This window comes from Rahnella sp. CJA17(1/100) (assembly GCF_963881615.1).
GTDB classification, from domain to species: domain Bacteria; phylum Pseudomonadota; class Gammaproteobacteria; order Enterobacterales; family Enterobacteriaceae; genus Rahnella; species Rahnella aceris.
Map to the genome: position 1 here is coordinate 57,672 of NZ_CAWOJA010000002.1, position 57,671 is coordinate 115,342.

Here is a 57,671-nt window from a genome sequence, read left to right on the forward strand (position 1 = left end):
AAAGCCAGCATGGTGGCCAGCAGGCATAAAGGGGCGGTTATCCATCTGCACATTATAAGTTTCAGCTCTGTTCGAAATTATCTTTCTGATAATAGCGTAACCCTCGCCAGGAGACTGCCTTCAATGCAGCATTTTTTACCCGAAATTATAAAGGGATACTCCACCCGCAGGGTTTGCGGCAGACAATAATTTTTCATGACATACGAGAAGCCGCAATGGTGACGCAGGGAAACTTTCAGTACACTGGCTGAGCCAAAAACAAACAATAATGGCGAAAAGGATGAAGATCATTTCTCTGGGAGATACGGATGAAGTTATTGATTTTGATGATAACGCTGTTATCACTGCCGGCGCTGGCTGAAGAGCCTCCGGTGGTGTACGCCGGCACACTGGGTAAAACCAGCATTGTCGTCGAACTCGATTTAAATAAACCTGACGAAGTGACCGGACGGTATTTCTATCAAAAATACCGTCTGGATCTGCCGCTCAACGGAGCGCTGGATGGTCAGGAACTGAAATTACAGGAAGGTCTGGATGATTTCGACGATACACCGCGCCCTGAACTGACGCTGACCAAAGATGAAAACGGTGACTGGCAAGGCAACTGGACCAACCCGCAGGGCAAAACACTGCCGGTTAAGCTGCAACCCGCGCAGTTACCGGCAGCCGCCACGGACGACGGCTATCTCAGTTCGCTGATCCACACCGATCCGTACGAGTATTTGCGTTTATCCGCGCTGCAACTGAAAGCGGGCAAAAACGAAAACTTCATGGGCTATCAGCTGCAATGGTGGACGGAACCGCAATCAAAAATCAGTTTCTTTGAGATTGTCTCCGGTTATCCGGAAGCCAGTTTACCGGCCATTAACCAGAAGCTGCGCGCCCGTTTATGGCAGGAAGTCAGCGGCTGGCATGCCTGTATGCTCGGGGCAAGCCGTTTTGGTCAGGGGGAATATCAGCAAACGGTGACGCCGAAGTTCATGAGTCCCGATGTGGTCAGCATCAGCGTATTTACCTCTTATGACTGCGGCGGTGCGCATCCTGATTTCGGCGAAGCGCCGATCAACCTGAACGCCAAAACCGCAGAAACGCTGACGCTGGAAGATGTGATTTGGGTGGGCGATGGCGCACCGTTCCACTATCTGAATGCTGAAGAGCGCGCCCTTACGGGTAAAAACGATGTGGATTTCGATACCTTCGCGCAGTACCGCGATAAGAAATGGGCGCCGTGGCTGGTGAAACAACTGACCGCGGCTTATCCGCAACAGATGAAAAAGCCGACGGAAGAAAGCGAAGACGATTGTGATTATTCAGACCCGTCTGTATGGCAATTCCCGGCTTGGTATTTCACGCAAAAAGGGCTGTATTTTGATCCGACGTTTGCCCGTGTCATGCGTTCATGCGAAGGCCCGGAATGGTCCGTTCTGCCATGGTCTGCCATGAAAGGCCACGCGGGCAGCACCGCAATAAACCTGGAACACTGAAATAACAAAGGCACCCGCGGGTGCCTTTGCCTCAGATGCATTTTCGCCGGTCATCTTTACGCCAGCCAGCCCTGAATCTGCGCATATTGCAGCAACATAATGGTTTTGCCATCTCTGATGCGGCCATCTTTGATCATCGCCAGCGCCTCGGTAAACGGCACCTCCAGCACATCAATGTCCTCGTCTTCCACGCCGCCACCGGCGTTCTGACGCTGCGACTCATCGTATTCTGCCGCGAAAAAATGCACGATTTCGGTCACGCTGCCCGGCGACATATAGGCTTCAAACAGTTTATCTACCTTGCCCACTGCAAAACCGGTTTCTTCAATGGCTTCTTTACGGATGCAATCTTCCGGCGAATCGTTGTCGAGCAAACCGGCGCAGGTTTCCAGCAACATACCGGTCGGGTTGCCATTGACGTAGGTCGGCATACGGAACTGTCTGATCAGCAGAACGGTTTTTTTAGGACGGTTATAAAGCAGAATAGTCGCGCCGTTCCCCCGGTCATACACTTCACGGGATTGCGGCTGGCGTTCGCCATTACGTTTGATTAAATCGTAGGTGTATTTGCGAAGAACATACCAGTTATCAGAGAGTAACTGGTTTTGAACGTTTTCGATCCGGGATGACTTGTCATCAGATGACATAAAGCGTGCCTCCGCTCAGAGGGTGAGAGAAGCCAGACATCATAGCGGCATTACATCGCGCACGCCAGATTCAGCCGTGCTCAATTGCATTAAGCAGTTGTTCCCGATGGCGTTCAACCCACTTCGCATCCAGCGGCCCCCAGCCTGAAAGCTGATAATAACCGTCATTATTGCGCACACCCTGCTGCACAAATTCCAGTTCGACACCCATACCCGGTAGCGCTTTCAGTACGTCCTGCAAGGTGCGGCGCGGCCAGCCGGTGATTTCCATCAGTTTCGGTACGTTCGGTTTTTGTTCAGAGTCCAGCAACCAGCAAAGGTAGAGACGACGGGCGAAAACCGAATTTAACATCAAACTCATCTGAACGGCTCCAGTGTGGACATACGAATGCGTGTCATAAAAAAGCAGGCTGTCAAAGCGTAGACGGTATCAGCAAATCTGTCTGCGGCATAACCCTGTGTACAGGGAGGTTTTTTTTACATTATCTCCTTTATTTCTCCACGTTTTATGCGACATGAGAAGGTAAAGTGCATTGACGTAGAACTCCACTCTAACACTTGCTCAGTCCCGTCGGGACGGTTCCGCCTCTGAGACTGCCTATGAGAAAATAGCGCTCAGGGGATTTTTTTGTCAGATTACTGACGTTCTGTTTGTTTGCTGATGTTAGTTACTCACGCCAGAGTGACAACGAGGTTCCTGAAGCATGGCTAACTTTTTTATCGATCGCCCAATCTTTGCCTGGGTTTTAGCGATCATCATTTCCTTGTCCGGCGCACTCGCGATCTATTTTCTGCCGGTTGAACAGTATCCCGATCTGGCTCCGCCAAACGTCAGGATTTCTGCAACCTATCCCGGCGCATCAGCACAAACATTAGAAAATACCGTTACCCAGATTATCGAACAGAACATGACCGGCCTCGATAATCTGATGTACATGTCATCGCAAAGCAGTAACGACGGTAAGTCGCAGATAACCCTGAGCTTTACCGCCGGTACCGATCCCAACGAAGCGCTGCAACAGGTGCAAAACCAGTTGCAGCAGGCGCTGAAACGCCTGCCGCAGGACGTGCAGACGCAGGGTGTGACGGTGTCAAAAACCGGTGACACTAACCTGATGATGGTGGCGTTTGTCTCCACTGACGGCAGCATGGATAAGCAGGATATCGCCGACTATGTGGCGTCCAACATTCAGGATCCGCTGAGCCGCGTGCCCGGCGTCGGCAGCATTGATGCTTACGGTTCACAGTACGCGATGCGCATCTGGCTGGATCCGGACAAGCTCAATAATTACCAACTGACCACTGCCGATGTGGTGACAGCCATCAAAGCGCAAAACAGTCAGGTTGCTGTCGGTCAGCTCGGCGGCGCACCTTCGGTGGATTTTCAGGCCCTGAATGCCACCATTAATGCCCAGGCACAGTTACAGACGCCGGAACAGTTCCGCCAGATCACCCTGAAAGTGAATCAGGACGGTTCGCAGGTCAAACTTGGCGATGTTTCCACCATCGGTCTCGGCGCGGAAAACTACGCCCTGCTCAGCCGTTATAACGGACAGGCTGCGTCAGGGATGGGCGTTAAACTGGCGTCCGGTGCCAACGAACTGCAAACCGACAAAGCCGTCCGTGCGCGCCTTGATGAGCTTTCTCACTATTATCCGCACGGTCTGAAAGCCGAAATCGCTTACGAGACCACGCCGTTTGTTAAAGCGGCGATCACCGACGTGGTGAAAACGCTGTTTGAAGCGATCGTGCTGGTGTTCCTGGTGATGTATCTGTTCCTGCAAAACTTCCGCGCTACGCTGATCCCGACGATTGCCGTGCCGGTGGTCTTGCTGGGGACGTTCGCCGTGCTGCATCAGTTCGGTTACAGCATCAATACTCTGACGATGTTCGCGATGGTGCTCGCCATCGGCCTGCTGGTGGATGATGCCATCGTGGTGGTGGAAAACGTCGAGCGCGTGATGAGTGAAGAAGGCCTCAGCCCCAGAGAGGCCACGCGAAAATCGATGGGACAAATTCAGAGTGCGCTGGTCGGTATCACCATGGTGCTGTCGGCGGTGTTCGTGCCGATGGCATTCTTCGGCGGCACCACCGGCGCGATTTACCGTCAGTTCTCCATCACCATTGTCTCGGCGATGGTGCTGTCAGTGTTCGTCGCGCTGACGCTGACACCAGCGCTGTGCTCGACCATTCTCAAACCTGTCGCGCAGGGACATCATCACGGTAAACGCGGTTTCTTCGGCTGGTTTAACCGCATGTTTGACCGCAACGCGCGTCGCTACGAAAACGGCGTGGCGCGGGTTCTGCGTAACAGCCTGCGTTATATGCTGGGATATGCCGCACTGGTCGCCTTGCTGGCCGTTATGTTTATCAAACTGCCCACCTCTTTCCTGCCGATGGAAGACCGTGGCGTGTTCACTGTTCAGGTTCAGTTGCCGCCGGGTTCAACGCTGCAGCAGACACAAAAAGTGGTGGAAAAGGTCGAAAAGTATTTCCTGACTGAAGATAAGAAAGACGTGCTTTCGGTGTTCTCAACCATCGGTGCTGGCCCCGGCGGTAACGGGCAAAACGTTGCGCGTATGTTCGTGCGCCTGACACCGTGGGATGCACGCACCGGCGCCGGCGATTCTTCCTTTGCACTGATTGAGCGGGCGACCAAAGCGTTTAACAAGATAACCGAAGCGCGCGTGATCGCCAGCAGCCCGCCCGCCATCAACGGTCTGGGCAGCGCCACCGGCTTTGATATGGAATTACAGGACCACGCCGGGCTTGGTCATGATGCGCTGATGGCGGCGCGCGATCAGTTACTGGCCATGACATCCAAAGACAGCAACCTGACCCGCGTACGTCACAACGGTCTGGATGACAGCCCGCAGTTGCAGATCGATATCGATCAGGTGAAAGCGCAGGCGCTGGGCGTGGCTATCTCTGATATCAACAGCACGCTGAGTACCGCGTGGGGCTCGACCTACGTCAATGACTTTGTTGACCGTGGCCGTGTGAAGAAAGTCTACGTGCAGGCCGCGGCACAATACCGCATGCTGCCGGACGATATTGACCGCTGGTATGTGCGAAACTCCGCCGGAACCATGGTGCCCTTCTCCGCTTTCGCCACGTCGAAATGGCTGACAGGTTCGCCGCGTCTTGAGCGTTACAACGGCTATTCCGCGCTGGAAATTGTCGGTGAACCGGCAACGGGCATCAGCAGCGGTACTGCGATGGATGACATGGAAAAACTGGTCGCGAAGTTGCCGGTCGGCATTGGTCTGGAATGGACAGGTCTGTCGTATCAGGAAAGACTGTCAGGTTCTCAGGCACCGGCGCTGTATGCGATTTCCCTGCTGGTGGTGTTCCTGTGTCTGGCGGCGTTGTACGAGAGCTGGTCCATTCCGTTCTCCGTCATGCTGGTGGTGCCGCTCGGCGTGCTCGGCGCGGTGATTGCCACCTGGCTGCGCGGGCTGGAAAACGATGTGTATTTCCAGGTCGGTATGCTGACCATCATCGGTTTGTCAGCGAAGAACGCCATTCTGATTGTCGAATTTGCCAATGACCTGAATGTTCGCGGGAAGGAACTGCTGGAGGCCACGCTCGAAGCCGCCAGAATGCGTCTGCGTCCGATTCTGATGACCTCGCTGGCATTTGTTTTCGGCGTTCTGCCGATGGCGACCAGCATGGGGGCCGGTTCAGGCAGCCAGCACGCCGTCGGTACCGGTGTGATCGGCGGGATGATTTCCGCCACGGTGCTGGCGATTTTCTTCGTACCGCTGTTCTTTGTGTTGATCCGCCGTCGTTTTCCGGGCAAACACACTGCACCGGTAATTGCTGATATCGTGGAAACGGCCCCCGCCGAACACCGGTAAAAACGCCGGATCGCAGGCAACAAAAAAGGCGTTAATTCACATTAACGCCTTTTTTATTCATGATTTACTGGCTGTGAGAATCGTCGCTAAATGCAACGTAATGGTCTTCCTGAACAAACGTTTTTATAATGACGTGCTGCACTGAGAATAAATCTTTTCTTTGCTTTGTCGGTAACGATGTGGGCAATTACGCTTTCAACATACGGTCGATAAAGTCTTTCCAGTGACCTAATTCTTGCTCTAACATTTTACTCCCCTTGATTGGACGCTGGCAGTATACGTTTATTTTTTGACCATGCAAAAACTCCGTGACTAATTTTTAAGCGCGATCACAATCCCGCCCCGTCTGGATCCTGCCGGCGTTTTGCCTCATTATGTGTCCTTCTCTGACGCCACTTATCAGCGCAGCTAAAAAGCGCTTATTTTACTGACAGGTTACGTTTTTCTATGGCAACAACTTCAGCTCAAAACTCATTTATTCTCTACGGCATAAAAAATTGCGACACCGTTAAGAAAGCCCGCCGCTGGCTGGAAGAAAACGGTGTTGAATGCCAGTTTCATGATTATCGGGTCGAAGGGCTGGATGCCGCGTTGCTGCAGGATTTGTTAGATAAACAAGGCTGGGAAGCGATGCTCAATACCCGTGGCACTACCTGGCGCAAGCTCGATGAGGCCACGCGCGCAGCCTGTGATAACGAAGCCAGCGCCAAAGCGCTGATGCTCGAACATCCGGCTGTCATCAAACGTCCGTTTTTACTGGCGCCAGACGGCCAGTCTCTGCTGGGATTCAAACCAGAAAGCTATCAGCAATTCCTTGCACAGGTGAAGTAACATGAGTTGTCCGGTTCTCGATTTAGCGCAACAGTTAATCCGCCGCCCTTCCCTCAGCCCGGACGATGCGGGTTGCCAGGAGATTATGATTGCCCGCCTTGAGGCCATTGGTTTTCACATTGAGCCGATGCATTTTGGCGATACCCTGAATTTCTGGGCGACACGTGGTGAAGGCAAAACCCTGGCCTTTGCCGGGCATACCGATGTGGTCCCTACCGGCGATCATAAGCTGTGGGTTACCGGCCCGTTTGAGCCAACGCTGCGCGACGGCATGTTGTATGGTCGCGGCGCGGCAGACATGAAAGGCTCACTGGCGGCGATGGTAGTAGCAGCAGAGCGGTTTGTCGCCGCCAATCCCCATCATCAGGGTCGTCTGGCTTTTCTCATCACTTCTGATGAAGAAGCCAGCGCCGTCAACGGCACCGTCAAAGTGGTCAACGCGCTGATGGCACGCAATGAGCGCCTTGATTACTGTCTGGTCGGCGAGCCTTCCAGCACCACGCGCGTCGGCGATATTGTGAAAAATGGCCGTCGCGGCTCCATGACCGCCAACCTGCATGTGCATGGCGTTCAGGGGCATGTGGCGTATCCGCATCTGGCGGATAATCCGGTACACCGCGCCATGCCCGCGCTGAATGAGCTGGTCGCCACCGTGTGGGATAATGGTAACGAATTCTTCCCGCCAACCAGCATGCAAATTGCCAATATCAACGCGGGCACCGGCAGCAACAACGTCATTCCGGGCGAACTTTATGTGCAGTTCAACTTCCGTTTCAGCACCGAGCTGACTGATGCCATCATCAAACAGCGTGTCGCCGAATTACTGGATCGCCATAACCTGCAATACACCCTGAACTGGGTGGTTTCCGGCCAGCCATTCCTGACATCACGCGGTGAGCTGGTGGATGCCGTAGTCAATGCGGTGCGCCATTACAGTGAAATCACGCCGGAACTGCAAACTACCGGTGGTACCTCTGACGGGCGTTTTATCGCGCTGATGGGGGCGCAGGTGGTTGAACTCGGGCCGGTCAACGCGACTATCCACAAAATCAATGAATGCGTACATGCCGCCGATCTGCAGGTGCTCAGCCGCATGTATCAGCGCATCATGGAACAATTAGTCGCATGATCACTCACGAGATGCTGACCGGGCGCTCCGCTGCACATCTGGTGATTATCGGCGACGGGCCGCATCGTTTGCAGAAGGAAGCGGCGCAGGCATTCGAAAAAATGCGTCTGGCAGCCCGTGAAGCCGGTTTTGACTTGCAACCGGCCAGCACCTTTCGTGATTTCGATCGGCAACTGGCTATCTGGAATGGCAAATTTCGCGGCGAGCGACCAGTATTAGATAAGAACAGCCAGCCGGTCGATGTCAGCGCGCTGACGACAGCAGAACGTTGCGAGCTGATTTTGCGCTGGTCTGCGCTGCCGGGCGCAAGCCGTCATCATTGGGGCAGTGACCTGGATGTGTACGATCCTTCATTGTTACCGGCGGGTAAGACGCTGCAACTGGAGCCGTGGGAATATGAAGAAGGCGGGTATTTTTATCCGCTGAACCAATGGATGTCAGCGCATATGACAGAATATGGTTTTTACCGGCCGTATGCGGAAGATCGCGGCGGTGTGGCTGTCGAACCCTGGCATCTGAGTTACCGCCCGCTGGCGGCGGAATGTGAAAAACAGCTTACGCCGCAGGTGTTGATCAGTTCCTGGACCGGAAAAGACGTCGCTGCTGCAGACTGGTTAGCCGGGCAAATGGACACTCTTTTCCCGCGATTTATCGCCCTCTCACCCTTTTAAGGAGTACACCATGGAGTGGATTAAAGATTACTGGTGGATCGTTCTGATCATTCTGGTCGGCATGTTTATCAGCGGCATCAAAGAGCTGAACCGCGTTGATGTGAAAAAGTTCCTGAAAGATAAACCTGAGATCCCGCCGCATCGCGACAACAATGCCGAGTGGGATAAAGATGACGACTGGCCAAAGAAAAAGTAATCCCACCCCGGTAGCATCTCACTTTTAATCAATATTAGTCGGCGGATAATCTAGCGATTCTCCGCCGATTGACTTTACCTCCTGCCGTTATCATTCAACATGAAACTGATGCACGGAGAGAACAAGTCTTTGCAAACATTACCTATTACCCGGGCGGATCAGGCAGTGCCAGAACGCTTTGACGCGTCGAAATTTCTGGGTCTGGCTCCGTTTCTACGTATGAGCATCGCAGGCGAGGAATGGTCTGACATCGCGCAGATACTGATCACCCGTGCGCAACAGACCCCGGATGACGCCGTATTGTGGATGAACCTTTCCACTGTCATGCTGTGCCTGCAACGCACTGAACTGGGTTTGACGATTCAGAATCAGGCACTGGCGATGCAACAGGTCTATACCCTTTGCCCCGCGCTACAACCGGCGAAGTTACGCTTACTGATACTCATGGTGCCCGGCACGCTTTCCGCGAATGTGCCGCTGGATTGCCTGCTGGAAAACAGCGATATCGAGCTGATTTATTACTACATCACGCCCGAAGCCCCTTTTGAAGCCCCGATCCCTGAACACGATTTACTGATGGTCGGCATCAGCGCCACTACCGAAAATCTGTTCCTGTTGCAGCAACTGGAAGATGTCACGGAACATTGGCCGGTGCCGGTGATCAATGCGCCACAGCATATCCCGAGTTCTGAACGCCAAACCGCCAGCCGCCTGTTGCAAAACCAACCGGGTTTAGCCATTGCCCAGGCGCATGCGATGACGTTTGCGGCGTTATCTGCCGTCGCTGCCGGAGAAACCACGCTGCACGCTGCGCTGCCTGACAGCAGTTATCCGGTGATCCTGCGCCCTGCGGGTTCGCACGGCGGTCATGGTCTGGAAAAAATCACCGGTCAGGAAGAACTGGCTGATTATCTGACCCGCGTGCAGGTTGAAGATTATTTCCTGTCGCAGTTTATTGATTACAGCAATGAAGACGGTCAGTTCCGTAAGTACCGCATTTCGTTGATCGACGGCGTGCCGTATGCCTGTCATATGGCGATTTCATCCCACTGGATGGTGCATTACGTTAACGCCTTCATGTATGAAGATATCCAAAAGCGTGAAGAAGAAGCCGCATTCCTGAACAACTTCCACGAATTTGCCACCCGTCACCAGCAGGCGCTGAAAGCGATTTATGACACCACGCAGCTCGACTATCTCGGCATCGATTGCAGCGAAACACCGGACGGCGAATTGCTGGTGTTTGAAATTGATCCGGCGATGGTGGTGCACGCAATGGATCTGGAAGTGATGTTCCCGCACAAAAAAATCCACATGAATAAAGTTAAAACAGCATGCCGCGAGTTGCTGTTATCCCGTGCCTTTGCGCACACCGACACCTCTGCTGATGCGTTTAAAGGACAAGAATAAACATGATTTCACGTAACGCCCTGAACTTCTCCGGTGGCCCTGGCGCATTGCCGGAAACCGTTCTCACTCAGGTTGAAGCCGCGATAAAAGAAGTGCCGGAAGTTGGCCTGTCGATCCTCGGTATCAGCCACCGTTCAGACTGGTTTGCCGCCATTGTGCAGGAAACCGAAAACAACATCCGCACCCTGCTCGGCTTGTCGAAAGATTTCCATATCCTGTTCCTGCAGGGTGGCGCAACACAGCAGTTTTCGATGGTGCCGATGACGCTGTTGCGCGGTCAGAAGCATGCGGCAGAATATCTGGATACCGGTTACTGGAGCAGTAAAGTCGTGACCGAAGCGCGTCGCGAAGGGCCGGTCAAAGTGCTGTGGAGCGGCGAATCGTGCGGATTCAACCGTCTGCCCTCTGACGAAGAACTGGCATTCTCGCCTGATGCGCCCTATCTGCATTATGTCTCGAACGAAACAGTGGAAGGGTTACAGTTTCAGCGCGTTTTGGGCCGCGACGACGTACCCCGCGTCTGCGATATGTCTTCCGATTTCCTGTCCAAACCGTGCGATGCCAATAAGTTTTCGGTCATCTACGCTCATGCGCAGAAAAACATCGGCCCGGCGGGCGTCACCATCGTGCTGGTGCACGATACCGTGGTGAAAGCGTCATCTGACGAATTGCCATCATTCCTGAATTACCGCCGCCAGGTGGAATCTCATTCCAACCTCAATACGCCGCCGGTATTTGCGATTTATGTGGTGCTGCTGGTCACCCGCTGGCTGCTTAACGACGTCGGCGGTCTGGAAAATATGGAACAAACCAACCGCCATAAAGCAGAACTGCTGTATGCAATGCTCGACAACAGCGACGGTTTCTACAATGGCTGGAGCAGCAAAGCCGACCGTTCACACATGAACGTTGCGTTTAAGTTGCCGGATGCGGATCTGGAGAAGAAATTCCTGGCCGAAAGCCAGGAAGCTGGCTTCTCAGGTCTGGCAGGGCACCGTGCGATTGGCGGCATCCGTGCCTCTATCTACAACGCCCTGTCACTGCCAGCGGCAGAAAAGCTGACGAACTTCATGGATGATTTTATGCGTAAAAACCGCAAATAATCGCCTCAGTCAGACATTAAAAAAACGCCCCCGGTTGTGATGCAGCCGGGGGCGTTTTTCAATAAAAGTGGCAATGAAATCAGTGCTGATGCGACTTCGGTTCGTAATTTTGCAAATGCGCTATCGCCGTATTAATCATGTGCGAATCCAGCCCGTGTCCCATACCTGGCTGAAGATTGAGCGTACATTCACAGCCCAATGATTTCAGACGTTCTGTCGCACTTTTCGACTGGAACGGATTAATCACCGGATCCTGTTCGCCATGAATGAAATGCACCACCGTACCGGCGGCAATCGGTTTTTCCGGAAGCGTTGAAAAACGCCCGCTGAACGCGATAATGCGCGACGCCAGATGCTCTTCCACTTTCGTCGATTCCAGCGCCATGATGGTGCCCTGCGAAAAGCCGACTAATGTGGTGTGTTCCGGCGTAACGCCGGTTTTTTGCTGCCAGTCACGGACAATCTGCACAAAAGTTGGCATTGCGGCATCCACTCGCGGCTGACGGTTTTGTTCGGTCACGCCCTGCACGGAAAACCACTGGAAGCCCCGGCCAAAATCACAAATATCCGGGCTGCCGACGCTTATCACCTGCGCCTGCGGGAATGAAACAGCGAAAAACTTACCGATTTCGCCCATAGAAATCGGGTTATCCCCCACGCCATGAAATAATAAAATCAGCTGGTTAGCGATTTCTTCCGGCTGCTGGACGATAATTTGTTCTGAGCTCATTGCTCTCTCCCGTTGTCATTTAATGAGTTCACTATACGCCGCCCGCCCGTCAGTGAAATCGGGTTTTATTGAACGAGTCTTTCCATTTTTTGCAATGAAACCGCTGATTTATTCAGCCATTCCCGCGGCTTTCAGCGCCTGTCGTGTCTCCTCACGCCAGCGCGAAACCAGCGCTTTACGGCCGGAAAGCTTCAGCGACATGACGACTTGCGCGACACTTTGCCCCTGTTGCAGATGCGCACGCAACGCGGTCAGCGGCAAAGCACTGTGTAAAAGAAGGCGACTGAGCGCCGGTAAACTGCTTTCCAGCGGACGATGGGCGAACGCAAATCCGTTCAGCTCGCGCCAGTCGGCATCATCGGGTTGCGTATCCGCAGTGGTGCCGAGCGGCAGGGTTAAATCCATCTGAGGCGCCAGCCAGCGCCAGTCACGTTCAAGCTGATGCACGGCTCTGTCCGCCAGTGCCTGCCCCGCCGCGCTCAGCGGTAATATCGCCATTGCGGCATAACAGCCGCTGCTGGCTTCTTTCTGCATACTGACGCGCACCAGCCGGAATCCGGCCTGTTGCCATAATGACGCCAGATCTGACGTGTAGCCAAAACCCACCGACAGGAAATCCAGCCCCGCCTGCTGCGCACGCTGTTTCTGCGCTGCTAACAAATCACGGGCAATACCCCGACGGCGAAACGCGGGATGTACCGCAATCCGGCTGACACGCCGTGAGCGCAATACGGCAGCCTCGGGGAAACCCGCGTGCGCGGCGAGAGACTGCGCCACCAGATTACCGCGCGGACGTCGCCTGCCCGCCCAGACTTCCTGCGCCAGTTCAGCACTCAGCCCGCCTTCATCCACCAGCCATAACGCGCCGGTCAGGGTGTTTTTCTGTCGTGACGCGCTGAATGTCATGCCCGGCGCATCCAGCAAACGCCGCAGATCCAGCGGCGACGTGCGGTAGTGAGCGCTGGTCAGCAGGCCGTAGAATTCCTCTAACAGCGCCGGTTCACTCAGCCAGTCGTCGGCATCAATGGAGAAAATTTCTGATGTGCCGCCCGTCTGTTCTGCTACAGGCAAATGCTCGTCAAACAACAATAACTGACTGATAAACGGCTCAAGCGTGTCGGATGATGACCAGCGGATCGGGGAATTCAGACGCAGGTCATGCCACCGCGGCAGGGATGCACAGAATTTAAGTAAGAAGCCGCGTCCGGTGCCTTCGTATCCCTGAACCGTAGTGGTCAGTAACACACGCGGAAAAGCCGCGATAATTTCCGAAAGCATCGGCGTCGGAATTGCTGCCGCTTCGTCGATAATCAGCCAGTCAATGTCCGTTACCGCGCCTTCGCGGCATAATGAAAGCAACGCATCCGGCGCGATAAAGCGGGCAGACTCTGTTTGATGATTGAGAATCTGGCTGGCTGAGGCTTTCGCCGGTGCGGTTACCCAACAGGTGCCCGGCCACTGTCTGGCAAGCATTCCCGCCAGCGTCGATTTGCCACGGCCACGGGCAGCCGTCAGCACCCATACACCGGACTGAGCCTGCATCAGTTGTTGTAAAATCTGCGATTGTTCAGCGGTGGGCTGGCCGTCGGGTGGCAGCCAGTCGGGTGCTGCTGGCAGCGGGGGGATATCAAAAGGCTGATCCTGCCGGCAAACCGTAATGTTGCGATCTTGTTCGAGTAAAGACCGGAAACGGCGGATGAAACGCGGCGTCGGGATCGCCTGCGGTTGTTCGCTCCAGCGCAGGCTGTCCGCGTCCGGCGTGCCAGGCCAGGCGTTCCATTCCGGTATTAGCAGAATCAGCCAGCTTCCGGCTTTCAATGTGCCGGAAAATACCGCCAGCGCCTCGGTATTGAGGCCATAACGCGCATCAAACACACCGTGAAAAATGTCCTGTCCGAGCAGCGTCTGCGCCGCTGAAGGCGGGCAGGATGTGACGCCATCAGGCGGTGAATCACTCAGCCACAGCCAGTCACCGGCACTTTGAGCAGAGAACAGGACAGCCTGTTGTTCACACCACTGCGTCCCGCCACTGAATACCAGCAAACGCCGGACACCCCGCCGCTGCATCTGCTGCTGTAGCAACGTCGCAGACATGTCAGGTTTTCCCGACAATCATCGATAACAGACCGGCAGCAATCAGCGGCCCGACCGGTACGCCTTTAAACAACGCCACGCCCAGCACGGTGCCGACTAACAGGCCAGCCACCAGATGCGGCTGCGTACCCATCAGCGTCAGGCCACGTCCGCCAAGCCACGACACCAGCACACCCACCAGAATGGCGACAATAGATTTCCAGTGGAGGAAAGAATGCACCATGGTGCTGGCGCTGATTTTTCCGCTGGCAATCGGCGCCATCACGCCAATGGTCAGAATAATAATGCCGATAGTCAGGCCGTATTTTTCTATCCACGGAAAAAAACTGTTCAGAGGCGTAATACGCACAGTGAGGAGGAAGAACATTGCGATGGTGACGGCGCTGTTGTGGCTGATAATGCCCAGACCGGCGAAAACAAGTAAGATCAATAGGGTTGGATCGAGAAAAGCCATGGCATTCCCAGCGGTTCAACATGAAAATGAAAGAGAGGCCCGGGGAGCCTCTCTGGATCGGTCATTGATTATTGAACAGTTTTTAGCAGCAGACCAGCGCTTCCTGCCACTTAATCAGCGGCTGGCAAAGGTATTACACTGATCCGGATTACCGGTATCAAAGCCGCGTTTGAACCAGGTATAACGCTGCTGGGAAGTACCGTGAGTGAAGCTGTCCGGCACCACGCGCCCCTGACCTTGCTGTTGCAACCGGTCATCGCCGATGGCCTGCGCGGCATCCAGCGCTTCTTTCAGATCGCCCTCTTCGAGAACATTTTGCTGCTGCATCGCGTGCCCCCAGACACCGGCGTAACAGTCAGCCTGTAATTCCATTTTCACCGACAACTGATTTACCACAGTCTGCGACGCGCCCTGCTGCATCTCGCGAACTTTGCGTTCGGTGCCCAGCAAATTCTGCACATGGTGGCCGACTTCGTGCGCCACCACATAGCCCTGCGCAAAATCACCGCCTGCGCCGAGTTTGTTCTGCAATTCCTGATAGAACGACAGATCGATATACACCGTGCTGTCCGCCGGACAATAGAACGGACCCATCACTGACTGGCCGGTGCCACAACCGGTGCGGGTCGCGCCGCGATACATCACCAGTTTGGGTTCACGATAAGTCATGCCCTGCCGCTGGAAAATCTCTTTCCAGGTGTCTTCCGTCGAAGCGAGGATCACCGAGGTGAATTTTGCCTGCTCGTCATCTTTCGGGCTGATGGATTGTGACTGTGTTTGCTGCTGCATGCCGCCGGACTGACCGCCGTCAATCAGCGGAGTGAGGTCGATACCGTAATACCCGGCAACCAGCACCACGATGATGATCACGATACCGCTTTTCCCACGGATCGGCAGGCGCATTCCTCCGCCGCCTAAACCGCCGCCGTTAGTTCCCTGTCCGCGTCTGTCTTCTACATTGTCGCTTTCACGACGCCCTTGCCAACGCATAGATACCTCCAACCTGTTTTTTTAAGACTAGCCAGCACACGCAGTTAATACCATCTGCGAAAGGACGTAAGTTTAGTGGCGGAGGAATTAAATGAAAGGAATCAGTGTTAAAACAGGAAAATTAAATGCAGTAAAGAGAACGGGTGACGGAGGCCATCACCCGTTTAGTGCATACCGCGTAAACGATTGCGTAGTCTGGCTAAAAAAATAACGTGCAGCTTAGTCCAGTTTCACACCGATACGGTGAGCGACTTCTTCGTAAGCTTCGATCAGACCACCCAGGCTCTGGCGGTAACGGTCTTTGTCCATTTTGTTCAGGGTTTCTTTATCCCACAGGCGGCTGCCGTCAGGAGAGAACTCATCACCGAGCACCACTTCCCCGTTGAACAGACCGAATTCCAGTTTGAAGTCGACCAGGATCAGACCGGCATCATCAAACAGTTTGCTCAGCACGTCGTTGGCTTTGTAGCTCAGCTCTTTCATGCGCGCGAGGTTTTCTTCGTTCACCCAGCCAAACGTCTTGCAATACGATTCGTTGATCATCGGGTCGTGCATGGCGTCATTTTTGAGGAACAAATCGAACAACGGTGGGTTCAGTTCCAGACCTTCTTCAATGCCCAGACGTTTTACCAGCGAACCAGCAGCACGGTTACGGATCACGCATTCAACCGGGACCATATCCAGTTTTTTCACCAGCACTTCGGTGTCAGACAGCAGGCGTTCCATTTGAGTAGGAATACCGGCTTCTTCCAGCTTAGCCATGATGAAATGGTTAAATTTATTGTTAACCATGCCTTTACGGTCGAACTGCTCAATACGCTGACCATCCAGTGCTGACGTATCGTTACGGAACTCCAGTACCAGAAGGTCCGGGTTTTCGGTGGTGTAGACGGTTTTCGCCTTGCCGCGATACAACTCAGCTAACTTTTGCATCTTTACTTACTCCAGTGGAAAAAACAGATGTAAAAAGGGGCCGGAGCCCCTTGGTATTATTTTGCGCTACTCTGGCTAAACGCGGCCTGCATGACCGCCACCATCGCATCGTTCTGCGACTGGCTGAGAGCATGACCTTTCGGATCAAGGAACTGCAAACTACTACGGTTGTCGAGGTCGCCAACCTGAAGTTTGTAATCACCGGAAGTCAGTCCCGGATCTTTCGCACCCAGTGTCTGCCACGCATCGTCATTCAGCGGTTTGTAGGTCACAGACAATGTGCCTTGCGGACGGCTGCTGTCGGTTACTTTCATGCCGACTTTTGCCAGGGCATTTGGCAGGCGATCCCACACAACGCCGTAGTTCTCACGAACAATCAGCACCGGCAGGCCGGTATCATCTGCACCGCTCTGAACATCAATCTCACCAACACGACGGTTGTCGAGACGTGCCTGAGTATCCTGCTGCACTTTATCCAGGTTCGCCGTGATGGCGTTCATCATCTGGCTGTTGTAACGCTGGATTTCAGCAGAAGAGGTCACAGGTTTATCCTGTTGTTTCAGCTCAAGCGTTTTCACCGTCAGCGCTAACTGGTAACTCTGCTGTTTCACGCTGATCTGATAACGGCCCTGATACTGGAAGTCTTCATCCGCACGATTCCAGTCAACGAAATCGGTGGTCAGTGTCTGGTTAGCATCATCACGGTTGGCAATTTTGAAATTATTTTGCTCAACCGCTTTCACGACGTTATTCCACAGATCACGGTTCTGCGCGGTATTTTCCAGCAACACGGTGCTGCTGTTGCCAGAGAATTGCGTCTGGGAACCGCTCAGCAGCGCCAGTGGCTGGGATGGTGGACGGATGTCGAGCTGTTTGCCCACGGCGCCCTGCATTGATCCTGCCTGTACTTCATACGTTCCGTTCTGCACGGGAAGAATCATCCCGACCGGCGCTTTCAGCTCATGCAGACCTGACGCATCCAGGTAGGCTTCATCGCCACTTACCTGGCGTTTGTAACGTTGATCGCTTGAACAGGCGGCCAGCAGCATGATCAGGGAAACCCCGACCACTTTCGCTACGGCCGTTTTCTGCAATCGGGTCATCTGGAAACTGTTCTTGTCAAATAAAGAGGCCATCAAATCTTCCTAAGAGTTACAGCAAACCGGCGCTTTTTAATGCTTCTTCCACGACCGGACGGGCAGCATCTGTTAACGGCGTCATAGGCAGACGCATCGTATCGGTTGCCATCAACCCCAGTGCCTTACAGGCCCATTTCACCGGGATTGGGTTTGCTTCTACAAACAAATTCTGATGCAAAGGCATCAGGCGCTGATTCAGGCGACGCGCTTCGGCAAAGTTGCCAAGCGCTGCCAGCTCACAAAGTTGGGCCATTTCACGGGCAGCTACGTTAGCCGTGACGGAAATAACGCCCTTACCACCGAGTTGCATAAAGTCCAGACCGCTGGCGTCATCGCCGCTCAGCAAAATGAAATCTTCATCATCAACCAGCACTTGGATCTGACTAACCCGACTTAAGTTCCCTGTTGCTTCTTTAACAGCAACAATATTCTTCAATTTTGCTAAACGCGCGATAGTCTGCGGCAACATATCGCAGCCGGTACGTGAAGGCACGTTGTAGAGAATTTGCGGCAAAGAGGTATTTTCAGCGATGGCTTTGAAGTGCTGATACAGACCTTCCTGCGTCGGACGGTTGTAATAAGGGGTGACTGTCAGGCAACCAACAACGCCACTTTTTTCAAAACGTTGCGTAAGAGAAATCGCTTCAGCAGTCGCGTTTGCGCCAGTGCCTGCGATAACAGGGATGCGTCCATCAGCCAGTTCCAGCGTCTGTAAGACCACGTCACCGTGCTCTTCATGGCTCAACGTGGCCGACTCGCCGGTCGTGCCAACGGAAACGATCGCCGCAGTACCACTGGACACATGATAATCAATCAGTTTTTTCAGACTCGCGCGATCGACAGCACCTTTGGTGTCCATCGGCGTAACCAGTGCAACAATACTTCCCGTAAACATTGACCTTCCCCTCCACAAACAGGTCACTCATGGTACTTTTGACACCACTGCAAAAGCAAGCAATCAACGAGCGGTAACCGCTTGTCCGGCGGTTTTTTTTATGTTTACCTTGGGAATACTCCCAAGCACGACAGGAAGACCTATTTTGCCGCAGCCACAACAACATTATCTCGTGATCACCGCCTTAGGCGCTGATCGTCCGGGTATCGTCAACACCATTACCCGTCAGGTCAGCAGCTGCGGCTGTAATATTGAAGACAGCCGTCTGGCGATGCTCGGTGATGAGTTTACGTTTATCATGCTGCTTTCCGGAAGCTGGAACGCGATTACACTGATCGAATCCACCCTGCCGCAAAAAGGCGCAGAGCTGGAATTATTGATCGTGATGAAGCGAACCAGCGCACATGAACGCCAGCCAATGCCTGCTACGGTCTGGGTGAAAGTGGAGGTGAAAGACTCTCCGCATCTGATCGAACGTTTTACCGATTTATTCGATACGCATCAGATGAATATCGCCGAACTTGCCTCAAAAACGCGCCCGGCAGATGCCGCCACGCCGGCGCAGTTATCGATTCAAATAACGGCGCACAGCGCAGCCAATACCGATGCGGCAATTATTGAGCAGGCGTTTCATCAGCTATGTACAGAACTGAAAGCGCAAGGCAGTATTAACGTGGTTAGTTATTCTGAGAATGAAGATAAACTGCAGTAATCGCTAAGAGATATGGAGAAAGACAATGAGCCCACTGAAAGCCGGTGACCCTGCGCCGCAATTTAGTTTGCCCGACCAAGACGGTGAACAAATTAATCTGGCCGACTTCCAGGGACAGAAAGTCCTGGTCTATTTCTATCCTAAAGCCATGACGCCGGGTTGTACCGTACAAGCCTGCGGACTGCGCGATAACATGGATCAGTTAAAAAATGCCGGAGTAGAAGTGCTGGGGATCAGCACCGATAAACCGGAAAAACTGTCGCGTTTTGCTGAGAAAGAGTTGCTGAACTTCACCTTGTTGTCCGATGAAGATCATCAGGTCTGTGAGCAGTTTGGCGTCTGGGGTGAAAAATCCTTTATGGGGAAAACCTACGACGGCATCCATCGCATCAGCTTCCTGCTCGACGGCAATGGCAAAGTCGAGAAAGTGTTCGACGATTTCAAAACCACCAATCACCATGACATCGTCATGGCCTACCTCAACGGTAAATAGCCGACACGGTCAGATTGTGGAGACAAAAAAAGCGCAGACGCGCTTTTTTTATTGGGTGCGGTAAGCAGAAAAAATCAGACCGTTTCGTTGAGTGATTCATCCGGCCAGACGTGAACCACGGCTTTGACCAGCGTCGCCAGCGGTATGGCAAAGAACACCCCCCAGAATCCCCACAGACCGCCAAACACCACGACAGAAAGAATAATCACCAGCGGATGCAGGTTAACGGCTTCGGAGAACAACAGCGGCACGATCACATTACCGTCCAGCCCCTGCACCACCAGATAGGCGACGAAAAGCGTCCAGAAATCCGCGCCCAGCCCCCACTGGAACATCGCGACAATCACCACCGGAATGGTCACCAGCATCGCGCCGATATACGGGATCAGAACGGATACGCCGACCAGCACCGCCAGCAGCAGCGAATAATGCAAATCCATCACCCAGAACACCAGATACGTGGCCACTCCGACGATAATCATTTCGAGCACTTTGCCGCGAATATAGTTGGTGACCTGCTGATTCATCTCCACCCAAACCTGTCCGGCCAGCCCGCGATCGCGTGGCAGAACGCGACGCACGGCACTCAGCATCTGCTCTTTATCTTTGAGCAGAAAGAACACCATCATCGGCACCAGAATCAGGTAAATTGCCAGCGTCAGTAAACCGACCAGCGAGGCCAGTGAATATTTCACTACTGACTCACCCAGCCCGGATAATTTGCTGCGCATGTTTTCCGCCATCATATCGATGATGCCCGCATCCACCAGCGCCGGATAACGCTTCGGCAATGTTGCGGCGAAATCATAAAAGCGGTTCAGCATGCTCGGTAAATCGGTCATCAGGTTCACCCCCTGCTGCCAGGTCACCGGGGCAATGACAAACATACCGAGCAGCAAAATACCGGCAAAAATAATCAGCACCACGCTGACCGACAGCGTGCGGGAAAGCCCGACATGTTGCAGACGCACCGTCGGCCATTCCAGCAAATAGGCGAGTACGATCGCCACCAGAAGCGGCGCAAGGATACCATTGAGAAAATAGAGGATGCAGAATCCTGCGACCAGAATCGCCAGCAGCGCGATAGCCTGCGGGTCGGTAAAGCGACGGCGATACCACTGTAATAACATATCCAACATTAAGAAAACGCTCCTGTAATTTCGGGTCTGGCATCTACGCGCTGTTCGTTCCCTGCGCGCTCAGACACAAGTAACTATTTAAAAAATTCGTTGTCACACGACTGTAGCTTCGGAGTGTTTTAAACTCTCACGCGGATAGCTACTATAGAGACCAGCGCAGAGAAAAGCGCAAGAAAATAATGGTCTGACTGACTGTCCGCAGAAGAAAGGCTCGCAAAGCTCATCGGTATCGCGGTTAACTTATTGGGAAGCAAATGTTTATGGTCATGCGGTTGAAAAAAAGGGTGATTGCCCTGTGTCTGGGCAGCCTGCTGGCGGGTTCCATACCGCCCGCCGGTGCGGATGACAGTTCATTCTGGTCAACCCCCGTGAGCCCCGTAAAAAGCCCTAACTCGCCCTTAGCCCCGCCGGTGAGCGACCAATTACCGGACATCGGCACGACTGCAGGCGGTACACTCAGTATTAATCAGGAATTACAGATGGGCGATTTTTATGTCCGTCAGATGCGCGCCAGCACGCCGCTGATTAACGATCCGCTGCTCAATCAGTACATCAACGAACTGGGGCAACGGCTGGTGGCGCATGCCTATTCCGTCCGCACGCCGTTCCATTTTTTCATCGTCAATAACGATGAGCTGAACGCCTTTGCCTTCTTTGGCGGCAATGTGGTGCTTCACTCATCACTGTTCCGTTATACCGATAACGAAAGCCAGCTGGCGTCCGTCATGGCGCACGAAATTTCCCACGTGACTCAGCGCCATCTGGCGCGTGCGATGGAAGACCAGCAACGTAACGCGCCGCTCACCTGGGTGGGGGCGCTGGGGTCAATTCTACTGGCGATGGCCAGTCCGCAAATGGGCATGGCGGCGCTGACCGGTACACTAGCAGGCACGCAGCAAGGCATGATCAGCTTCACGCAGGGCAATGAGCAGGAAGCCGACCGTATCGGCATTCAGGTCTTACAGCGTTCGGGGTTTGATCCGCAGGCGATGCCCGCCTTCCTGCAAAAACTGGCAGATCAGGCGAGCTACTCAACCCGTCCGCCGGAAATGTTGCTGACGCACCCGTTGCCCGACAGCCGTCTGGCCGATATCCGTAACCGCGCCAACCAGATGCCGCACCCGATTGTGCAATCTTCACAAGATTATACCCTGGCGAAAGTACGCATATTGGGGATGTACGGTTCAGAGAGCTTCCCGCTGAGTGACGACTATCTGCTGAAACTGAGCAATGGCAATATCCGCGAGCAACTGGCGGCAAAATACGGCCATGCACTGCAATTTTATAAAGCCAAAAAATACGATCAGGCGCGGACGATCCTTGAACCGCTGCTGGCTCAGAATCCGGGCAACGAATGGTTACTCGATTTAGCCACCGATAATGATATCGACAGCAAACGTGCGCCGCAGGCGATAGCGCGTCTGGAGCAGGCCGGTGCGGCCAGCAGTGCCAACGCCGTGCTGCAACTCAATCTGGCCAATGCTTATCTCGAAGGCGCGAAACCGGCCAATGCCATGAAAATCCTCAACCGCTATACTTTCAATTATCCGGGTGACCCGAATGGTTGGGATTTGTTGTCTCAGGCCGCTGCCGCCCAGGGTTTACGTGCGCAGGAACTGGCTGCCCGTGCGGAAAGCGTGGCATTAGTCGGACGTCTGGATCAGGCGATTGAAATGCTGAGCAATGCCAGCGCATTACAAAAATTAGGCAGTCTGGAACAGGCCCGTTATGACGCACGAATCGACCAGCTTCGTCAGTTGCAGCAACGATTCCGTCAGTATCAGAAAGGCTGATTTCAGTGCCAGAATGGAGGAAATTTTATGCAACACGACGTCGCAATCTATCATAATCCGGCATGTTCGAAGAGCCGTGAAACCCTGAAATTGCTGGAAGCAGAAGGCATTAAACCGCAAGTGATTTTGTATCTGGAAACGCAGCCGTCAGTGGATAAGCTGAAAGAATTGATCGGCCTGCTGGGTTTCAGCTCAGCACGTGAACTGATGCGTAAGGGTGAGCAGATTTATAAAGACATGAATCTGAAGGATACCAGTCTGAGCGAGGACGCGCTGTTACAGGCGATGGCCGATCATCCGCGGCTGATTGAACGTCCGATTGTGGTGGCCAACGGCAAAGCGCGTTTAGGGCGTCCGCCGGAACAGGTCAAAGAGATTTTATAACCCCGCGCTTTCAGTTCGGGTTCAGTGCTAACGAACCCGGACATCCCTTCCTGTCACAACCCGAGAATTTCTTTCACGAACGGGATCGTCAGTTTCCGCTGCGCCGTAATCGAAGCGCGATCGAGCTGATCCAGGGTCATAAACAACGTACGCATTTCCCGATCCAGACGTTTGAGCAGGAAACGGCCCACGTCTTCCGGCAGTTCAAACCCGCGCAGTTTAGCGCGTAGCTGCAATGCCTGAAGTTTTTCTTCATCGGAAAGCGGCTGAAGTTTGTAGATTTGCCCCCAGTCGAGACGGGAAGCCAGATCCGGCAGGCTGAGATTGAGCTGACGCGGAGGTCGATCGCCGGTAATAAACAGGCGCGTACGGCCGGTTTCAAGAATGCGGTTATAGAGATGGAAAACAGCCGCTTCCCATTCATCATCACCGGCAATGCCTTCGATATTATCGATGCACACCAGCGCCAGGTGCTCCATACCGTCCAGCACTTCAGGCACGAAATACGCGCGTTTGTCTAATGGCACATAACCGACGGCTTCACCGCGCTGTGATAATTCGGCGCAGGCTGCATGCAGCAAGTGGCTGCGGCCGCCGCCCTCGCGTGACCAGAAATAAATATAAGTGCCGTGTTCCTGATGCAATGCGCTCTGAATGGCAGAAAGCAGAGAGGGGTTTTCCCCCGGATAAAAACTGGCAAAGGTTTCATCATCGGGAAGATAAAGTGGCAAAGAAAGCTGTGCCGGCGTATTCAGAAGCACCTCAACCAAAGCGGTATAATGACCGCAGATGTTGTCACGTCAATAAAAGGAACTGCCGAATTCTAGCAAGGATCCGTTGTGAAATGAACTGTGCCCGTTGCAACCGCTTGCGATCCGAGCACCTGACCGGCTGGCAATACACCCGCCGGTCAGGGATTCACTTAAAAACGCGCAGATCAGACCGGCGGATTTCCCCGCTCATCTTCAACATCAATGATCTGTTCTTCGCCACGGAAAATCTCGATAACTTTGAACAGCAGACTCAGGAAAATGCCCACGATCGTTGCCAGCGCCATGCCTTTCAGCTCCGCTGCACCAATGTGGATTTTCGCGCCGCTGACACCGATGATCAGGATCACTGCGGTCAGGATCAGGTTTTGTGCTTTATTGTAATCCACTTTCGATTCAATCAGCACGCGGATACCGGATGCACCAATCACGCCATAAAGCAGCAATGAAACGCCGCCCATCACCGGCACCGGCACGGCCTGGATGGCTGCCGCCAGTTTGCCGATACAGGAAAGCAGAATAGCCAGAATGGCCGCGCCGCCAATAACCCAGGTGCTGTATACCTTGGTGATGGCCATGACGCCAATGTTTTCACCGTACGTGGTATTTGGCGTTGAGCCGAAGAAACCGGACAACACGGTCGACAAACCGTTTGCCAGCATCGAACGGTGCAGGCCCGGATCACGCAGTAAATCTTTCTTCACAATGTTTGCCGTCACAACCAGATGCCCGACGTGTTCGGCAATAACCACCAGCGCCGCAGGCAGGATCGTGAGGATGGCGACCCATTCAAAACGTGGCGTATAGAAGGTTGGCAGCGCGAACCAGTGCGCATTCTCGATCGTTGAGACATCCACCACCCCCATAAAGAACGACAGTGCATAACCCACCAGCACGCCGATCAGGATCGGGATAATCGCCAGGAAACCACGGAACAGCACGGACCCCAGAATGGTCACGGACAGTGTCACCAGCGAAATGGTAATGGTGGTGGAATCCACCACCGCGCCCTCGGCAGGTAACAGACCGGCCATATTCGCCGCCACGCCCGCGAGTTCCAGTCCGATGACGGCAACGATTGCGCCCATCGCCGCAGGCGGGAATATCACGTTAATCCAGCCAATCCCGGCTTTCTTAACAATCAGCGCCACCAGGCAGAACAACAGCCCGCAGGCAATAAAACCACCGAGCGCCACCTCATACCCCATCGGTAACAACAACAGCACCGGGGAAATAAACGCGAAGCTCGAGCCAAGGTACGCCGGTATCTTCCCTTTACAGACAAATAAATACAGCAAAGTCCCTATGCCATTGAACAGCAGCACCGTTGCCGGGTTGATCTTAAACAGAATGGGCACCAGGACGGTGGCACCAAACATGGCAAACAGATGCTGGAAACTCAGGGGAATCGTCTGCAGCAATGGCGGACGTTCGCTTACCCCGATGACACGACGGGTCATGAATGTGATCCTCTGTAAAAAATGGCGGGTAAAAAAATCTCAAAAAAAAGCCGACTGCTTAGTCGGCTTATTGCTTGCTGCTTATTTCGTACCAAATATCTTGTCGCCCGCATCGCCGAGCCCCGGGATGATGTAGCCTTTATCGTTGAGTCCCTGATCCACCGAGGCGGTGTACAACTCAACGTCCGGGTGTGCAGCTTCGAGAGCAGCGATCCCTTCAGGCGCGGCAACCAGCACCAGCACTTTAATGCTCTGGCAGCCGGCTTTTTTCAGCAGGTCGATGGTGGCAATCATAGACCCCCCCGTCGCCAGCATCGGATCAACCACCAGTGCCAGACGTTCTTCAATGTTAGAAACCAGTTTCTGGAAATACGGCACAGGCTTGAGGGTTTCTTCATCACGGTACACGCCGACCACACTGATACGCGCGCTCGGAACGTGTTCCAGTACGCCTTCCATCATGCCCAGACCGGCACGCAGGATAGGCACTACGGTAATTTTCTTGCCTTTAATCTGATCGATTTCAACCGGGCCATTCCAGCCTTCGATCGTCACTTTTTCAGTTTCTAAATCAGCAGTCGCTTCATACGTCAGCAGACTTCCCACCTCAGAAGCCAGTTCGCGAAAACGTTTCGTGCTGATGTCGTTTTCACGCATCAGGCCCAGCTTGTGTTTCACCAGCGGGTGTTTCACCTCGACGATCTTCATTATTTATTCTCCTAAGGTGGTTGAGCTGCAAAAAAAAATCGCGAGATTATAACGCCATTTTTTTTGAACGCCATACCAAATAGCCTGATCTGGATCATCAGTAACCCGGTTAGAGTATAGACAGCCTAAAACTCATCATCGAATAAGGCGCTCGCAAACGTTTGCTTCCACTGTTAGAATTGCCCCGCTTTATTCTTCAACCACCAACCCAAACCGCCGTGGGGACTTCGCAGTGACCGACAAAACCTCTCTCAGCTATAAAGACGCAGGCGTAGATATCGATGCCGGTAACGCATTGGTAGACCGCATTAAAGGTGTAGTAAAACAGACTCGCCGCCCTGAAGTGATGGGTGGACTGGGCGGTTTTGGTGCCCTCTGCGCGCTGCCGCAAAAATATCGTGAACCCGTACTGGTTTCGGGTACCGACGGCGTTGGCACCAAGCTGCGTCTGGCGATGGATTTGAAACGCCATGATACTATCGGTATCGATCTGGTCGCGATGTGCGTCAACGATTTAATCGTTCAGGGCGCTGAACCGCTGTTCTTCCTCGACTATTACGCCACCGGCAAACTGGACGTCGATACTGCCGCCAGCGTGATCACCGGTATCGCAGAAGGCTGTAAACAGTCTGGCTGTGCGTTAGTCGGCGGTGAAACCGCTGAAATGCCGGGCATGTATCACGGCGAAGATTACGACGTGGCAGGCTTCTGCGTGGGTGTGGTGGAAAAATCAGAAATCATCGACGGCAGCAAAGTGGCTGACGGGGATGTGCTGATCGGCCTGGCCGCCAGTGGCCCGCATTCCAACGGTTATTCTCTGGTGCGCAAAATTCTGGAAGTCAGTAAGACTGACCCGGAAACCACCGATCTGGCAGGCAAACCGCTGGCCGATCACCTGCTCGCACCGACCAAAATTTACGTGAAATCGATTCTGAACCTGATCGAAAACGTGGATGTTCACGGCATCGTCCATCTGACCGGTGGCGGCTTCTGGGAAAATATCCCACGTGTATTGCCGGACAACACGCAGGTGATTATCGACGAATCAAGCTGGCAGTGGCCGGATGTCTTCACCTGGCTGCAAACCGCCGGTAATGTCAGCCGTCACGAAATGTACCGCACCTTTAACTGTGGTGTGGGCATGCTGGTGGCACTTCCGGCAGAACTGGCCGATCAGGCGATTGCATTACTGAACGATAATGGCGAAAAAGCGTGGAAAATTGGCTACATTAAAGCCTCTGACTCCGCTGAACGCGTGGTTATTGAATAAAACCAGTAAATCAACTGACTGAAGACGGGTAGCAAAATGAAAAGGATTGTGGTTCTGGTATCGGGCGAGGGGAGCAATTTACAGGCCCTGATTGATGCCTGCCAGCAGGGACGAATCAACGCAACACTCAGTGCGGTCTTCAGCAATAAAGCAGCTGCATACGGGCTTGAAAGAGCCCGTTTAGCCGGTATTCCCGCGCATGCACTGGATGTTAAGGCTTACCGGGACCGGGCGGAATTTGACGTTGCACTGGCGGATGCCATTGACACTTTCCAGCCTGATCTGGTGGTACTTGCCGGTTATATGCGTATTCTGACCGCTGAATTCGTCCAGCGCTTTGCCGGACGCATGATCAACATCCACCCTTCCCTGCTGCCAAAATATCCGGGTCTGCACACCCACCGTCAGGCCATTGAAAATCAGGATGCGGAACACGGCACGTCCGTGCATTTTGTGACTGAAGAACTCGATGGCGGTCCGGTGATTTTACAGGCCAAAGTCCCGGTGTTTGCTGACGATACAGAAGAAGAGCTGATTGCCCGCATACAAACGCAGGAACACAGCATTTATCCGCTGGTGGTCAGCTGGTTCGTTGACGGACGTTTGTCGCTGCAAAAGGGTCAGGCGCTGCTGGATAACAATCCGCTTTCTGAACGCGGATATGCAGAAGATTAATCTACCACTGCATCATGATTTCACTATAAACCGGCCATGCGCCGGTTTTTTATTTTCCGTCATTTGACATTTGTTTACATTTCGCCCGATATAATGCACATCCCGGCGCACGTTTAAACGTCGTTTGTGCGCCGACCTTCATCGGGAACACGGTTGTTTCCGATTTCATATTTACGAAGGTTACCCTCATAAAACGGCTTTTATAGTTGAGGAACACCCCATGTTTAGCCATAACAGCGTCAGATTACGTCCACTGGAAAAGGACGACCTGTCGTTTGTTCATCGTCTTGATAATAACGCCAGCATCATGCGTTACTGGTTTGAAGAACCTTACGAGGCTTTCGTCGAACTGACCGACTTGTATCACAAGCATATCCATGACCAAAGCGAACGCCGTTTTATTATTGAATACGAAAGCGGACCGGTCGGCCTGGTCGAGCTGGTGGAAATTAATCATATTCACCGCCGCGCGGAATTTCAGATCATCATCGATCCGCAGCATCAGGGCAAAGGCTTTGCCGGTGACGCTGTCCGTCTGGCGATGGATTATGCCTTCTCCGTTCTTAACCTCTACAAACTGTATTTAATCGTGGATAAAGAAAATAAAAAGGCGATCCACATTTACAGCAAATTAGGCTTCGAGCTTGAAGGTGAACTGAAACAGGAATTCTTTGTGAACGGCGAATATCGCAGCGCCATCCGCATGTGTATTTTCCAGCCGCAGTTTCTGGCGAAATACAAAACCAAGCCTGTTCAGGTCAAACCGGAATCCCTGATTGGCGCCAGCGCGGTTTAATTCCACCGCGACATAAATCGGTAAAATAATGACCGGTGAAGGATGCAAATGTCTTTCATCGGTAACACTTTTCTCTCTTTTGTCTCCCCGTTAAAGACTCTCCTGAAATCATCCCTTGTTATGTTGGACTTTCCTGTCAATCTTTCGCAATATTGATAGTAGACACTAGGCCCCTCTCACAGATGACTTCCTGCTGCGCTGGCCGCTTAAAAGGCGGGCAACACGAAGAATATGTTGAGCTACATTGCGGTGTTTTCAGGCAAATTTGCCTGTATGGGCCAGGTTGCAAGCTAAATGAACGGAGTGAAAATGGGTCAGGAAAAGCTTTATATCGAGAAAGAACTAAGCTGGCTGTCCTTCAATGAGCGCGTGTTGCAGGAAGCGGCTGACAAAAGCAATCCCCTGATCGAACGGATGCGTTTTTTAGGGATCTACTCCAATAACCTGGATGAGTTTTATAAAGTCCGTTTTGCCGATTTAAAACGACGGATCCTCATCAGTGAAGAACAAGGTTTTCTGGGCGCATCCCGTCATTTGCTGAAAAAAATTCAGGCGAAGGTGCTGCGCATTGATCAGGAATTCGACAGTCTTTACAACGATTTGCTTCTGGAAATGGCGCGTAATCAGATCTTCCTGATTAACGAACGCCAGGTTTCTGAAAACCAGCAAGCCTGGCTGCGTCAGTACTTCAAACATCAGCTGCGCCAGTACATCACACCGATTCTGATTAACCACGATACCAATCTGGTGCAATTCCTCAAAGACGATTACACCTATCTGGCAGTAGAAATTATCCGTGGCGAAGAGATCCATTACGCGCTGCTGGAAATCCCGTCCGATAAAGTGCCGCGTTTCGTTAACCTGCCGCCGGAAGCACCACGCCGTCGTAAACCGATGATCCTGCTGGATAACATCCTGCGTTATTGTCTGGATGATATTTTCAAAGGCTTCTTCGATTACGATGCACTGAACGCGTACTCCATGAAAATGACCCGCGACGCCGAATATGATCTGGTCACGGAAATGGAATCGAGCCTGCTTGAGCTGATGTCATCAAGCCTGAAACAGCGTCTGACCGCCGAACCGGTACGTTTCGTTTATCAGCGTGATATGCCGGATGAAATGGTCGAACTGCTGCGCGGTAAACTTGGCATCTCCAATTATGATTCGGTGATTGCCGGTGGCCGTTATCACAATTTTAAAGATTTCATCGGCTTCCCGAACGTCGGCAAAGCCAATCTGGTCAACCGTCCGCTGCCACGTCTGCGCCATTTGTGGTTCGATAAATTCCGCAACGGCTTTGCAGCGATCCGCGAGCAAGACGTGCTGCTGTATTATCCGTACCACACGTTTGAGCACGTACTGGAACTGTTGCGTCAGGCATCGTTCGATCCGAACGTGCTGTCGATAAAAATCAATATTTACCGCGTGGCGAAAGATTCCCGTATTATCGAATCGATGATCCACGCCGCGCACAACGGTAAGAAAGTCACTGTTGTCGTCGAACTGCAGGCGCGCTTCGATGAAGAAGCCAATATTCACTGGGCGAAACGTCTGACTGAAGCCGGTGTGCACGTTATTTTCTCTGCGCCGGGCCTGAAAATACACGCAAAACTCTTTCTTATTTCCCGACGCGAAGGCGACGAAATTGTCCGCTATGCTCATATCGGGACCGGTAACTTTAACGAGAAAACGGCGCGCCTTTATACCGACTATTCGCTGCTCACCGCCGATGCGAGGATCACCAACGAGGTCCGCCGCGTCTTCAACTTTATTGAAAACCCTTACCGCCCGGTGTCGTTCGAGCATCTGATGGTGTCACCGCAAAACTCGCGCGACATGCTTTACCGTTTGATCGACCGTGAAATAGCTAACGTTCAGGCGGGTGGAACAGGCGGAATTACGCTAAAAATCAATAATCTGGTGGATAAAGGGTTGATCGACCGCCTCTACGTCGCGTCTAACGTCGGGGTGAAAATCCGTCTGCTGATCCGCGGGATGTGTTCTCTGGTGCCGAATTTACCCGGCTTTAGCGAAAACATTCAGGTTACCAGCATCATTGACCGCTATCTGGAGCACGATCGCGTGTATGTCTTTGAAAATGGTGGCGATTCTAAAGTCTTCCTGTCTTCTGCCGACTGGATGACGCGTAATATTGATTATCGTATTGAAGTGGCCGTCGCCCTGCTCGATCCGCGTTTGAAACAGCGCGTTCTGGATATCCTTGAGCTGCTGTTTAGTGACACAGTAAAAGCCAGAGTGATTGATAAAGAACTGAGCAACCGGTATGTTCCACGCGGAAATCGCCGCAAAGTCCGTGCGCAACTGGCGATTTATGAATATCTGAAAGAGCTGGAACAACAAAGTCAGCAAGCCTGAACCCCTGGAGCGTTACACAACTATGCCCCTTAAAAGCAGCCCACTGAATGCCAAGCCACAGGAAATTGCGGCGATTGATCTCGGGTCGAACAGTTTCCATATGGTCATTGCACGCGTCGTTAACGGCGCGCTGCAGGTCCTGGGACGCCTGAAACAGCGCGTCCATCTGGCCGATGGTCTCGACAGTAAAAATGTGCTCAGTGAAGAAGCCATTCAACGCGGGCTGGATTGCCTGGCTTTATTCGCCGAACGCCTGCAGGGTTTTCCGGAAAATAACGTCACTATCGTCGGTACACATACGCTGCGTCAGGCAGTGAACGCCGAGGAATTTCTCAAGCGTGCCAAAGAAGTCATTCCCTACCCGATTGAAATTATTTCCGGGCAGGAAGAAGCACGACTTATTTTTATGGGTGTTGAACATACGCAGCCTGAAAAAGGCCGCAAGCTGGTGGTCGATATCGGTGGCGGTTCAACAGAACTGGTCATCGGAGAGGACTTCGAGCCGTTGCTGGCCGAAAGCCGCCGTATGGGCTGTGTCAGTTTTGCGCAGATGTTTTTCCCCAATGGCGAAATCAGCCGCAGTAACTTCAAACGTGCCCAGCTCGCTGCTGCGCAAAAGCTGGAAACCCTGGCGTGGCAGTACCGCCTGCAGGGCTGGCAGTATGCTTTGGGTGCCTCCGGCAGTATTAAAGCGGCACACGAAGTGCTGGTCGCGATGGGCGAAAAAGACGGCTTAATTACCCCTGAACGGCTGGAAATGCTGTCCGAAGCGGTACTGAACTTTAAACATTTCAGTGCCCTGGATTTACCAGGCTTATCGGAAGACAGGCAATCGGTGTTCGTGCCGGGGCTTGCCATTCTGCGCGGCGTGTTCGATGCGCTGGCGATCAAAGAGCTGCGTCTTTCTGACGGCGCACTGCGTGAAGGTGTGCTGTATGAAATGGAAGGCCGTTTCCGTCATCAGGATATCCGTACCCGTACCGCCAAAAGTCTGGCTGAGCATTACAACATTGACCGTGAACAGGCGCGCCGTGTGCTGGATACCACAGAGCAATTGTATGCCCAGTGGCTGGCGCAAAATACCAAACTGGTGCAGCCACAGCTGGAATCACTGTTGAAATTCAGCGCCATGTTGCATGAAGTCGGTCTGAGCATTAACCACACCGGCATGCACCGCCATTCCTCGTATATCCTGCAAAATACCAACTTGCCGGGTTTCAATCAGGAACAGCAAACGCTGCTGGCCACACTGGTCCGTTTCCACCGAAAAGCCATCAAGCTGGAAGAACTGCCGCGCCTGAATCTGTTCAAGAAGAAACACTACATTCCGCTGATCCAGCTTCTGCGTTTAGGGGCGTTGCTCAACAATCAGCGTCAGTCAACGACCACGCCTGAATCCCTGCGGTTATCTACCGATGATAATCACTGGACGCTGCGTTTCCCGGCCGGATATCTGGCTCAGAACAACCTGGTTCAGCTGGATTTCGAAAGAGAACAGAGTTACTGGGATGACGTGACGGGCTGGAAACTGATGCTCGAGGAAGAAGACGGTATTGTGAAAAACTAACCGTTTCGTTGCAATAAAAGAGCCCTCTGGCATCTGATGCGCAGAGGGCTTTTTCTTTCCGGACATCGCTCAATGTCAGACGATCGGGAATTCCAGTAGTTTGTTTAACGGTTGCGGTTTACCTACCAGATAACCCTGCATGTAATCCACACCCAGCTCGTGCAACGCGATTTTCTGTTCTTCAGTTTCCACATACTCCGCCACAATCGACAGATGCTTCATGCGCGCCACCTGACAGATTGACTGCACAATGTAGGCGTCCAGCGAATCAGTGAGCATATTGCGCACGAAGCTGCCGTCAATTTTCAGGATATCGGCCTGAATAGCCTTCAGACGACCGTAACTGGCGTAGCCTGTACCGAAGTCATCAATCGCAATGCGGCAACCGTAGGAACGCAATTCCCGCATCGCCAGGTCGGCATATTTCATGTTCTGCAACAGATGGGATTCGGTCACTTCCAGCACGATCTGGAACGGTTCTACCTCATACTCCAGCATCAGCGTTTTAAAATCGCGGCTAAATGTCGGGCGGCACAGCGTCGAGGGCGTGAAATTCACCGCAAAGCGCAGACTCGGCAAATGAACACGGTTCTGATTAATAAACATCAGTGTATGTTTCAGCACCCACATATCCAGCTGATACGACAAACCGAACTCATGCACCACCGGCAGGAATTTATCCGGTGTGATCAGCGTTCCTTCTGCGCTGTCAGACAGACGCAGCAGGATTTCATGATAACTGTCGCCACGCACCCCGAAGATGGGTTGCGCCATCAGCACAAAGCGATCGTCATCCAGTGCCCGCTGAATTTTATGCAGCATGTCGACTTTTTCTTTGATCTCCAGTTGTACCTGACTGTGGTCGTTTTTATTGGATTCCGGCTGCCCGGTGGTCAGGGAAACTTCAGCAATACCGCTCAGTTCGCCCAGCAAAATCGGCAGATGTTCCACTGGCGAATACACGGTACAGTACGATAAGCCTATATTGGGATGCAGCGGCAAGCCGTTCCAGATCAGGCGGAAATCTTCCAGATAGCCATGCAAATTCTGCAATTTTTTATCCGAATCTTCGCAGTTAAGCCGCAATACCAGATCATAACCCGGTAAATGATAAACCCGCTCACCCGGTTGCAGATAAGGCTTCAGCCCGTGCGCCAGTTGTTGTTTAAACTGGATACGCAACTGCATGCCGTAGTTACGGCTCAGCACGTCCATATCGGAAACACGGATAAAACACAGCATGGAACGCGGATAGCTCGCCAGATCGCGGTTGAAGGCACGCAGGTTTGGCAGACCAAACACCGGATCCTGCAATGCGGCGGCGCTGGATTTTTTCATCAGCAGACGCTGACGTGAGGCGATGGCCGCCATCAGCAACAACGTCATCGTATAGACCAACATCAGGGCGGACACGAACACCAGATTATGAACAAAGCCGTGTTCGGAGATAAACCCCTGATAGAATTCAAATAACACAGTCAGGGTGACGGTCCAGACGATACTGATAAAGTAATAACCGTAGCGCCAGGCTCCAAACAGCAATACCGGAAACAGTAGCGTCAGCGTGTAATCGCTGAGTAAAATCTTCATGAACGGTTCACTCAGCCCCGGCAGGCACAACAACGTGACCATGCCCCCCAGAACCGCAAACCACAGCACAATCTCAGCAAACTTCACGCCTGGTGCCATTTCCTGACGCAACCTCGTGCAGACCACACGTAAATAATGCGGCTTGCGGATAATGCGTATCACCAGATAAATCACATGCGAGTTAAGCAGAATACCAAGGACCATCCCCTGTAAATTGACCAGGGTCCTGAGCGTGAAAAAGTCCCGCGTCGCCATGCCGAGATAATCGGGCAGCAATCCGCTTTCAATCACAACTTGCAGCACGATGACTAAGAATAATGTCAGGAAAATCAGCAACCAGCCTACCCGGGCTTTCGCCAGATTCATCAGACCGAGCGGTGCGGACCAGCGACTTCCCGCCTGCCAGCGATAGCCCAGCCAGGCCAGAGACAGCGCGGCGAAATAAATCACCGTCATCAGCATCCCCATCTCGAAGCCAATCCGCAGGTAATAGCGCAGGAAAAGCGTCAGGACGATGCCCGGCAATGCGGCCCAGTCAAATACCATCAGCAACGCGACGCAGGTCGCCATCGGCATATAAATGAGATAAGTACGGCCATCCGGCAGGGAAATCATCGGAGAAAGCCACGAGGTCACCGGGATCAGCACCAGAGCAAAAATCGCAGGAAGGCCCCACCATTTATGGCGCATGTCTTGCCAGGAAAATTTTTTACGCATCAAGTCCATCTAAGTTTTGCGCATGAACTTCATGCTGCAGTGAAGGGTTCAGGGTGTAATAGACATCAGACAGACAGTCCGATGACGATGGCCACAGGTTCCGTCCTCAATTATCGTTGTAAAAACGTCATCTCACAGAAAAAACGCAGAAGAAAAAAGAATACAGCGGAGGCCGGGATATAAATTTTAAAATATGGCTGGATTCTAATGTGACTTATCTTAAATCCCTTGATGCATATCAATAAACACAATCTTTGTGATTTGACAAAAATTCATCTCAGACAAATTCATCGCGTGATGCATGAAATAAAATTTTTTGGCAATTTCATGCGATCCTTCTTAAGGAGAACGAAAAGTCTTAAGTTTGATGGATTTATACCCCTTTAAACCGCGCGTTTGCCCTTAATCCGATTATCTGGCTGCCTGTTTAGATGTGTTATATATTGTAAACGTTATCATTTGCAGACCTTCATTCCTTCACCGGAGCAACGATTTACTTAAGCGATTAAATTATGTCTCGAAAAACCAACATCAGAATGACGAAAATCGTTTTAGCGATAAGCTTCATTATTTTGTTCGGGCGTCTGGTCTACTCCGCTATCGGTGCGTATTCACATCATCAGAATCAAAAACAAACCCGGACCGATACGCAAACTGTGGAGTTACAGGAACAGACTCCCGCAAAAACCTGTACCGGCACGCTGAAAACCTGTCGTTACTCAAAGGACTAAGGATCACAAATGTCTGGTGGAAAACCAAAGAATTACGGCCAGAAACTGGCTGAAAGCCGCAGCAGGATCCTCGATCTCCTTCTGAACACTGATGACCTCGCCGACAGTATTCTGGGCGAGGAACCTGATGTTGATGACGCCACCCGCGCACAACTGATGGACAACACCGCCGAGCTGACCTCGCGGGTACAAAGTCTTCACGCGGCGGACGTTGCGGACGTACTGGAAGCACTGCCGATCCGTGAGCGTCTGGCGCTGTGGCGGCTGGTCGAACCCGCAGCACGCGGTAAAGCGCTGGTGGAAGTCTCAGAAACCGTCTGGGACAGTCTGATCGAAGAAATGAGCGATAAGGATTTGCTCAAAACCATGTCACTGCTGGATGTGGACGATCAGGTTTATCTGGCGGAATATCTGCCCCGCGACCTGATTGGCCGTGTACTGACCTCACTGGATCCCCGCCAGCGAGAGAAAGTTCGCGAAGTGATGAAATTCAGCAAAGAATGCGTTGGCCGTATCATGGATTTCGAGTTGCTGACCGTTCGTCCGGATGTCTCACTGGGCACCGTTCAGCGCTTTCTCCGCTCACGTAAGTCAATCCCGCAGGCAACCGATAAAGTCTTTATTACTGACCGGAAAAATACGCTGCTTGGCGAATTGCCGCTGACCACGATTTTATTGAACGCGCCGCATACGCTGGTTTCCGACGTAATGATCACCGATCTCACCAGTTTTGAACCGGAGGACAAAGCCGAAGACGCCGCCAGCGCGTTCGAACGTTATGACCTGATCACCGCTGCCGTCGTGGATAAAAAAGGCAAACTGATGGGCCGCCTGACGGTGGAAGAAATCGTCGATTTCGTCAATAACGACACCGACAGTAACTTACGCCGCATGGGTGGCTTAAGCCCTGAAGAAGATGTTTTCTCGCCGGTAACCAAAGCCGTGCGTAACCGCTGGGCGTGGCTGGCCATCAATCTGTGTACGGCGTTTGTGGCTTCCCGCGTGATCGGCCTGTTTGAACACACAATTTCGCAGCTCGTTGCGCTGGCCGCGCTGATGCCTATTGTCGCCGGTATCGGCGGAAATACCGGCAATCAGACCATCACCATGATTGTCCGCGGGCTGGCGCTGCACCATGTTCAGCTCGGCAATCTGAAATTCCTGATGTTCAGGGAGCTGGGCGTGGCGCTGATCAACGGCCTCGTCTGGGGCGGATTAATGGGGATTGTCACCTGGCTGCTCTATGGCAACTGGGAGATGGGCGCGGTGATGACACTGGCGATGGTGCTAAATTTACTGCTGGCCGCGCTGATGGGTGTCGTCATCCCCCTCACCATGGTACGCCTGGGCCGCGACCCTGCGGTCGGATCCAGTGTGATGATTACCGCGCTGACTGACACTGGCGGATTCTTCATTTTCCTCGGCCTTGCCACCATTTTCCTGCTTTAACAAAATGAATTCCGGCTTTCTGGCCGGAAAATTCGTTATCTATTACAGCGTAATGTAGAATTTATATTAATCATTAGCGCTGATTTTCCGGTACTCATTAACCCCTGCCGCAGTTCGCCCTGCGGTAGTGCATTGATAACATTAATCAATAAGTATCACTGCGACTGCCTGCAACGCTCCGTCAGCCAGAAAAAGGTTTTCACCGTGGAAAATAGCAAGCCGCCCTCAACTGGGGCTAATCGGGCAAACTGGACATCCTGCTTACTTTTAGGCATCTCAACCTGCCTGCTGGCCTTTGCCTGTTTGAGTATCATTCAGAAGTCGTCCAGCCTCGCCGGATTGTGGCTACCGACAGCATTGCTGATCCCTGTTTTATTCCACCATCGCTATCGCGACTGGATCCTGCTGCTGTGCGCCGCCGCACTGGGCATCGCGGCATCACATACGATCCTCGGTACGCCCTTCTTTCGCTATCTGCCTTATCTGCTCAACAACCTTATTGAGGCTTCTCTGTGTGCGGATTTATTGCGCAGAATATTGCCGGCACAGGATCCGCTTTCGGGGCTGAGTTCCTGGATGAAATTCCTTTTCGTCGCGGTGATCTTCTGCCCGCTGGTCAGCGCGTTAATCATGCTGTTGTTTATTCTGCATGTTCATTCTCCGGCAGAATTACAAAGCCGCTTTACCACCTGGTTTATGTCAGAAGCCGTGGCGATCCTCGCGCTCACGCCGCTGGGGCTTATCTACCAGCGCGGCTATCTGGTTAAACTGATCACCTCGCCGCGTCTTTTCGGACTGCTTCTGACGTTGATCCTGACGCTGGCGGCCGGTTTTCTGGCCCTGAAATGGCTGCCTTACACTTTCGCCTTTATCACCATTCCGCTGTTATCGGCTGCCATCCGTTTACCCCGTATGGAATCGTTCATCATTTTCCTCTCGATGACACTGATGATTGCGTTACTGCATACCAGCGGCATTATTTCCGTTCAGCCGCACCTGGCGGATCAGCTCCCTCAGGGACTGATTTTCCTGCCGCTGCTATTGATTCTGATGCCTGCGAATGCCATGGCGATGGCAATGCATGCGTTGCGTACTGAAAAATCTCACATCACGCAAAGTGAAAATCGCTTCCGAAACGCCATGGAATATTCCGCAATTGGCATGACGCTGGTATCACCGGAAGGCAAGCTGCTGCAGGTGAACAAAGCCCTGTGTCATCTGCTGGGTTATGAGGCGGAATATCTGACCACCCTGACGTTCCAGGAAATTACCTATCATGAAGATCTGGGCAAAGACCTGGCGCTGTTGCAGCAATTGCTGAACGATGACATCCAGAGTTACACCCTGGAGAAGCGTTATCTGCGCCGCAGCGGAGAAGTTATCTGGGCATTCCTCGCCGTATCTCTGGTGCGTGATGAACACCATAATCCGATGTATTTCATTTCTCAGATTGAAGATATCAACGAGCTTAAACACACCGAAATGACTAACAAACGCCTTTCGGAAGCGCTGCATGAAGAAAAAGAGCTGCTGCATATCACGCTGAATTCTATCAATGAAGCGGTGATCTCCACCGACCGGAATATGAATATCACTTTCATGAATCCGGTCGCAGAGAAAATGACTGGCTGGAAAGAACAGCAGGCGCAGGGGCAACCGGTAGGCCGCATCGTGCGCATCAGCAAAGGAGCGGGAGGGCCGCTTATCGACGATCTTTTGCAGTTTGATATCAATGAAAATCTGCACTCTTCCGTTGAGCGTTCGCTGATTCTGCACGGGCATCACACGGCTTTGTTTGATGTTCAGCTGGCAGTGTCACCGCTGCGCACCCTGAAAGACGAACCGATTGGCATTGTGCTGGTGCTACAGGACGTCAGTAAATCCCGGGAACTGATGCGAAAACTCAGTTACAGCGCCTCTCACGATTTACTCACCGGGTTGTCGAATCGTGGCAGTTTCGAATCGAGCCTGAAAAAAGCGCTGAATCTGACTGCAACACAACGTCAGCCTCACGGTCTGGCGTTTATCGATCTGGATCATTTTAAAGCGATTAACGACACCGCAGGACATGCCGCAGGGGATGAACTGCTGCGCCAGATCAGCGCACTGATGCAGGAGAACATCCGCAACAGCGACCGGCTGGCAAGGCTGGGCGGCGATGAATTTGCGCTGATCTTATTTGATTGTCCTCAGGAAGAAGGGCTGGCAACGCTGCAGCATCTGGTGGACAAAATCAACGATTTCAAATTTATCTGGGAAGGAAATGCCTACCGGATCGGAGCCAGCGCAGGAATGACGCAAATAAACGATGCGAACATCACCGGCAGCGAATACATGGCACAGGCGGATATGGCCTGCTACATCGCCAAACACAACGGACGCGGGCGGGTTTATAAATATGAACCGGCGCAAAAAACGGCCACCGCGCATACCAGCGGCGCCGTCCCCCCTGAAGACCATCAGTCTGGCACAGAAGTGTCACGTTAATCCCCGCCTACGGCGTGTCCGGCTGCCACTCATTATTGAACCACAAATGCAGCGTGGCGTAGGTGCGCCAAGGTTTCCAGACTTCGGCATAGCGGGCTATCTTCGCGGGCGTCATGCCCGGAAAACGCTGTTTAATCAGATAGTCACCGCCGAGAAAAACATCAGGCGCTGACCAGGCGCGCATTGCCACATAACTGGCAGTCCAGTTGCCAATCCCCGGCATCGCCTGCAGCTGTTTTATTCCGTCCTGCACATCGGTGATGTCATCCAGCGGCAAACGCCCGTCATCCACTGCCTGCGCAATATTAATCAGACACGCTGCACGTTTGGCCTGCACACCAATACCCCGTAAATCGTCTACCGTTAACTGCCCGATGGCCGCCGCAGACGGAAACAAATGCGTCAGCGCGGCAAACGGCGTACGCACCGGTTCGCCCCATTTTTCAGTCAGCCGCGTCGCCAGTGTCGCCGCCATTTTCACGCTCACCAGTTGCCCGAGGATCGCGCGCACCATCAGTTCAAAACGGTTGACGCAGCCCGGCAGGCGTAATCCCGGCGCATTGTCAGCCAGTCCCCCCAGACCCTCGGCGATAAGCGTGGGTTGCGCGTCCAGATCCAGCAACCGCCGCACCTGTGCAGCTATGTTCTCCGTGACCGGCGAAAGCGACGCCGACACTTCCAGTTCAACGCCATTTCGCTCAGGCAAGGGACGCAACCGCAACCAGCCGGTCAGCCGTTCGCCGTGGTGCATCACCGCCAGCGTACGCTGGTAATATTCGCCATCCTGCTGTTCAACACCCTGCAATGCACGCGCGCCGAGAAATGCCGTCATCCATTGCCAGTCATACGGAGGCTGATAGGTCAGAAACAGGGTTGTCACAGCATGATCCTTATAAAAATGGCCCCCGGTTGGGAGCCATAATTCAGCATTAAGAACAAAAGAATAGACTATTTTCTACGCCAGGTGGTCCCTGCCGCGCCGTCTTCTAACACGATACCCATTTCATTGAGACGATCGCGCGCTTTATCCGCCATGCCCCAGTCTTTGCTGGCGCGGGCATCGTTACGCTGTTTAATCAACGCTTCGATTTCAGCCACTTCGTCATCGTTATCCGCCTGAGCACCGGATTTCAGGAACTGCTCCGGATCCTGCTCCAGCAGGCCAAGTACACCTGCCAGTTGCCGCAGTTCCGCTGCCAGACCGTTGGCCGCAGACAGGTCTTCCGTTTTCAGGCGGTTAATGTCACGTGCCATATCGAACAACACGGAATAAGCTTCCGGTGTGTTGAAATCATCGTCCATAGCCGCACGGAAGCGCGTAACGAAAGCCTCACCACCGGCTGGCGTTGCAGCGGCGTCAGTGCCGCGCAGTGCGGTGTAAAGACGCTCCATCGAGGTACGCGCCAGTTTCAGGTTCTCTTCGCTGTAGTTTAGCTGGCTGCGATAGTGACCCGACATCAGGAAGTAACGCACGCTTTCAGCGTCATAATATTTCAGCACATCGCGCACGGTGAAGAAGTTATCCAGTGATTTGGACATCTTTTCGCGGTCGATCATCACCATGCCGGAGTGCATCCAGGTATTCACATACGGGCCGTCATGGGCACAGCTTGACTGCGCAATTTCGTTCTCGTGGTGCGGGAACATCAGGTCTGAACCGCCGCCGTGAATGTCAAAATGCGCACCGAGCTGTTTGCAGTTCATCGCAGAACATTCGATATGCCAGCCCGGGCGACCTTCGCCCCACGGAGATGTCCAGCTCGGTTCGCCCGGCTTGGACATTTTCCACAGTACGAAATCCATCGGATTGCGTTTCACGTTGGCTTCGACTTCGACGCGCGCACCCGCCTGTAACTGATCCAGATCCTGACGGGACAACAGACCGTAATCCGGATCACTTTCCACCCAGAACATCACATCACCGTTCGACGCGACATAGGCGTGGTCACGGTCAATCAGCTTCTGCACGATATCGATAATTTCGTGAATGTGCTGCGTGGCGCGCGGTTCAGAGTCCGGCGGCAGAATGTTCAGTGAAGCAAAATCAGCATGCATCTCGGCAATCATACGGTCGGTCAGCGCCATAAACGTTTCGCCATTTTCAGCGGCACGTTTAATGATTTTATCGTCGATATCGGTGATATTGCGCACGTATTTCAGGTCATAACCGAGGTAACGCAGGTAACGCGACACCACGTCGAAAGACACAAAGGTGCGACCGTGGCCGATATGACACAGGTCGTAAACAGTGATCCCACACACGTACATCCCGACTTTACCGGCATGAATTGGCTTGAATTCCTCTTTTTGGCGACTCAGGGTATTAAAAATCTTCAGCATCAGGCTATTCCGTGTGTTGGGCGTAGAAAATGGCGTTGGCGCGTTTAAGCGACACTAACGCGTATAATATAACGAAAATGATTTCACCGAAACGGCATAAGGCCGCCGGACGGGCTTTAGTCGTCACAAAGCCGCTGCTGACGGCAACTTTTGAGTTATGGTATAAGAAAAGGCTATAGTAGCCGCTCTTACTAAGAGCACACATCAACATTAGCAGGATGATAATTATGGTCACTTTCCACACCAACCACGGCGACATCGTCATTAAAACTTTCGCTGACAAAGCGCCAGCCACGGTTGAAAACTTCCTGAACTATTGCCGTAAAGGCTTCTACGACAACACAATTTTCCACCGTGTGATTAACGGTTTCATGATCCAGGGCGGCGGTTTTGAGCCAGGCATGAACCAGAAAAACACCGATGCGCCTATCAATAACGAAGCAGACAACGGCCTGAAAAACACCAAAGGCACGCTGGCGATGGCGCGTACCAACGATCCGCATTCCGCCACGGCACAGTTCTTCATCAACGTAACTGACAACGACTTCCTGAACCACAGCGGCAAAAACGCACAGGGTTGGGGCTACTGCGTATTCGCAGAAGTGGTTGAAGGTCAGGACGTGGTTGACGCGATCAAAGCCGTCAAAACCGGCCGCAGCGGTATGCACCAGGACGTTCCAAAAGAAGATGTTGTGATCAAAAGCGTGACAGTCAGCGAATAATCAACGTCGGGATGACCACGTTTTTTATCGCAGATATCCATCTTTGCGCACAGGAACCGGCAATCACTGCCGGTTTTCTGCGTTTTCTACGTGAAGATGCGCCGCAGGCCGACGCCCTGTACATTCTCGGTGACCTGTTTGAAGCCTGGATTGGCGACGATGATCCGCAGCCGCTTCACGCTGAAATCTCGGCGGCACTGAATCAGTTACACCAGCAAGGTGTGCCCTGCTTCTTCATTCACGGCAACCGCGATTTTCTGCTCGGCAGACGTTTCGCCCGCGACAGCCTGATGACGTTGCTGCCGGAGAAAAAAGTGCTGGAACTTTATGGCCGCCGCGTCCTGATCCTGCACGGCGATACACTGTGCACCGACGATGTCGCGTATCAGAACTTCCGCAAAAAAGTCCACAATCCGCTGATCCAGAAACTTTTCCTGATGCTGCCGCTGAAATGGCGACTGGGCATTGCTGCCAGAATGCGCGCCAACAGCAAGGCGTCAAACCAGGGCAAATCACTGGAAATTATGGATGTGAACCCGCAGGCGGTGGTCAGCGAAATGCAGATGGCCGGCGTGGAGTGGATGATCCACGGTCACACCCATCGTCCGGCAATTCACGATGTGCCACTGGGGAATAAAACCGGCCACCGCGTGGTACTCGGCGCATGGCACGAAGAAGGCTCGATGGTGAAAGTCACCGCCGATAACGTGGAGCTGATCAGCTTCCCGTTTTGAGTCACCTCAAAGTTACCCAAAATAATTTGAGTTGCTGGAAGGCGACAAGCTCATGAATCCCTGGGAGCTTAGCTGACTAAGTGACCGGGGTGAATGAGCGCAGTCAACGCATCAGCAGCCCGAAGTATGAAGGGTAACGGGTACGCCTGAATGGAAGCGGAATTGTTCGTCCGGCGTGAGGATCAGTTCCGCTTCAATTCTGCCAAACTCCTCTACCCGCTCACTGATATCCGTTCCGGCATATTGCTCCGCCAGCGCCAGATAATCGGCAAAATGCCGTGATTCTGAACGCAGCAATGAGGTGTAAAAACGCGACAAGGTTTCGTCGAGATGCGGCGCAATTTTGGCAAAACGCTCACAGGATCGCGCTTCGATGTACGCCCCGATAATCAGCCGGTCGACCAGAATATTCAGATCATCGTGATGACGGGTATGTTTGATCATGCCGCTGGCGTAGCGCGAGGGGGAAAGCTGGGTATAAGTAATATTGCGCTTTTGCATGATTTCCACCACTTGTTCGAAGTGGTGAAGCTCTTCACGCGCCAGGCGCGCCGCACAAAACAGCAGCTCGGTGCGATCCAGATATTTGGTCATCAGGCTCATCGCCGTGGCCGCCGCTTTCTTTTCACAGTTAGCGTGGTCGATCAGCATCACCGTCTGATTTTCCAGCGCCACATCCACCCACAGAGCGGGTGTTTCACAGTGAAGAAAATCATAAATCGGTGCCAGTAAAGCCTGCGTCATAAATCAGTTTCCAATGAAGTTTGTCATTAATATATTGGTTTGGATTATACAAATCTGCCGCCAACTTCTCATCAAAAATGCGCCGTTTTCCGGCGACGCAACCGTTTTCCTCCCTCACGGAGCGTGCTATCATTTGCGCCCTCGCAGTTTCTATTTCCGAATCACAGGAGCTTTACAGACATGTCATCCAACGTTACCCCGGCAAAAATCGCCATCGTTATGGGGTCTAAAAGTGACTGGGCGACCATGCAGTTCGCCGCCGACGTCCTCACAACGCTGAATATTCCTTTCCATGTCGATATCGTCTCCGCTCACCGTACGCCGGACAAATTGTTTACTTTCGCTGAGCAGGCTTCCGCTAACGGTTTTGATGTGATCATCGCGGGTGCCGGTGGCGCAGCGCATTTACCGGGCATGCTGGCGGCGAAAACGCTGGTGCCGGTGCTGGGCGTGCCGGTGCAAAGTGCTGCACTCAGTGGCATCGACAGTCTCTATTCCATTGTGCAAATGCCGCGTGGTATTCCGGTCGGTACGCTGGCGATTGGTAAAGCCGGTGCCGCAAACGCCGCATTGCTGGCGGCACAGATTCTTGCACTGCACGATGCTGAGATTGCCAAAAACCTGGCCGCGTGGCGCACCGCACAAACTGACGAAGTGCTGAATAACCCCGACCCGCGGGAGGAAGCATGAAACCGGTTTGCGTACTCGGAAACGGCCAGTTAGGCCGAATGCTGCGTCAGGCCGGTGAACCGCTGGGCATCGCCGTCTATCCTGTCGGCCTTGATGCTGAACCGGAAGCCGTGCCGTATCAGCAAAGCGTGATCACCGCTGAAATCGAACGCTGGCCGGAAACGGCACTGACCCGCGAACTGGCGACGCACAATGCGTTCGTTAACCGCGACATTTTCCCGCGTCTGGCCGATCGCCTGACGCAAAAACAGCTGCTCGACCAGCTCGGTCTGGCGACTGCGCCGTGGCAATTGCTGTCCGATGCCGCCGAATGGCCGCAGGTATTCTCCCGGCTTGGCCAACTGGCGATTGTGAAACGTCGCGTCGGCGGGTACGACGGCCGGGGTCAGTGGCGTCTGCGTTCTGGTGAAGAAAATACGCTGCCGCAGGATTGCTATGGCGAATGCATCGTTGAGCAGGGTATCAACTTCTCCGGTGAGGTTTCGCTGGTGGGCGCGCGCGGTCACGATGGTAAAACCGTGTTTTATCCGCTGACCCACAACCTGCATCAGGACGGCATTCTGCGCACCAGTGTTGCGCTGCCGCAGCCGGATGCCACCCTGCAACAGCAGGCAGAAAACATGCTGTCGGCGATCATGAACGAACTGAATTATGTCGGCGTAATGGCAATGGAGTGTTTCGTGGTCAGCGAAGGTTTGCTGATCAATGAGCTGGCACCGCGTGTGCACAACAGCGGGCACTGGACACAGAACGGCGCCTCTTACAGTCAGTTTGAAATGCATCTGCGCGCCATCCTTGGTCTGCCACTGCCGAAACCGGTGGTGAGCACACCGTCAGTGATGGTGAATCTGATTGGCACGGATGTGTCAGAAAAATGGCTGAGCCTGCCGCTGGTCAATCTGCACTGGTACGAGAAAGACGTGCGTCCGGGTCGTAAAGTCGGACACCTGAATCTCAACGACGCCAGCGCCCGCCTGCTGAAAGACAATCTCAACGCACTGGTCCCGATGCTGCCGGAAGAATACGCCAGCGGGATTGAATGGGCGATTGAAAAGCTTTGATTTGATCGGCTCCCTCCCCTGCGAAGGGGAGGGTTGGGGTGGGGTATTAAGGTCAAAATCTCATAGTTAAAGTGTGCTTTGACAAACAGTTAGCCATTAAAACCCCCTCCCTGCCTCCCCCTTCGCAGGGGGAGGAGTTTAGAAACTACGAGTCGTATTGCCGGAACAACGCCCGTCCCCGCAGCAACCGCACACCCAGCCAACCGCCGCAAACCGACAGCAGCACCGCGCTGACCACCGGTACCGCAATCCACATCAGATAATTCGGTTCCCATGGGAAATCGAAAACCTGGCGTTGCAGTAGCCACAATGCAGCTTCCGCGCCGATGGCGGCGGCGATCCCCGCCACCAGCCCGAGCACGGCAAATTCACACCACAATGTCCGGTGCAGCATTTTTTTGCTGGCACCCAGCGTACGGTAAACAATCAGCTCCTGACGGCGCTGACGCATGCCGACCTGAATCTGCGCCAGCAGCAGCAATCCGCCGCACAGCATCACCAGGATCACCATCACTTCCAGCGCCCTGCTCACCTGCTGTAATACCTGGCCGACCTGACGCAGGATCGAGCCGATATCCAGCAAACTCAGCGTCGGGAACTGACGGTTAAGCTGCGTGATGGTGCTGACATCACCGTGATAACGGAAGCTGGTCAGCCAGCTTTGCGGTTGTGCATCCAGCGCACCCGGCGGGAAGATGAAGTAGAAATTCGGCTTCAGGCTGTCCCAGTCCACTTTACGCAGGCTGGTGATTTTGGCGCTGAATTCCTGCGTATCACCGCTGAATGTGACGGTATCGCCGGGTTTGAGCCCCAGACGCCCCGCCAGCCCTTCATCTACCGACACTTCACCGGCTTTCGGCGGTCCGTTGCCTGCCACCAGCGGATTGTGATCCGGCAGTCCCTGCATCCAGGTCAGATTCAGTTCACGGTTGACCGCCTCTCCCCCTGCGTCATCCGGTTTGATGATATCAGTGGCAACTTTGTCGTTAATCTTCGTCAGACGTACCCGCACAATCGGGTAGAAGGTTTCCGGTTGCGCGTTATGCTGATGCAGGAAATCCGTCACCTGCGGGATTTGGTCTTTGGTGATATTAAGCAGGAAGTAATTCGGGCTGTCCGGCGGCAGTTGTTGCTCCCAGCGATCCAGTAAATCCCCGCGCATCACCAGCAGCAACGCCAGCAACATAAATGACATCGAGAATGCCGCCAGTTGGCTGAGCGTCACCCACGGCTGACGCAGCAGACGGTTGACCGCCAGACGCAGCGGTAACTGACGGAATGTCAGCTTGCGTAACAGCAGCAGCGCCCCCCAGCCAATCAGACCAAGCAGCAGCGAAAGTACCAGTACGCCCGCCAGCAATGACCAGAGCAGCGAACTGCCGCCCATCAGCGCCGCCAGCAACCCCACCACTACCACAACCATCACCGGCAGGAAATAACGCAGCGGCCAGACATTTGCCACCACATCATGGCGCAGCACCCGCAGTGGCTGGGTCGCAAGCAACTGGCGATACGGACGAATGCCGATCAACAGTGAGATCACCACCATCGCGCCCATCGACCACACCCACGGCCAGCCACCGGCAGGTGGTAATTCTGCAGGCAAAACCGGCGCCAGCACTTTCATCAGGATGGCTTCAAATGCCAGACCAACCACGCTGCCGCACAACCCCGCCAGCGCCAGCACCGCCAGCCACTGACCGATAATCAGTTTTTGCAGCGCCTTTTTACCGGCACCCAGCGTTTTCAGTACCGCAACCAGATCATAACGGCTGCGGCAGTAATGCCCCATCGACACGGCAATCGCGGCGATTGACAGCATCAGGGTCAGCAGTGCCGACAGCGTGAGGAATTGCTGAGAGCGCTGTAATGATTTGCCCAGCGCCCCGTCGGAATCCTCCATCCCGCTCCAGCGTTGATCAGGCTTAAGCAGCCCTTTTATCGCTTCGCCGTAACTTTGAATCGCTTGCGGCGAACCGGCAAACATATAGCGATAGGTCAGACGACTGCCCGGCTGAACAGCCCCGGTTTTCGGCACGTCTTCCAGATTCATGATCACCCGGGGCGCAGTCTGGAACGGGTTAAAGCCCGAATCCGGCTCCTGAACAATCACACCGGCAATTTTCAGCGTGGTATCTCCGACATCCAGATTGTCGCCGACTTTTACGTTCAGCAGTGCCAGCAGGCGCGGCGCGACCAGCACCGTTCCCGGTTCAGGTTTCAGTCCTGCCGGTTCGGTTTGTAACGCGCCATACAGCGGATATGCCAGATCGGTGGCTTTCACCGCCGCCAGTTGCGGCGTTTCACCGGCAAACGTCATGGTCATAAAAGAGAGCTGACGGCTGACTTTCAGCCCCTGCGACTGTGCATCCTGCAACCAGGCTTCCGTAATCGGATGCGCGGAACGCAGGACGCGATCCCCGGCGATAAACTCACGGCTTTGCTGACTCAGCCCTTTGTCCATGCGGTCGCTGATACTGCCAAGCGCCAGCACACAGGCCACTGCCAGGGTCAGCGCCAGCCAGACGATCAGCAGCGAAGGCGAACGCCATTCCCGCCAGAACCAGCGCCAGATCATGCTTCCTCCCATAATTTCCCGTCACGCAGACGCAACCGCCGCTGACAGCGCGCCGCCAGCTGTTCGTCATGGGTGACCAGAATCAGCGTCGTCGCCGCATCGCGGTTCAGTGAAAACAGCAAATCGACAATACGCTCGCCGGTCACGCGATCCAGATTGCCGGTCGGCTCATCGGCAAACAATAATTTCGGCTTGCCGATGAATGCCCGCGCCAGCGCCACACGCTGTTGTTCGCCGCCGGAAAGCTGCGCCGGAAGATGATGCAGACGCTCGCCCAGCCCGAGACTTTCCAGTAACTGCACGGCCTGCTGACGACTGCTGCTGTCGCTTTCACCGCGCAACAACGCAGGAAGCTGGACGTTTTCCAGTGCGTTGAGTGTCGGCACCAGCATGAAAGACTGGAACACGAAACCGACATTTTTTGCCCGCAGCGCCGCGCGCCCTTCCTCATTGAGTTCGCTGAGGGATTTGCCCAGTAATTTCACATCACCCCGGGTGCCATCATCCAGCCCGGCAAGAATGCCCAGCAAGGTGGATTTACCGGAACCGGATTCGCCAATCAGGGCAATTGTCTGGGCAGGTTTGACAACCAGCTCCACACCGGACAGGATGGTGAGCTGACCTTCACCCTGACCGACGTGCTTACTTAGATGATGAACTTCAAGAACATTTTCCGCTGGCATCTCCCCTTCCTTATGTTGTTAGGATTATTGAGTTTTCGCGCCGTTGCTGCTGATAACTTGCTGATTATTGGCGACAGTTTGAGTGCAGTCTATCGCCTTCCGGTAGCCGAATCCTGGCCGACATTACTGAATAACACATGGCAAAAAGAAGGTGGCAAGCCCACCATAATCAACGCCAGTATCAGCGGCGATACCGCTGAACAAGGGCTGGCACGCCTGCCATCCTTGCTGCAACAACATCACCCCCGCTGGGTGCTGATTGAACTGGGCGCCAATGACGGATTGCGGGGTTTCCCGCCACAAACCCTTTCCCGGACGCTGCAACAGGTGATTGAACAGGTAAAACAGAGCAATGCCCAACCGTTGCTGATGCAAATCCGTCTGCCACCCAATTATGGCCGCCGCTACGGCGACGCGTTCTACGCCATTTATCCGGCGCTGGCAAAGCAGGAAAACATCCCGCTGGTGCCGTTCTTTATGGAGCAGGTCGCCGTGAAACCTGAATGGATGCAGGACGACGGTTTACATCCTGCGCTGGCAGCACAATCGTTTATTGCCGGATGGATGTCAGAAAAACTCACGCCGCTGCTGACGCATTAGGGTTAAAATACGACGAATAAAAATAATAACGGGACGTGAGTAAAACCAAGACGTTACCTTTTTCACCCGACTCCCTAGTAAATCACAGTCATCAAAAATAGGGACACCTCACAGGTAAAGTTATGCAAAAAGCAGTATTAATCACCGGTTGTTCCAGCGGTATCGGGCTGGTTGCCGCACAGGATTTGCGCGCACGCGGTTATCGGGTACTGGCGGCATGTCGGAAAACGCAGGATATCGACACGCTGCAGCAGATGGGGTTTGAAACTATTCAGTGTGATCTTGATGATAAACAGAGCGTCGAACTTGCGGCCGCCGAGGTCATTGCGCTGACAGGCAACCGTCTGTATGGCTTGTTTAATAATGCGGGTTACGGCGTTTACGGCCCGCTCAGCAGTATCAGCCGTGAGCAATTCGAACAACAATTTTCCACCAATTTATTTGGTACACATCAGCTGACGCAGCTTCTGTTACCCGCCATGTTGCCACACGGCGAAGGCCGTATTATCCAGACCAGCTCGGTGATGGGGCTGATCACTACGCCGCGCCGGGGCGTGTATGCTGCCAGTAAATTTGCACTGGAGGCCTGGTCCGACACACTGCGCATGGAGCTGCACGGCACCGGTATTCAGGTCAGCCTGATTGAACCCGGCCCGCTGAGCAGTAATTTCACCGCCAATGTGAGTCAGTCGCAGACCGACCAGCCGGTCGAAAATCCGGGTATTGCCCGTCGTTTTACACTCAAGCCGGAGGCGGTTTTGCCCAAACTGCACCATGCTTTAGAACATCCGCGCGCGCGCCTGCGTTATCCGGTCACACTGGTCGCCCATGCCCTGACGGTGCTGAAACGCCTGTTGCCCGCGCGCATGCTGGACAAAATATTACGCGGAAACAGCTAAGTAAAAGCGATACGGGGTTGAAGCGGCAAGAGTCGCCCCCATTTGTTCTTAAATACTTTAATTTTCTATACCCTAAATAATTCGAGTTGCGGGAAGGCGGCAAGCTCACGAAGACCCGGGAGCTTAGATAACTAAGTGACCGGGCTGAATGAGCGCAGCCAACGCATCAGCAGCTCGAAGTATGACGGGTAGCGGAGAGACAGAATTCATGCTTGCACAACCTACAGTAATCGATATCAACGAAACCAACCTGCACCAGACGCTGGAACAATCCATGTCTGTGCCGGTGATGTTCTATTTCTGGTCTGAACGCAGTCAGCATTGCCTGCAACTGGGTCCGGTTCTCGACAAACTGGCCGTCGAATACGCCGGTCAGCTAATCCTGGCAAAAGTGGACTGCGATGCCGAGCAGATGATCGCCCAGCAGTTTGGTCTGCGCTCGATCCCTGCCGTTTATCTGTTCAAAGACGGTCAGCCGGTCGATGGTTTCCAGGGTCCGCAGCCGGAAGAAGTGATCCGCGAACTGCTGCAGAAAGTGTTGCCGCAAGAAGAAGAGCTGAAACTGGCTCAGGCGCAGGAAATGTTGCAAGCGGGCGATGTGAATGGTGCCCTGCCGTTGCTGAAAGAAGCATGGCAGTTGAGCAATCAGCGCAGTGACATCGGTTTGTTGCTGGCGGAAACACAAATTAATCTGAACCGTACTGACGATGCCGAAGCCGTGCTGGCGACCATTCCGTTACAGGATAAAGATTCCCGTTATCAGGGGCTGATTGCGCAGATCGAGTTGCTGAAACAGGCCGCCGATACGCCGGAAATTCAGCAACTTCAGCAGGAGTTGTCGCAGGATCCTGAGAATGCCGAGCTGGTGGTCAAACTCAGCCTGCAACTTCATCAGGTCGGGCGTAATGAAGAAGCGCTGGAACTGCTGATGGCTCCGCTGAAGAAAGACTTAGGGGCGGCGAACGGTGCAGCACGTAAAACGCTGATGGATATTATGGCAGCACTCGGCACCGGCGATGCGCTGGCCGCCAAATACCGCCGCCAGTTATATTCCCTGCTCTATTGATTCATCCGGTTTCACCGTAAAACGCCCTGCGCACGTCACTTCTCCGGACGTGCGTTTTTTTTAGCATTTCCCCCGTCTTTTATCCTCTGAACTATCCTTTTATTAATACGATGACTTAACGATTTGTGCGACAATTGAACATGCGCCTGACCGGTCGGTGAGTGCGCCAGGGACATGTTTTTATTCGATTATTCCCCCGTGAATAGTCAGAACACAGTTTTACAGGAGTTTCATACTATGTTTGACCTTATTCCCATCCCTATCCTTATTCTGATCGTACTGGCGCTGCTGATGGTGTACGCCGGGATCAAGATCGTGCCCCAGGGCTACCAGTGGACCGTCGAACGTTTTGGCCGCTATACCAAAACCCTGATGCCGGGGCTGAACCTGGTGGTGCCGTTTGTCGACCGCATCGGTCGCAAAATCAATATGATGGAACAGGTGCTGGATATTCCTTCTCAGGAAGTGATTTCCCGCGATAACGCCAATGTTGCCATCGATGCTGTGTGTTTCATTCAGGTGATTGACCCGGCGCGCGCCGCCTATGAAGTCAGCAATCTGGAGCAGGCGATCGTTAACCTGACGATGACCAACTTCCGTACCGTTCTCGGCTCGATGGAACTGGACGAAATGTTGTCACAACGCGACAACATCAACGCACGTTTGCTGCATATCGTCGATGAAGCCACCAACCCGTGGGGCGTAAAAATCACCCGTATCGAGATCCGTGATGTGCGCCCACCGGCTGAACTGATCTCAGCGATGAACGCACAGATGAAAGCCGAACGTACAAAACGTGCCGACATTCTGGAAGCCGAAGGTGTACGTCAGTCCGCCATTTTACGTGCTGAAGGTGAAAAACAGTCGCAAATTCTGAAAGCCGAAGGTGAGCGTCAGTCAGCATTCCTGCAGGCAGAAGCGCGTGAACGTGCGGCGGAAGCGGAAGCCCAGGCCACCAAAATGGTGTCCGAAGCGATTGCGGCCGGTGATGTGCGGGCGATTAACTACTTCGTGGCACAAAAATATACCGATGCCCTGACGAAAATCGGTTCTGCCAATAACAGCAAAATCATCATGATGCCGCTGGATGCCACCAGTCTGATGGGCTCCATTGGCGGAATTGCTGAGTTGCTGAAAGAAACCAAAGGCGGCAAATAATGCTGCATGATTTCATGGCAAATCCGCACGTATTCTGGCTGTCTCTGGGTGGCCTGTTACTGGCAGCTGAGCTGGTGGGTGCGAGTGGTTACTTGCTGTGGAGCGGCGTGGCGGCGGCCCTGGTGGGTGCTGTCACGTGGATCCTGCCGTTGCCGTGGGCATGGCAGGGCACGGCATTTGCCCTGCTGACCATTCTGGCGGCGTGGCTGTGGTGGAAGTGGCTGAACCAGCGGGTGGATAAATCTTCCGGCAATGCCGCACTCAATCAGCGAGGCCAGCAATTAGTGGGCACTTACGCTACGGTGCTGGAACCGGTAACTAACCAGTTCACACGGGTACAAATCGGTGACAGCAGCTGGCGTGCGATCTGCAGCTCCCCTCTGAACGTCGGGGACAAAGTCGTTATCACCGGCGTGGAAGGGGCGACGCTGCGCGTAGAACCCGATGCGCGTTAATGTTTGTTATGACAGCAGCCGCTGAGATTATCGATGATCGGGCAATCCGCACCCTCGTCGCCGGGGCAGGATTCCGCCAGCGTCAGTAAGCGCTCACGCATCACTTTCAGTTCTTCAATGTGCCGCGCAATTTCGGCGGCCTTTTCTAATGTCCGCGCTTTTACGTCAGCGCTGTGCCTGTCAGGATTGTGGAATAATGCCACCAGTTCCTGACACTCTTCCAGCGTAAATCCAACCTGCCGCGCCTGGCGCAACAACGTCAGTTCTTCGATATGTTTTTGTGCATAGCTGCGGTAGCCGTTTTCACTGCGAGCCGGTGCGGTGACCAGCCCTTTCTCTTCATAAAAACGAATCGCTTTGCTGGTCAGCCCGGTTTTTTTCGCCACATCACTGATGTTCATTTTGCCTCCTTGACCTTACCCTTGCTGGAAGGTTTATGCTCTATAACTAGTGAAATTTGACAATCAGGTCAAGGCAAAAAGGAAATTCATCATGACGACTACCGTATTATCCCTGCAAGGCTTGTCCTGCGGGCACTGTGTCGCTTCAACGCGTAAAGCGCTGGAAGCGGTTGAAGGCACCACCTCTGTAGAAGTCTCTCTGGATAAAGCCATCGTCAAAGGCGATGCCAGCAGCCAGAGCCTGATCGACGCTGTAGTGAACGCCGGTTACGACGCGCAGGTTGCAGGAGATACATCCCCAAAATCTGAGCCGCTGACCGATAAGGCGAGTGTTTTGCCGGAACCCCTGTCAGCGGCTGCGTCACCTGTTCCGGCTGAGACTCACGCCCCGCAAGCCGCTGATGACAGCGTGCAATTATTGCTCAGCGGCATGAGCTGCGCCAGTTGTGTCAGTAAAGTGCAGCTGGCGCTGGAAAGCGTGAATGGTGTCGAACGGGCACGGGTCAATCTGGCGGAACGCAGTGCGCTGGTCAGCGGCAATGCTGATCAAAACGCACTGATTGCCGCCGTTGAACGTGCCGGTTATGGCGCTGAAATTATTATCGACGAAACCGAACGCCGTGAGCGCCAGCAACAAACCTCACGCAAAAGCATGATCCGCTTTAGCTGGCAGGCAGCGCTCGGCCTGGCTGCCGGTATCCCGATGATGTTATGGGGATTGTTCGGCGGCGAAATGATGGTCACCCCCGGTAATCAGACCGGCTGGCTGATTATCGGCCTGCTGACATTGCTGATTATGATTGTCGCTGGCGGGCATTTTTACCGCAGTGCATGGAAAAACCTGATGCACGGCAGCGCGAATATGGACACGCTGGTGTCACTCGGTACCGGCGCAGCGTGGATTTTCTCCTTCGCTGTCAGCCTGTGGCCGGATGCGTTCCCGATGCAGGCGCGCCATCTTTATTATGAAGCCAGCGTGATGATTATTGGCCTGATTAATCTGGGTCACGCGCTGGAACAACGCGGACGTCAGCGTTCATCAAAAGCACTCGAACGCTTGCTGGACCTGACCCCGCCGACCGCACGCGTTGTCACCGCAGAAGGCGAAAAAACCCTGCCGCTGGCTGAAGTACAGCACGGCATGACGCTGCGGCTCACCACCGGTGATCGTGTGCCAGTTGACGGTGAAATTCAAAGCGGCGAAGCCTGGATGGATGAAGCTATGCTGACCGGCGAACCCATCCCACAGCAGAAATCCCAGGGTGAAAAAGTGCATGCGGGGACGCTGGTCAAAGACGGCAGCGTGCTGTTCCGCGCTGACGCTATCGGCAGCCAGACGACCCTTTCGCGGATCATCAAACTGGTGCGCGAAGCCCAGAGCAGCAAGCCTGAAATCGGTAAGCTGGCAGATAAAATATCTTCTGTCTTCGTGCCCGCCGTGGTGCTGATTGCTTTGTTCAGTGGCGCAATCTGGTACTTCTTCGGTCCGCAGCCACAACTGATGTATACGCTGGTGATCGTCACTACCGTGCTGATTATCGCCTGTCCTTGTGCGCTGGGATTAGCGACGCCGATGTCGATTACCGCGGGCGTCGGCCGTGCGGCGGAATTCGGCGTACTGGTGCGTGATGCCGATGCGCTGCAAAAAGCCAGTACCCTCACCACGCTGGTATTTGATAAAACCGGGACGCTGACGGAAGGCCAGCCGAAAGTGACGGATATCCACACCTTTGGCGGTATCCGTGAACAGCAGGCGCTGCGCTTTGCCGCCGCGCTGGAAAAAGGCTCGCACCACCCGCTGGCGCAGGCGATTGTTGAAAAAGCTGGCGGGCTGGACATTCCTGACGTGCTGAATTTCCGCACCCTTGGCGGTCTGGGTTTACGCGGCGATGTTGACGGTACGGCGTTATTACTGGGTAATCAGGCGCTGATGCAGGAAAATGGCGTGGATACCGTTGATGCCAACACTCTGCTGGAAAGCATGGCAGGCGAAGGCGCGACGCCGGTATTGCTGGCGGCAAACGGACAACTGGCGGCGCTGTTCGCGCTGCGTGACCCATTACGTGAAGACAGCGTCAGCGCCTTACAACGTCTGCATCAGCTTGGGTATCAGCTGGTGATGCTGACCGGCGACAATCCGCGTACCGCTCAGGCAATTGCCGCACAAGCAGGAATCGATAAAGTGATTGCCGGTGTGCGTCCCGAAGGCAAAGCCGATGCCATTAAAGCGTTGCAGGACAAAGGCCAGCAGGTCGCCATGATCGGCGACGGCATTAATGATGCCCCGGCACTGGCGCAGGCCGATGTCGGGATTGCGATGGGCGGAGGCAGCGATGTGGCGATCGAAACAGCGGCAATTACCCTGATGCGTCCGAGTCTGCACGGTGTCGCCGATGCGCTGGCGATGTCTCAGGCAACGCTGCGTAACATGAAGCAGAACCTGCTGGGCGCTTTTATCTATAACGTGATTGGCATTCCCGTTGCGGCCGGTGTGCTTTATCCGCTGACCGGTACCTTGCTCAGCCCGGTCGTGGCGGGTGCGGCGATGGCTCTGTCATCCATTACCGTCGTCGCTAACGCAAATCGCCTGTTGCACTTTAAGCCGAAAAAACAAGACGTTTCCCCTGTTCGCTAAAACGATGACGCGTTAGCATGGTCTCTCATTTTTCGGGAGACCATGCACTATGGCGCATTTTTTCAACCGGGTATTAAGCGGGTTCCGCAAGTTGTTTCCCGTCGAGTATTCTTATCCCGCCATTGATATTCAGCTTCCCGGCAGCCGCTCCCTGCATCTGGTCGGCAGCATTCATATGGGCACGCAGGACATGCACCCCCTGCCCGCGCCCCTGTTGCGCCGCCTGCAAAAAGCCGATGCACTGATTGTCGAAGCCGATATCAGCGGCACGGAATCTCCCTTCAGCATGACCGGCGAATTTCCGCCACTGGCCGAACGTCTGCCCGAATCCCAGTATCTGCACGTCGAACGTTTATGCGAAGAACTGGGCGTATCCATGTGGACGCTCAATCCGCTGCCCTCGTGGCAGGTGGCACTGATGTTGCAGGCCACGCAGGCGCAGCGCCTCGGGTTGCGCGGAAATTACGGCATTGATTATCAGCTGTTGCAGACCGCCAAAAAGCAGGGGACGAAAATCATTGAGCTGGAAGGTCCGCAGGAACAGTTCGAATTATTGCAGCAGTTGCCAGATGGCGGACTCACGCTGCTGGAAGATACCCTGACGCACTGGCACACCAATGCCCGCTTGCTGCAAACCATGATCAGCTGGTGGCTGGATACCAAACCGGGACTGGCGACCGAGCAACTGCCTAACACTTTCAGCAGCGATTTGTACGATATCCTGATGAATCAGCGAAACATTCGCTGGAAACAACTGTTGCTGGATCTCCCGGCGGGAAACTATGTGGTCGCAGTAGGTGCGCTGCATTTGTATGGCGAAGGGAATTTGCCGGAATTACTCGCAGAGAAGAGATAGCCTGAAGGATGACGGAGATTAAAAAAATGGCCGATATTTCTATCGGCCAGTCAAAGAGGAATTTCATTTTATTAGTTATAGCTTCAGTGTCAGCCTTTACAGGCGCAACACCGGCTGGCACAGGGTAGCAATCTGTGTTGGGTCTTGGCAATAACCATTCATTGCTCTACTATTTCTCCTTCGCTTATTAAGTGCACTTTATTGTTTAATTTCATCAGATTGAACAGGTGATGAAATTTCGAACAACAACATAAAATAAAACAGAGGAGACAGGCTATGACCCCTGCCGTATTACTCCTGGAAAAGAATAAAGTCAGCTTCACCCTTCATCCGTATGAACACAGCAGCGATGAAACCAATTTT

At 53.6% G+C, this 57,671-nt stretch carries 52 protein-coding genes and 1 pseudogene (2 of these 53 cut by a window edge); 32 read left to right on the forward strand and 21 right to left on the reverse strand.

What is annotated here, in order from left to right; all coding sequences use genetic code 11:
- Positions 1-53 carry the 5' end (the start) of a DUF1176 domain-containing protein gene (locus AACU55_RS01180; protein WP_037036947.1) on the reverse strand. Its footprint begins 1,015 nt before the window's first position, so 53 of the gene's 1,068 nt are visible here — the first part of the coding sequence; its start codon is at positions 51-53; its stop codon lies beyond the left edge, outside the window.
- A 255-nt stretch (positions 54-308) separates the two neighbouring features.
- Between AACU55_RS01180 and AACU55_RS01185 the strand changes: the two genes are divergently transcribed.
- Positions 309-1,484 (forward strand): hypothetical protein, encoded by a 1,176-nt coding sequence (locus tag AACU55_RS01185; protein ID WP_037036945.1) that lies wholly within the window; start codon positions 309-311, stop codon positions 1,482-1,484.
- Between the two features lie 56 nt (positions 1,485-1,540).
- Here AACU55_RS01185 and nudK read toward each other — a convergent pair whose 3' ends face one another.
- Together nudK and AACU55_RS01195 are read right to left on the reverse strand one after the other, a co-directional pair.
- A complete protein-coding gene (gene nudK / locus AACU55_RS01190) occupies positions 1,541-2,131 on the reverse strand; it encodes a GDP-mannose pyrophosphatase NudK (protein WP_013576538.1) in 591 nt (196 codons plus the stop codon).
- Positions 2,132-2,201: 70 nt separating this feature from the next.
- Positions 2,202-2,492, reverse strand: coding sequence for a winged helix-turn-helix domain-containing protein (locus tag AACU55_RS01195; RefSeq protein WP_112197529.1), 291 nt, complete (start codon positions 2,490-2,492; stop codon positions 2,202-2,204).
- Between the two features lie 343 nt (positions 2,493-2,835).
- Here AACU55_RS01195 and acrD point away from each other — a divergent pair, with 343 nt between their 5' ends.
- The 7 genes from acrD (at position 2,836) to AACU55_RS01230 (ending at position 11,331) form a co-directional block, all read left to right on the forward strand.
- Positions 2,836-5,991, forward strand: a complete 3,156-nt coding sequence (acrD, locus tag AACU55_RS01200; protein WP_037036939.1) for a multidrug efflux RND transporter permease AcrD — start codon at positions 2,836-2,838, stop codon at positions 5,989-5,991.
- A gap of 447 nt (positions 5,992-6,438) precedes the next feature.
- The gene (locus AACU55_RS01205; protein WP_015690283.1) at positions 6,439-6,822 is read left to right on the forward strand and encodes an ArsC family reductase; all 384 of its coding nucleotides are present in this window, start codon (positions 6,439-6,441) and stop codon (positions 6,820-6,822) included.
- A 1-nt stretch (position 6,823) separates the two neighbouring features.
- Positions 6,824-7,951 carry a succinyl-diaminopimelate desuccinylase gene (dapE, locus tag AACU55_RS01210; protein ID WP_013576542.1) on the forward strand — a complete coding sequence of 376 codons (1,128 nt, stop codon included), beginning with the start codon at positions 6,824-6,826 and terminating at the stop codon, positions 7,949-7,951.
- Complete coding sequence (locus AACU55_RS01215) at positions 7,948-8,622, forward strand: M15 family metallopeptidase (RefSeq protein WP_037036933.1); 675 nt, start codon at positions 7,948-7,950, stop codon at positions 8,620-8,622. The genes dapE and AACU55_RS01215 overlap by 4 nt, the downstream gene beginning before the upstream one ends.
- A gap of 10 nt (positions 8,623-8,632) precedes the next feature.
- On the forward strand, positions 8,633-8,818 hold the full coding sequence (locus AACU55_RS01220; protein ID WP_013576544.1) for a YpfN family protein: 186 nt from the start codon (positions 8,633-8,635) through the stop codon (positions 8,816-8,818).
- A 129-nt stretch (positions 8,819-8,947) separates the two neighbouring features.
- Complete coding sequence (locus AACU55_RS01225; RefSeq protein ID WP_223509232.1) at positions 8,948-10,228, forward strand: ATP-grasp domain-containing protein; 1,281 nt, start codon at positions 8,948-8,950, stop codon at positions 10,226-10,228.
- Positions 10,229-10,230: 2 nt separating this feature from the next.
- Positions 10,231-11,331, forward strand: coding sequence for a phosphoserine transaminase (locus AACU55_RS01230; RefSeq protein ID WP_013576546.1), 1,101 nt, complete (start codon positions 10,231-10,233; stop codon positions 11,329-11,331).
- Positions 11,332-11,410: 79 nt separating this feature from the next.
- Here AACU55_RS01230 and ypfH read toward each other — a convergent pair whose 3' ends face one another.
- The 7 genes from ypfH to dapA form a co-directional block, all read right to left on the reverse strand.
- Complete coding sequence (gene ypfH / locus AACU55_RS01235; RefSeq protein WP_134706522.1) at positions 11,411-12,061, reverse strand: esterase; 651 nt, start codon at positions 12,059-12,061, stop codon at positions 11,411-11,413.
- Between the two features lie 108 nt (positions 12,062-12,169).
- Positions 12,170-14,155, reverse strand: coding sequence for a tRNA(Met) cytidine acetyltransferase TmcA (locus tag AACU55_RS01240; RefSeq protein ID WP_134706523.1), 1,986 nt, complete (start codon positions 14,153-14,155; stop codon positions 12,170-12,172).
- A gap of 1 nt (position 14,156) precedes the next feature.
- Positions 14,157-14,609 carry a DUF441 domain-containing protein gene (locus tag AACU55_RS01245; protein WP_013576549.1) on the reverse strand — a complete coding sequence of 151 codons (453 nt, stop codon included), beginning with the start codon at positions 14,607-14,609 and terminating at the stop codon, positions 14,157-14,159.
- Positions 14,610-14,723: 114 nt separating this feature from the next.
- Positions 14,724-15,599, reverse strand: coding sequence for a KPN_02809 family neutral zinc metallopeptidase (gene ypfJ / locus AACU55_RS01250; protein ID WP_134706524.1), 876 nt, complete (start codon positions 15,597-15,599; stop codon positions 14,724-14,726).
- Between the two features lie 219 nt (positions 15,600-15,818).
- Positions 15,819-16,532 (reverse strand): phosphoribosylaminoimidazolesuccinocarboxamide synthase, encoded by a 714-nt coding sequence (purC, locus tag AACU55_RS01255; protein WP_013576551.1) that lies wholly within the window; start codon positions 16,530-16,532, stop codon positions 15,819-15,821.
- A 56-nt stretch (positions 16,533-16,588) separates the two neighbouring features.
- Positions 16,589-17,668 (reverse strand): outer membrane protein assembly factor BamC, encoded by a 1,080-nt coding sequence (gene bamC, locus AACU55_RS01260; RefSeq protein ID WP_134706525.1) that lies wholly within the window; start codon positions 17,666-17,668, stop codon positions 16,589-16,591.
- A gap of 16 nt (positions 17,669-17,684) precedes the next feature.
- Positions 17,685-18,566, reverse strand: coding sequence for a 4-hydroxy-tetrahydrodipicolinate synthase (gene dapA / locus AACU55_RS01265; protein ID WP_013576553.1), 882 nt, complete (start codon positions 18,564-18,566; stop codon positions 17,685-17,687).
- Between the two features lie 145 nt (positions 18,567-18,711).
- Between dapA and AACU55_RS01270 the strand changes: the two genes are divergently transcribed.
- A complete protein-coding gene (locus AACU55_RS01270) occupies positions 18,712-19,278 on the forward strand; it encodes a glycine cleavage system transcriptional repressor (protein WP_013576554.1) in 567 nt (188 codons plus the stop codon).
- 25 nt (positions 19,279-19,303) lie between these two features.
- Entirely contained in the window at positions 19,304-19,771 is a 468-nt protein-coding gene (bcp, locus tag AACU55_RS01275) for a thioredoxin-dependent thiol peroxidase (RefSeq protein WP_013576555.1), read from the forward strand.
- 74 nt (positions 19,772-19,845) lie between these two features.
- Here bcp and AACU55_RS01280 read toward each other — a convergent pair whose 3' ends face one another.
- A complete protein-coding gene (locus AACU55_RS01280) occupies positions 19,846-20,910 on the reverse strand; it encodes an AI-2E family transporter (protein WP_013576556.1) in 1,065 nt (354 codons plus the stop codon).
- 416 nt (positions 20,911-21,326) lie between these two features.
- On the opposite strand from AACU55_RS01280, the pseudogene AACU55_RS01285 reads away from it, so the two are divergent.
- Positions 21,327-22,703: pseudogene (locus tag AACU55_RS01285) on the forward strand (beta-barrel assembly-enhancing protease); the annotation flags it as partial.
- Positions 22,704-22,730: 27 nt separating this feature from the next.
- On the forward strand, positions 22,731-23,087 hold the full coding sequence (arsC, locus tag AACU55_RS01290; RefSeq protein WP_134706526.1) for an arsenate reductase (glutaredoxin): 357 nt from the start codon (positions 22,731-22,733) through the stop codon (positions 23,085-23,087).
- Between the two features lie 53 nt (positions 23,088-23,140).
- Here arsC and hda read toward each other — a convergent pair whose 3' ends face one another.
- The 3 genes from hda to upp form a co-directional block, all read right to left on the reverse strand.
- Entirely contained in the window at positions 23,141-23,848 is a 708-nt protein-coding gene (hda, locus tag AACU55_RS01295) for a DnaA inactivator Hda (RefSeq protein WP_013576559.1), read from the reverse strand.
- 176 nt (positions 23,849-24,024) lie between these two features.
- Positions 24,025-25,317: a uracil permease gene (gene uraA, locus AACU55_RS01300; protein WP_134706527.1), complete on the reverse strand. Its 1,293-nt coding sequence runs from the start codon at positions 25,315-25,317 to the stop codon at positions 24,025-24,027.
- A gap of 81 nt (positions 25,318-25,398) precedes the next feature.
- Entirely contained in the window at positions 25,399-26,025 is a 627-nt protein-coding gene (gene upp / locus AACU55_RS01305; protein ID WP_013576561.1) for a uracil phosphoribosyltransferase, read from the reverse strand.
- A 232-nt stretch (positions 26,026-26,257) separates the two neighbouring features.
- On the opposite strand from upp, the gene purM reads away from it, so the two are divergent.
- From purM to ppx, 5 genes are all read left to right on the forward strand, one after another.
- Positions 26,258-27,295, forward strand: a complete 1,038-nt coding sequence (purM, locus tag AACU55_RS01310; protein ID WP_015690292.1) for a phosphoribosylformylglycinamidine cyclo-ligase — start codon at positions 26,258-26,260, stop codon at positions 27,293-27,295.
- Between the two features lie 36 nt (positions 27,296-27,331).
- Positions 27,332-27,970, forward strand: coding sequence for a phosphoribosylglycinamide formyltransferase (gene purN, locus AACU55_RS01315; protein ID WP_013576563.1), 639 nt, complete (start codon positions 27,332-27,334; stop codon positions 27,968-27,970).
- 220 nt (positions 27,971-28,190) lie between these two features.
- On the forward strand, positions 28,191-28,766 hold the full coding sequence (speG, locus tag AACU55_RS01320; RefSeq protein WP_013576564.1) for a spermidine N1-acetyltransferase: 576 nt from the start codon (positions 28,191-28,193) through the stop codon (positions 28,764-28,766).
- Between the two features lie 309 nt (positions 28,767-29,075).
- The gene (ppk1, locus tag AACU55_RS01325; protein ID WP_013576566.1) at positions 29,076-31,145 is read left to right on the forward strand and encodes a polyphosphate kinase 1; all 2,070 of its coding nucleotides are present in this window, start codon (positions 29,076-29,078) and stop codon (positions 31,143-31,145) included.
- A gap of 22 nt (positions 31,146-31,167) precedes the next feature.
- Complete coding sequence (ppx, locus tag AACU55_RS01330) at positions 31,168-32,712, forward strand: exopolyphosphatase (protein WP_013576567.1); 1,545 nt, start codon at positions 31,168-31,170, stop codon at positions 32,710-32,712.
- A gap of 75 nt (positions 32,713-32,787) precedes the next feature.
- On the opposite strand, the gene AACU55_RS01335 is transcribed toward ppx, so the two are convergent.
- Entirely contained in the window at positions 32,788-35,019 is a 2,232-nt protein-coding gene (locus tag AACU55_RS01335) for a sensor domain-containing phosphodiesterase (protein WP_240785670.1), read from the reverse strand.
- A gap of 512 nt (positions 35,020-35,531) precedes the next feature.
- Here AACU55_RS01335 and AACU55_RS01340 point away from each other — a divergent pair.
- The 3 genes from AACU55_RS01340 (at position 35,532) to AACU55_RS01350 (ending at position 39,686) form a co-directional block, all read left to right on the forward strand.
- On the forward strand, positions 35,532-35,750 hold the full coding sequence (locus tag AACU55_RS01340) for a YfgG family protein (protein ID WP_013576570.1): 219 nt from the start codon (positions 35,532-35,534) through the stop codon (positions 35,748-35,750).
- A gap of 9 nt (positions 35,751-35,759) precedes the next feature.
- Positions 35,760-37,199, forward strand: coding sequence for a magnesium transporter (gene mgtE / locus AACU55_RS01345; RefSeq protein ID WP_037036915.1), 1,440 nt, complete (start codon positions 35,760-35,762; stop codon positions 37,197-37,199).
- A 204-nt stretch (positions 37,200-37,403) separates the two neighbouring features.
- The gene (locus AACU55_RS01350; protein WP_134706529.1) at positions 37,404-39,686 is read left to right on the forward strand and encodes a diguanylate cyclase domain-containing protein; all 2,283 of its coding nucleotides are present in this window, start codon (positions 37,404-37,406) and stop codon (positions 39,684-39,686) included.
- A gap of 7 nt (positions 39,687-39,693) precedes the next feature.
- Here AACU55_RS01350 and alkA read toward each other — a convergent pair whose 3' ends face one another.
- Both alkA and cysS read right to left on the reverse strand, forming a co-directional pair.
- Positions 39,694-40,566, reverse strand: coding sequence for a DNA-3-methyladenine glycosylase 2 (gene alkA, locus AACU55_RS01355; RefSeq protein WP_134706530.1), 873 nt, complete (start codon positions 40,564-40,566; stop codon positions 39,694-39,696).
- Between the two features lie 68 nt (positions 40,567-40,634).
- Positions 40,635-42,026 carry a cysteine--tRNA ligase gene (cysS, locus tag AACU55_RS01360; protein ID WP_013576574.1) on the reverse strand — a complete coding sequence of 464 codons (1,392 nt, stop codon included), beginning with the start codon at positions 42,024-42,026 and terminating at the stop codon, positions 40,635-40,637.
- 227 nt (positions 42,027-42,253) lie between these two features.
- Here cysS and ppiB point away from each other — a divergent pair, with 227 nt between their 5' ends.
- Positions 42,254-42,748 carry a peptidylprolyl isomerase B gene (gene ppiB / locus AACU55_RS01365; RefSeq protein WP_013576575.1) on the forward strand — a complete coding sequence of 165 codons (495 nt, stop codon included), beginning with the start codon at positions 42,254-42,256 and terminating at the stop codon, positions 42,746-42,748.
- An 11-nt stretch (positions 42,749-42,759) separates the two neighbouring features.
- Positions 42,760-43,482, forward strand: coding sequence for a UDP-2,3-diacylglucosamine diphosphatase (gene lpxH, locus AACU55_RS01370; RefSeq protein WP_015690296.1), 723 nt, complete (start codon positions 42,760-42,762; stop codon positions 43,480-43,482).
- A gap of 111 nt (positions 43,483-43,593) precedes the next feature.
- Here the strand turns inward: lpxH and AACU55_RS01375 are convergent, their stop codons facing one another.
- Entirely contained in the window at positions 43,594-44,226 is a 633-nt protein-coding gene (locus tag AACU55_RS01375) for a tRNA-(ms[2]io[6]A)-hydroxylase (protein WP_013576577.1), read from the reverse strand.
- Between the two features lie 180 nt (positions 44,227-44,406).
- On the opposite strand from AACU55_RS01375, the gene purE reads away from it, so the two are divergent.
- A complete protein-coding gene (gene purE, locus AACU55_RS01380) occupies positions 44,407-44,916 on the forward strand; it encodes a 5-(carboxyamino)imidazole ribonucleotide mutase (protein WP_013576579.1) in 510 nt (169 codons plus the stop codon).
- Positions 44,913-45,977: a 5-(carboxyamino)imidazole ribonucleotide synthase gene (gene purK, locus AACU55_RS01385; RefSeq protein WP_134706531.1), complete on the forward strand. Its 1,065-nt coding sequence runs from the start codon at positions 44,913-44,915 to the stop codon at positions 45,975-45,977. Before purE ends, purK begins: the two co-directional genes overlap by 4 nt.
- 145 nt (positions 45,978-46,122) lie before the next feature.
- On the opposite strand, the gene ybbP is transcribed toward purK, so the two are convergent.
- Together ybbP and ybbA are read right to left on the reverse strand one after the other, a co-directional pair.
- On the reverse strand, positions 46,123-48,555 hold the full coding sequence (gene ybbP / locus AACU55_RS01390) for a putative ABC transporter permease subunit YbbP (RefSeq protein WP_134706544.1): 2,433 nt from the start codon (positions 48,553-48,555) through the stop codon (positions 46,123-46,125).
- Positions 48,552-49,238, reverse strand: a complete 687-nt coding sequence (gene ybbA / locus AACU55_RS01395) for a putative ABC transporter ATP-binding protein YbbA (protein ID WP_134706532.1) — start codon at positions 49,236-49,238, stop codon at positions 48,552-48,554. Before ybbA ends, ybbP begins: the two co-directional genes overlap by 4 nt.
- On the opposite strand from ybbA, the gene tesA reads away from it, so the two are divergent.
- From tesA to AACU55_RS01420, 5 genes are all read left to right on the forward strand, one after another.
- Complete coding sequence (gene tesA / locus AACU55_RS01400) at positions 49,209-49,838, forward strand: multifunctional acyl-CoA thioesterase I/protease I/lysophospholipase L1 (RefSeq protein ID WP_015690300.1); 630 nt, start codon at positions 49,209-49,211, stop codon at positions 49,836-49,838. The genes ybbA and tesA overlap by 30 nt on opposite strands.
- A 122-nt stretch (positions 49,839-49,960) precedes the next feature.
- Positions 49,961-50,737 carry an SDR family oxidoreductase gene (locus AACU55_RS01405; RefSeq protein WP_037036898.1) on the forward strand — a complete coding sequence of 259 codons (777 nt, stop codon included), beginning with the start codon at positions 49,961-49,963 and terminating at the stop codon, positions 50,735-50,737.
- A gap of 208 nt (positions 50,738-50,945) precedes the next feature.
- On the forward strand, positions 50,946-51,803 hold the full coding sequence (locus AACU55_RS01410) for a thioredoxin family protein (protein ID WP_134706533.1): 858 nt from the start codon (positions 50,946-50,948) through the stop codon (positions 51,801-51,803).
- Between the two features lie 237 nt (positions 51,804-52,040).
- A complete protein-coding gene (locus AACU55_RS01415; RefSeq protein ID WP_037036893.1) occupies positions 52,041-52,961 on the forward strand; it encodes an SPFH domain-containing protein in 921 nt (306 codons plus the stop codon).
- The gene (locus AACU55_RS01420; RefSeq protein WP_013576587.1) at positions 52,961-53,416 is read left to right on the forward strand and encodes an NfeD family protein; all 456 of its coding nucleotides are present in this window, start codon (positions 52,961-52,963) and stop codon (positions 53,414-53,416) included. The genes AACU55_RS01415 and AACU55_RS01420 overlap by 1 nt, the downstream gene beginning before the upstream one ends.
- Here the strand turns inward: AACU55_RS01420 and cueR are convergent.
- A complete protein-coding gene (gene cueR / locus AACU55_RS01425; RefSeq protein ID WP_013576588.1) occupies positions 53,413-53,817 on the reverse strand; it encodes a Cu(I)-responsive transcriptional regulator in 405 nt (134 codons plus the stop codon). The genes AACU55_RS01420 and cueR overlap by 4 nt on opposite strands.
- 91 nt (positions 53,818-53,908) lie before the next feature.
- Between cueR and copA the strand changes: the two genes are divergently transcribed.
- The 3 genes from copA to ybaK form a co-directional block, all read left to right on the forward strand.
- Positions 53,909-56,452 (forward strand): copper-exporting P-type ATPase CopA, encoded by a 2,544-nt coding sequence (gene copA, locus AACU55_RS01430; RefSeq protein ID WP_134706534.1) that lies wholly within the window; start codon positions 53,909-53,911, stop codon positions 56,450-56,452.
- Positions 56,453-56,501: 49 nt separating this feature from the next.
- Complete coding sequence (locus tag AACU55_RS01435) at positions 56,502-57,308, forward strand: TraB/GumN family protein (RefSeq protein WP_134706535.1); 807 nt, start codon at positions 56,502-56,504, stop codon at positions 57,306-57,308.
- 276 nt (positions 57,309-57,584) lie between these two features.
- Positions 57,585-57,671: the start of a Cys-tRNA(Pro)/Cys-tRNA(Cys) deacylase YbaK gene (gene ybaK, locus AACU55_RS01440; RefSeq protein WP_013576591.1), read on the forward strand. Its footprint extends 393 nt past the window's final position; 87 of the gene's 480 nt are visible here — the first part of the coding sequence; its start codon is at positions 57,585-57,587; its stop codon lies off the right edge, out of view.

What these genes read in the sequence shown, in the direction of transcription:
- AACU55_RS01185 (WP_037036945.1), top strand. Translation starts at nt 309, where the DNA reads ATGAAGTTATTGATTTTGATGATAACGCTGTTATCACTGCCGGCGCTG.
- nudK (WP_013576538.1), bottom strand. Translation starts at nt 2,131, where the DNA reads ATGTCATCTGATGACAAGTCATCCCGGATCGAAAACGTTCAAAACCAG.
- AACU55_RS01195 (WP_112197529.1), bottom strand. Translation starts at nt 2,492, where the DNA reads ATGAGTTTGATGTTAAATTCGGTTTTCGCCCGTCGTCTCTACCTTTGC.
- acrD (WP_037036939.1), top strand. Translation starts at nt 2,836, where the DNA reads ATGGCTAACTTTTTTATCGATCGCCCAATCTTTGCCTGGGTTTTAGCG.
- AACU55_RS01205 (WP_015690283.1), top strand. Translation starts at nt 6,439, where the DNA reads ATGGCAACAACTTCAGCTCAAAACTCATTTATTCTCTACGGCATAAAA.
- dapE (WP_013576542.1), top strand. Translation starts at nt 6,824, where the DNA reads ATGAGTTGTCCGGTTCTCGATTTAGCGCAACAGTTAATCCGCCGCCCT.
- AACU55_RS01215 (WP_037036933.1), top strand. Translation starts at nt 7,948, where the DNA reads ATGATCACTCACGAGATGCTGACCGGGCGCTCCGCTGCACATCTGGTG.
- AACU55_RS01220 (WP_013576544.1), top strand. Translation starts at nt 8,633, where the DNA reads ATGGAGTGGATTAAAGATTACTGGTGGATCGTTCTGATCATTCTGGTC.
- AACU55_RS01230 (WP_013576546.1), top strand. Translation starts at nt 10,231, where the DNA reads ATGATTTCACGTAACGCCCTGAACTTCTCCGGTGGCCCTGGCGCATTG.
- ypfH (WP_134706522.1), bottom strand. Translation starts at nt 12,061, where the DNA reads ATGAGCTCAGAACAAATTATCGTCCAGCAGCCGGAAGAAATCGCTAAC.
- AACU55_RS01240 (WP_134706523.1), bottom strand. Translation starts at nt 14,155, where the DNA reads ATGTCTGCGACGTTGCTACAGCAGCAGATGCAGCGGCGGGGTGTCCGG.
- AACU55_RS01245 (WP_013576549.1), bottom strand. Translation starts at nt 14,609, where the DNA reads ATGGCTTTTCTCGATCCAACCCTATTGATCTTACTTGTTTTCGCCGGT.
- ypfJ (WP_134706524.1), bottom strand. Translation starts at nt 15,599, where the DNA reads ATGCGTTGGCAAGGGCGTCGTGAAAGCGACAATGTAGAAGACAGACGC.
- purC (WP_013576551.1), bottom strand. Translation starts at nt 16,532, where the DNA reads ATGCAAAAGTTAGCTGAGTTGTATCGCGGCAAGGCGAAAACCGTCTAC.
- bamC (WP_134706525.1), bottom strand. Translation starts at nt 17,668, where the DNA reads ATGGCCTCTTTATTTGACAAGAACAGTTTCCAGATGACCCGATTGCAG.
- dapA (WP_013576553.1), bottom strand. Translation starts at nt 18,566, where the DNA reads ATGTTTACGGGAAGTATTGTTGCACTGGTTACGCCGATGGACACCAAA.
- bcp (WP_013576555.1), top strand. Translation starts at nt 19,304, where the DNA reads ATGAGCCCACTGAAAGCCGGTGACCCTGCGCCGCAATTTAGTTTGCCC.
- AACU55_RS01280 (WP_013576556.1), bottom strand. Translation starts at nt 20,910, where the DNA reads ATGTTGGATATGTTATTACAGTGGTATCGCCGTCGCTTTACCGACCCG.
- arsC (WP_134706526.1), top strand. Translation starts at nt 22,731, where the DNA reads ATGCAACACGACGTCGCAATCTATCATAATCCGGCATGTTCGAAGAGC.
- uraA (WP_134706527.1), bottom strand. Translation starts at nt 25,317, where the DNA reads ATGACCCGTCGTGTCATCGGGGTAAGCGAACGTCCGCCATTGCTGCAG.
- upp (WP_013576561.1), bottom strand. Translation starts at nt 26,025, where the DNA reads ATGAAGATCGTCGAGGTGAAACACCCGCTGGTGAAACACAAGCTGGGC.
- purN (WP_013576563.1), top strand. Translation starts at nt 27,332, where the DNA reads ATGAAAAGGATTGTGGTTCTGGTATCGGGCGAGGGGAGCAATTTACAG.
- speG (WP_013576564.1), top strand. Translation starts at nt 28,191, where the DNA reads ATGTTTAGCCATAACAGCGTCAGATTACGTCCACTGGAAAAGGACGAC.
- ppk1 (WP_013576566.1), top strand. Translation starts at nt 29,076, where the DNA reads ATGGGTCAGGAAAAGCTTTATATCGAGAAAGAACTAAGCTGGCTGTCC.
- ppx (WP_013576567.1), top strand. Translation starts at nt 31,168, where the DNA reads ATGCCCCTTAAAAGCAGCCCACTGAATGCCAAGCCACAGGAAATTGCG.
- AACU55_RS01335 (WP_240785670.1), bottom strand. Translation starts at nt 35,019, where the DNA reads ATGCGTAAAAAATTTTCCTGGCAAGACATGCGCCATAAATGGTGGGGC.
- AACU55_RS01340 (WP_013576570.1), top strand. Translation starts at nt 35,532, where the DNA reads ATGTCTCGAAAAACCAACATCAGAATGACGAAAATCGTTTTAGCGATA.
- mgtE (WP_037036915.1), top strand. Translation starts at nt 35,760, where the DNA reads ATGTCTGGTGGAAAACCAAAGAATTACGGCCAGAAACTGGCTGAAAGC.
- cysS (WP_013576574.1), bottom strand. Translation starts at nt 42,026, where the DNA reads ATGCTGAAGATTTTTAATACCCTGAGTCGCCAAAAAGAGGAATTCAAG.
- ppiB (WP_013576575.1), top strand. Translation starts at nt 42,254, where the DNA reads ATGGTCACTTTCCACACCAACCACGGCGACATCGTCATTAAAACTTTC.
- lpxH (WP_015690296.1), top strand. Translation starts at nt 42,760, where the DNA reads ATGACCACGTTTTTTATCGCAGATATCCATCTTTGCGCACAGGAACCG.
- AACU55_RS01375 (WP_013576577.1), bottom strand. Translation starts at nt 44,226, where the DNA reads ATGACGCAGGCTTTACTGGCACCGATTTATGATTTTCTTCACTGTGAA.
- purE (WP_013576579.1), top strand. Translation starts at nt 44,407, where the DNA reads ATGTCATCCAACGTTACCCCGGCAAAAATCGCCATCGTTATGGGGTCT.
- purK (WP_134706531.1), top strand. Translation starts at nt 44,913, where the DNA reads ATGAAACCGGTTTGCGTACTCGGAAACGGCCAGTTAGGCCGAATGCTG.
- ybbP (WP_134706544.1), bottom strand. Translation starts at nt 48,555, where the DNA reads ATGATCTGGCGCTGGTTCTGGCGGGAATGGCGTTCGCCTTCGCTGCTG.
- tesA (WP_015690300.1), top strand. Translation starts at nt 49,209, where the DNA reads ATGAACTTCAAGAACATTTTCCGCTGGCATCTCCCCTTCCTTATGTTG.
- ybbA (WP_134706532.1), bottom strand. Translation starts at nt 49,238, where the DNA reads ATGCCAGCGGAAAATGTTCTTGAAGTTCATCATCTAAGTAAGCACGTC.
- AACU55_RS01405 (WP_037036898.1), top strand. Translation starts at nt 49,961, where the DNA reads ATGCAAAAAGCAGTATTAATCACCGGTTGTTCCAGCGGTATCGGGCTG.
- AACU55_RS01410 (WP_134706533.1), top strand. Translation starts at nt 50,946, where the DNA reads ATGCTTGCACAACCTACAGTAATCGATATCAACGAAACCAACCTGCAC.
- AACU55_RS01415 (WP_037036893.1), top strand. Translation starts at nt 52,041, where the DNA reads ATGTTTGACCTTATTCCCATCCCTATCCTTATTCTGATCGTACTGGCG.
- AACU55_RS01420 (WP_013576587.1), top strand. Translation starts at nt 52,961, where the DNA reads ATGCTGCATGATTTCATGGCAAATCCGCACGTATTCTGGCTGTCTCTG.
- cueR (WP_013576588.1), bottom strand. Translation starts at nt 53,817, where the DNA reads ATGAACATCAGTGATGTGGCGAAAAAAACCGGGCTGACCAGCAAAGCG.
- copA (WP_134706534.1), top strand. Translation starts at nt 53,909, where the DNA reads ATGACGACTACCGTATTATCCCTGCAAGGCTTGTCCTGCGGGCACTGT.
- AACU55_RS01435 (WP_134706535.1), top strand. Translation starts at nt 56,502, where the DNA reads ATGGCGCATTTTTTCAACCGGGTATTAAGCGGGTTCCGCAAGTTGTTT.